The organism is Paenibacillus sp. FSL L8-0494, from assembly GCF_038003695.1.
GTDB classification, from domain to species: Bacteria; Bacillota; Bacilli; order Paenibacillales; family Paenibacillaceae; genus Paenibacillus_AQ; species Paenibacillus_AQ odorifer.
The window spans coordinates 2,246,363-2,304,033 of record NZ_JBBOPQ010000001.1 but is presented as its reverse complement, the minus strand read 5'-3'; the positions used below and the strand labels follow the sequence as shown (position 1 = coordinate 2,304,033).

44 protein-coding genes and 1 pseudogene (1 of these 45 cut by a window edge) are annotated in these 57,671 nt (G+C 42.5%); 13 read left to right on the top strand and 32 right to left on the bottom strand.

The features are described 5' to 3' along the window. Positions 1-299: 299 nt before the first annotated feature. A complete protein-coding gene (locus NYE35_RS10220) occupies positions 300-2,096 on the bottom strand; it encodes a methyl-accepting chemotaxis protein (RefSeq protein ID WP_341120868.1) in 1,797 nt (598 codons plus the stop codon). A 345-nt stretch (positions 2,097-2,441) separates the two neighbouring features. Between NYE35_RS10220 and NYE35_RS10215 the strand changes: the two genes are divergently transcribed. Further along, complete coding sequence (locus tag NYE35_RS10215) at positions 2,442-3,383, top strand: MerR family transcriptional regulator (RefSeq protein ID WP_076098483.1); 942 nt, start codon at positions 2,442-2,444, stop codon at positions 3,381-3,383. Between the two features lie 114 nt (positions 3,384-3,497). On the opposite strand, the gene NYE35_RS10210 is transcribed toward NYE35_RS10215, so the two are convergent. Beyond that, positions 3,498-3,959: a DUF2798 domain-containing protein gene (locus NYE35_RS10210; protein WP_094901445.1), complete on the bottom strand. Its 462-nt coding sequence runs from the start codon at positions 3,957-3,959 to the stop codon at positions 3,498-3,500. 135 nt (positions 3,960-4,094) lie between these two features. On the opposite strand from NYE35_RS10210, the gene NYE35_RS10205 reads away from it, so the two are divergent. Further along, entirely contained in the window at positions 4,095-4,508 is a 414-nt protein-coding gene (locus NYE35_RS10205) for a MarR family winged helix-turn-helix transcriptional regulator (protein ID WP_076143360.1), read from the top strand. Positions 4,509-4,584: 76 nt separating this feature from the next. Here NYE35_RS10205 and NYE35_RS10200 read toward each other — a convergent pair whose 3' ends face one another. The 5 genes from NYE35_RS10200 to NYE35_RS10180 all read right to left on the bottom strand — a co-directional run bounded on the left by NYE35_RS10200 (position 4,585) and on the right by NYE35_RS10180 (position 11,834). Then, positions 4,585-6,522 (bottom strand): FAD-dependent oxidoreductase, encoded by a 1,938-nt coding sequence (locus NYE35_RS10200; RefSeq protein ID WP_341120865.1) that lies wholly within the window; start codon positions 6,520-6,522, stop codon positions 4,585-4,587. A gap of 199 nt (positions 6,523-6,721) precedes the next feature. Next, complete coding sequence (locus NYE35_RS10195; RefSeq protein WP_341120863.1) at positions 6,722-7,531, bottom strand: MerR family transcriptional regulator; 810 nt, start codon at positions 7,529-7,531, stop codon at positions 6,722-6,724. Between the two features lie 110 nt (positions 7,532-7,641). Beyond that, the gene (locus NYE35_RS10190; protein WP_076134006.1) at positions 7,642-8,685 is read right to left on the bottom strand and encodes a YeiH family protein; all 1,044 of its coding nucleotides are present in this window, start codon (positions 8,683-8,685) and stop codon (positions 7,642-7,644) included. A gap of 220 nt (positions 8,686-8,905) precedes the next feature. Further along, a complete protein-coding gene (locus NYE35_RS10185; protein WP_370511165.1) occupies positions 8,906-10,810 on the bottom strand; it encodes an ATP-dependent DNA helicase in 1,905 nt (634 codons plus the stop codon). A gap of 172 nt (positions 10,811-10,982) precedes the next feature. Further along, the gene (locus NYE35_RS10180; protein ID WP_341120860.1) at positions 10,983-11,834 is read right to left on the bottom strand and encodes an SDR family NAD(P)-dependent oxidoreductase; all 852 of its coding nucleotides are present in this window, start codon (positions 11,832-11,834) and stop codon (positions 10,983-10,985) included. Positions 11,835-12,010: 176 nt separating this feature from the next. On the opposite strand from NYE35_RS10180, the gene NYE35_RS10175 reads away from it, so the two are divergent. Then, entirely contained in the window at positions 12,011-12,475 is a 465-nt protein-coding gene (locus NYE35_RS10175) for a MerR family transcriptional regulator (RefSeq protein ID WP_076134004.1), read from the top strand. 18 nt (positions 12,476-12,493) lie between these two features. Beyond that, a pseudogene (locus tag NYE35_RS10170) lies at positions 12,494-13,036 on the top strand (NADP-dependent oxidoreductase). An 89-nt stretch (positions 13,037-13,125) separates the two neighbouring features. On the opposite strand, the gene NYE35_RS10165 reads toward NYE35_RS10170, so the two are convergent. From NYE35_RS10165 to NYE35_RS10130, 8 genes are all read right to left on the bottom strand, one after another. Then, a complete protein-coding gene (locus NYE35_RS10165; protein ID WP_341122447.1) occupies positions 13,126-14,082 on the bottom strand; it encodes a pectinesterase family protein in 957 nt (318 codons plus the stop codon). Between the two features lie 39 nt (positions 14,083-14,121). Further along, positions 14,122-15,483, bottom strand: coding sequence for a glycoside hydrolase family 28 protein (locus NYE35_RS10160; protein ID WP_076317057.1), 1,362 nt, complete (start codon positions 15,481-15,483; stop codon positions 14,122-14,124). 22 nt (positions 15,484-15,505) lie between these two features. Beyond that, positions 15,506-16,627 carry a glycoside hydrolase family 88/105 protein gene (locus tag NYE35_RS10155; protein WP_036679258.1) on the bottom strand — a complete coding sequence of 374 codons (1,122 nt, stop codon included), beginning with the start codon at positions 16,625-16,627 and terminating at the stop codon, positions 15,506-15,508. A gap of 151 nt (positions 16,628-16,778) precedes the next feature. Further along, positions 16,779-17,882 carry a glycoside hydrolase family 88/105 protein gene (locus NYE35_RS10150; protein ID WP_036679257.1) on the bottom strand — a complete coding sequence of 368 codons (1,104 nt, stop codon included), beginning with the start codon at positions 17,880-17,882 and terminating at the stop codon, positions 16,779-16,781. 40 nt (positions 17,883-17,922) lie between these two features. Beyond that, on the bottom strand, positions 17,923-18,798 hold the full coding sequence (locus NYE35_RS10145) for a carbohydrate ABC transporter permease (RefSeq protein ID WP_036679255.1): 876 nt from the start codon (positions 18,796-18,798) through the stop codon (positions 17,923-17,925). 21 nt (positions 18,799-18,819) lie between these two features. After that, positions 18,820-19,794, bottom strand: coding sequence for an ABC transporter permease (locus NYE35_RS10140; protein ID WP_036679252.1), 975 nt, complete (start codon positions 19,792-19,794; stop codon positions 18,820-18,822). A gap of 133 nt (positions 19,795-19,927) precedes the next feature. Next, the gene (locus NYE35_RS10135; RefSeq protein WP_036679248.1) at positions 19,928-21,484 is read right to left on the bottom strand and encodes an extracellular solute-binding protein; all 1,557 of its coding nucleotides are present in this window, start codon (positions 21,482-21,484) and stop codon (positions 19,928-19,930) included. A gap of 189 nt (positions 21,485-21,673) precedes the next feature. Next, positions 21,674-23,191, bottom strand: coding sequence for an extracellular solute-binding protein (locus tag NYE35_RS10130; protein WP_052096924.1), 1,518 nt, complete (start codon positions 23,189-23,191; stop codon positions 21,674-21,676). Between the two features lie 180 nt (positions 23,192-23,371). Here NYE35_RS10130 and NYE35_RS10125 point away from each other — a divergent pair, with 180 nt between their 5' ends. The 5 genes from NYE35_RS10125 to NYE35_RS10105 all read left to right on the top strand — a co-directional run bounded on the left by NYE35_RS10125 (position 23,372) and on the right by NYE35_RS10105 (position 30,570). Continuing rightward, the gene (locus NYE35_RS10125) at positions 23,372-25,717 is read left to right on the top strand and encodes a helix-turn-helix domain-containing protein (protein WP_038569731.1); all 2,346 of its coding nucleotides are present in this window, start codon (positions 23,372-23,374) and stop codon (positions 25,715-25,717) included. 111 nt (positions 25,718-25,828) lie between these two features. Next, positions 25,829-27,283, top strand: coding sequence for a GDSL-type esterase/lipase family protein (locus NYE35_RS10120; protein WP_036679431.1), 1,455 nt, complete (start codon positions 25,829-25,831; stop codon positions 27,281-27,283). Between the two features lie 13 nt (positions 27,284-27,296). After that, the gene (locus NYE35_RS10115) at positions 27,297-28,397 is read left to right on the top strand and encodes a mandelate racemase/muconate lactonizing enzyme family protein (protein WP_038569729.1); all 1,101 of its coding nucleotides are present in this window, start codon (positions 27,297-27,299) and stop codon (positions 28,395-28,397) included. A gap of 17 nt (positions 28,398-28,414) precedes the next feature. Then, positions 28,415-29,257, top strand: a complete 843-nt coding sequence (locus NYE35_RS10110; protein WP_076107527.1) for a sugar phosphate isomerase/epimerase family protein — start codon at positions 28,415-28,417, stop codon at positions 29,255-29,257. 152 nt (positions 29,258-29,409) lie between these two features. Beyond that, on the top strand, positions 29,410-30,570 hold the full coding sequence (locus NYE35_RS10105; RefSeq protein WP_038569725.1) for a glycosyltransferase family 4 protein: 1,161 nt from the start codon (positions 29,410-29,412) through the stop codon (positions 30,568-30,570). Here NYE35_RS10105 and NYE35_RS10100 read toward each other — a convergent pair. From NYE35_RS10100 to NYE35_RS10075, 6 genes are all read right to left on the bottom strand, one after another. Further along, a complete protein-coding gene (locus tag NYE35_RS10100; RefSeq protein ID WP_235219424.1) occupies positions 30,542-31,006 on the bottom strand; it encodes a DUF2269 family protein in 465 nt (154 codons plus the stop codon). The genes NYE35_RS10105 and NYE35_RS10100 overlap by 29 nt on opposite strands. 149 nt (positions 31,007-31,155) lie before the next feature. Then, complete coding sequence (locus tag NYE35_RS10095) at positions 31,156-37,344, bottom strand: rhamnogalacturonan lyase family protein (RefSeq protein WP_341120856.1); 6,189 nt, start codon at positions 37,342-37,344, stop codon at positions 31,156-31,158. Between the two features lie 361 nt (positions 37,345-37,705). Then, positions 37,706-38,254 (bottom strand): GNAT family N-acetyltransferase, encoded by a 549-nt coding sequence (locus NYE35_RS10090; protein ID WP_176462549.1) that lies wholly within the window; start codon positions 38,252-38,254, stop codon positions 37,706-37,708. Positions 38,255-38,402: 148 nt separating this feature from the next. Beyond that, entirely contained in the window at positions 38,403-40,238 is a 1,836-nt protein-coding gene (locus NYE35_RS10085) for a UbiD family decarboxylase (RefSeq protein ID WP_036679241.1), read from the bottom strand. A 115-nt stretch (positions 40,239-40,353) separates the two neighbouring features. Beyond that, the gene (locus NYE35_RS10080; protein WP_341120852.1) at positions 40,354-40,875 is read right to left on the bottom strand and encodes a serine O-acetyltransferase; all 522 of its coding nucleotides are present in this window, start codon (positions 40,873-40,875) and stop codon (positions 40,354-40,356) included. A gap of 261 nt (positions 40,876-41,136) precedes the next feature. Continuing rightward, entirely contained in the window at positions 41,137-44,895 is a 3,759-nt protein-coding gene (locus NYE35_RS10075; RefSeq protein ID WP_038569721.1) for an alpha-L-arabinofuranosidase C-terminal domain-containing protein, read from the bottom strand. Positions 44,896-45,119: 224 nt separating this feature from the next. Between NYE35_RS10075 and NYE35_RS10070 the strand changes: the two genes are divergently transcribed. Further along, complete coding sequence (locus NYE35_RS10070; RefSeq protein ID WP_341042589.1) at positions 45,120-45,725, top strand: GNAT family N-acetyltransferase; 606 nt, start codon at positions 45,120-45,122, stop codon at positions 45,723-45,725. Between the two features lie 85 nt (positions 45,726-45,810). Here the strand turns inward: NYE35_RS10070 and NYE35_RS10065 are convergent, their stop codons facing one another. After that, positions 45,811-46,248, bottom strand: coding sequence for a MarR family winged helix-turn-helix transcriptional regulator (locus tag NYE35_RS10065; protein WP_051491059.1), 438 nt, complete (start codon positions 46,246-46,248; stop codon positions 45,811-45,813). Between the two features lie 215 nt (positions 46,249-46,463). Continuing rightward, entirely contained in the window at positions 46,464-47,501 is a 1,038-nt protein-coding gene (locus NYE35_RS10060) for an NADH:flavin oxidoreductase/NADH oxidase (protein ID WP_036679236.1), read from the bottom strand. A gap of 246 nt (positions 47,502-47,747) precedes the next feature. Here NYE35_RS10060 and NYE35_RS10055 point away from each other — a divergent pair, with 246 nt between their 5' ends. Then, on the top strand, positions 47,748-48,128 hold the full coding sequence (locus tag NYE35_RS10055; protein WP_326046448.1) for a VOC family protein: 381 nt from the start codon (positions 47,748-47,750) through the stop codon (positions 48,126-48,128). 32 nt (positions 48,129-48,160) lie between these two features. Here the strand turns inward: NYE35_RS10055 and NYE35_RS10050 are convergent, their stop codons facing one another. Both NYE35_RS10050 and NYE35_RS10045 read right to left on the bottom strand, forming a co-directional pair. Further along, positions 48,161-48,811, bottom strand: a complete 651-nt coding sequence (locus NYE35_RS10050) for a suppressor of fused domain protein (protein WP_341120849.1) — start codon at positions 48,809-48,811, stop codon at positions 48,161-48,163. 60 nt (positions 48,812-48,871) lie between these two features. Next, a complete protein-coding gene (locus NYE35_RS10045; protein ID WP_339211731.1) occupies positions 48,872-49,963 on the bottom strand; it encodes an alpha/beta hydrolase in 1,092 nt (363 codons plus the stop codon). Between the two features lie 180 nt (positions 49,964-50,143). On the opposite strand from NYE35_RS10045, the gene coaA reads away from it, so the two are divergent. Continuing rightward, on the top strand, positions 50,144-51,079 hold the full coding sequence (gene coaA, locus NYE35_RS10040) for a type I pantothenate kinase (protein WP_339211730.1): 936 nt from the start codon (positions 50,144-50,146) through the stop codon (positions 51,077-51,079). A 166-nt stretch (positions 51,080-51,245) separates the two neighbouring features. Continuing rightward, the gene (locus NYE35_RS10035) at positions 51,246-52,199 is read left to right on the top strand and encodes a glycosyltransferase family 8 protein (RefSeq protein ID WP_052096920.1); all 954 of its coding nucleotides are present in this window, start codon (positions 51,246-51,248) and stop codon (positions 52,197-52,199) included. Between the two features lie 16 nt (positions 52,200-52,215). Here the strand turns inward: NYE35_RS10035 and NYE35_RS10030 are convergent, their stop codons facing one another. From NYE35_RS10030 to NYE35_RS10000, 7 genes are all read right to left on the bottom strand, one after another. Then, the gene (locus NYE35_RS10030) at positions 52,216-53,586 is read right to left on the bottom strand and encodes an RICIN domain-containing protein (protein WP_339211729.1); all 1,371 of its coding nucleotides are present in this window, start codon (positions 53,584-53,586) and stop codon (positions 52,216-52,218) included. A gap of 44 nt (positions 53,587-53,630) precedes the next feature. Then, on the bottom strand, positions 53,631-54,371 hold the full coding sequence (locus NYE35_RS10025) for a WD40/YVTN/BNR-like repeat-containing protein (protein ID WP_339211728.1): 741 nt from the start codon (positions 54,369-54,371) through the stop codon (positions 53,631-53,633). A 493-nt stretch (positions 54,372-54,864) separates the two neighbouring features. After that, positions 54,865-55,509, bottom strand: a complete 645-nt coding sequence (locus tag NYE35_RS10020) for a hypothetical protein (RefSeq protein ID WP_036679224.1) — start codon at positions 55,507-55,509, stop codon at positions 54,865-54,867. A gap of 143 nt (positions 55,510-55,652) precedes the next feature. Beyond that, on the bottom strand, positions 55,653-56,174 hold the full coding sequence (locus NYE35_RS10015; RefSeq protein ID WP_051491057.1) for a flavodoxin family protein: 522 nt from the start codon (positions 56,172-56,174) through the stop codon (positions 55,653-55,655). 21 nt (positions 56,175-56,195) lie between these two features. Beyond that, positions 56,196-56,657 carry an FMN-binding protein gene (locus NYE35_RS10010; protein ID WP_036679218.1) on the bottom strand — a complete coding sequence of 154 codons (462 nt, stop codon included), beginning with the start codon at positions 56,655-56,657 and terminating at the stop codon, positions 56,196-56,198. A 90-nt stretch (positions 56,658-56,747) separates the two neighbouring features. After that, complete coding sequence (locus tag NYE35_RS10005; protein ID WP_038569710.1) at positions 56,748-57,326, bottom strand: TetR/AcrR family transcriptional regulator; 579 nt, start codon at positions 57,324-57,326, stop codon at positions 56,748-56,750. A gap of 174 nt (positions 57,327-57,500) precedes the next feature. Further along, a protein-coding gene (locus NYE35_RS10000; RefSeq protein ID WP_038574312.1) for a glycoside hydrolase family 32 protein crosses the window boundary here: on the bottom strand, positions 57,501-57,671 show its 3' end. It continues 1,371 nt past the right edge of the window; the window shows 171 of its 1,542 coding nt (coding positions 1,372-1,542); its start codon lies off the right edge, out of view; its stop codon occupies positions 57,501-57,503.

Here is a 57,671-nt window from a genome sequence, read left to right as displayed (position 1 = left end):
AAAATACACTTAAAATCAAAACGGCAGGTAGAACCTCACTAAGCGCTAAACTTTAGCCTCTCATCTCTAAACTCTATTCTATAAACTCTAATCCCTAGACTTTACTCTCTACTCTCTACTCTCTACTCTCTACTCCCTACTCCCTACTCCCTACTCCCTACTCCCTACTCCCTACTCCCTACTCCCTACTCCCTACTCTCTACTCTCTTCTCTCTTCTCTCTTCTCTCTTCTCTCTTCTCTCTTCTCTATTCTCTATTCTCTATTCCACCTTACGCTACGAATGCCAATTCCCGCTGAGCTACGCAGAGATTGTCAGATAAGACCCCTCTTTAGAAGCGTCTGCATTTGGTGTACCACCATCATTTGGAGTACCGCTATCATCTGGAGGATCGCCAGCACCTAATGTATCATCTCCTAATGCGTCTCCTAATGTGTCCCCAGCTTCTGGAGTGCCAGCATGCTTTGTATCCCTGTCCCCTTCATCGCTGACCCCATCGTCCCCATCTGAATCAATCTTAAAAATATTGATTTCTTTGAATAAATTCTGCGAAATTTCATTAATCTCAATGGCTTGACGGGCTATATCACGGATAGCATGATCCTGCTGTACGCTGGAGGCGTTCACCTCTTGCACTCCTGCCGCAGTTTCCTCGGCGATGGCCGCGACGGCATGCACAGACTCTGCGAGTCTACGGTTCATAGTCTGAGTCATATCCACTTTGTCGTGAATTTGCCCAATCTGTTTACTAATCTCCACAATAGATTGATCAATCGCTTCGAAAGAGGACAACGTTTCGGCCACTTTATGATCCTGTTCCTCAAGATTTCCTTTGGTCACCAGCATATATTGCTGGAATTCATCCATCCCGGATTGCAGCTCGCTAATAATCTGACTGATATGTACGGAGGACTCTTTGGTCTGCACAGATAATTGTCTTACTTCATCAGCGATGACAGCGAACCCTTTTCCGTAGGCACCCGAGCGGGCTGCTTCAATTGCTGCGTTAAGTGAGAGGATATTGGTCTGATTAGAAATATCTGTTATGGATTTAGTGATGCGCGAGATGTCCTTTGATTGATCACTCAGTTTGGTTAAAGCCAGATATACTTTATTAACAGATTCTCTAGAATGCTCAGACACCTCCCGGAGGGCGATGACGGATTCAGATCCTTTACGAGTATTGTGATTAGCCGTTTGACTGGTAGCCAGCATAACCTTGGTATACTCCGTGATCTCATTCACTTCACGTTCCAGCTCCTGAATCAGGCCAGCGCTCTGCTCGGATTGTCCTGCCTGCTGTTCTGCGCCTACCGAGATTTCCTGTATAGTGCTTACGATATCTTGATTCGTATGAGCCGTTATAGATGAAGATTCTTGAAAAGAATGCGAATAAGTTGCCAGCGAAGAGGCTACTGACTGGGTATGCTGAAGCATTTCCCGGACCCGCTCCACCATATGATCAAAATGATGACTCAAACTGCCCAACTCATCGTTGTAAGGTGAGTTAATCTGCTGACGCAAATCTCCTTCGGCAATTTTTCGCAGAGCCAATTGCAGTTTATGAATAGGATTCAGGAAGGAACGTATGAGCATAACCGCAATCACTAATGTGAAAATAAACACTAGCACAGCTGCGTAAGCAACTATAGAGGTGGTTAGATTAAGCAGATCAAAAGAATAATCCTGTGCTTTTTCTGCATTCTCTGCTGCTGCCGTATACAAATGTTCATTAGTCACTAGCATGACTTCACTCAACGCTGTAACCTTCGTATGTAATTCATCGATTTGTTCCAACACACTCATGGGATCAAGCTGCTCGTCTTCTATGGTCTTTACCAATTCGTCAAAATATCCCGTATATTCCCCAATCTGACTATGTAATTGTTCTAACTCTTTAAATGCCGGCGAATCTGCCGCAAAATTCACCGTCGCCAACTCTTTAGTCAGCTTTGTTTGCTTGTCCTTAAAGGGTTGGACGAACTCCAAATCACTCGAACCCGCTAACGAAGATTCTACCGCATTCATTTCCTGCAGCAGTTGCGTAATGATTGACACGGTAATTCGTTTTTCCATCTCAGCTTTTTGCGTTTCCATAGAAATCTCCACTTGGCTGATTTTATGGTTTTGATAAAACGCTACTCCCAAAAAGAAAAGAACAATGGCGGAAAAACTCAAAATCAACTTCCATTTCATAGTTAGATGCATAGACCTAGCTTTCAACAATATCATCCTCCGTATAAAGCCTCATATTGCAATAGGTACATTCTACCAATATCTTGATTGTAGAAGCTGGACGTTAAATACTGGACAATGTTTTGTATGAGAAATGTAAATTATCTCGAATACCCAATCATTAATTCTCCTTGCAATTGACGTAACGTTAAATGCTAAAATAATCCACATAAGGCGCCTTATCAAACTATGAAACGGGAGTTGTCTATGAGCGGATTTGTTACCATTGATAAGCTTTCTGCGCAATTCGGACTGACGAGTCGGACTCTGCGTCACTGGGAAGCTCAAGGATTGTTTGAAAGTAAGCGGGATAGCAGCTCTGGCTGGCGGATTTATGATGAGAAAGCAATACTCGCCATTCGGGTTACCTCATTATTAAGAAAGCTGGATATTAGCATCAAGGATATTGGAACTGTGCTTAAACATATGTCCGTTCAGTCCATGTATGAAGCGCTCAGCCAGCAAGCGGCTTCTATTCACAATCAAAAAACAGAACTAACAAATAGAGAAGGTGAAATCCATCTCTTTTTACAGTGGATATCTGCCCATATCGAGGAACCCATTACAAATCAATTATTATCTGAACTAAACGAAAAGTCATGCAATCCATCGGATGGTATGACTAAAACTGAGGAGGTTATATCTATGCCAACTATTAATCACTCTACCCCTATTCATGTAAGATTCATTACTCTTCCAGCTATGAGATTTGCCTACAATGTTGCGGTTAGTACCTCTCCAGAAGATGAAGCTATGATCCCAGTTAATGAATGGCTGGAAGCTAGTCAACTATTAGGCACAGCACGGCTGTTTGGCGGCAATACGAACCCGCATCCAAGTGGTGAGAATAAACCTTACGGATATGGATTCTGTGCCTCAATACCGGAAAATGTGAAGATACCAGCTCACCTAAAGGAAATGCGGCTCGACGGCGGCCTCTATGCTCTGACAGAAAGCACTGATGATATCTACGGCTCATGGCAAGCCCTAATGGGGTATCTGGATAATCATCCTGATTATCAAGCGGATCACGATTCCAGATTATGTCTGGAGGAGCATATCCGCAACGATAGTCCCAAAGGTAGCGGAAATGAGTATGCCCTAAATCTACTCGAACCTGTAAAAAAGAGAGTTCACACGCTTGCGTAAGAGAGCGAGCCATAGATAAACGTTTCTAATCTTTTAAAAAACAAAACACTCTCTTCTGCTTATTCAGGCAGACGGAGAGCGTTTTGTTGTACATTGCTTCTATTGATTTATTCCCTACGCAGACACTGCTGGAGTAATTTTCACAAAAATAAATCGTGTAAGCGGCCCAACTAAAATGATTTGCAGTGGAAGTGCAAAAATAAAATTTTTACCTATGGCAGACAGATAAGCTCTTGGTAGTTCAGCAGAAAATCCAACATGGAGAACTGCGCCATAGAAGGACATGAACAATACCATTCCGGTCACCATAAAAAAGGATATGAACATGATTTTTTTGATCATCGGATCATTTTCTTTAACCAGCTTATGCGCGATCCCCTTCGCAACCTTGCCTATAACAAATACATCTAGAATGAGTGCAACTATAAATGCAGGCAAGTAGCCGACAATCACATCCTTAACTAACGTGCCTGACCAACCCTCCATTAGTGCTACATTGTAAATACTCATACCCAGCACCATCAAAAAACACATGATGAACGTAAATAAAAATGCTTCTTTTTTGTTTCTTCCCATCTTCAAGCTCCTTTTATCTCTGTATTGTCAACTTGGATTACAATAACACAAATTCTCAAATCAAGTCAACCAAGTTGACAATATTCGCAAATGTCTTATACTGGGATAAACGAGCCATGATTTAGGAGTGTTCTAATGAATAAGCTGCAAAAAATGAACCTGATCGATTTACTCAGTGAGAAGCATCTAGCTTTACGTAAAATAGTGACAGACAAAGACCCGGATCAAATTAATAAGACCGAATCCCACATTCTTGCAGTTCTTGAGGCCCGAGAAATGTTATCGATCTCAGAAATCAGTAGAATAATTCATATTTCAAGACAGGGCACGCATAAAAGCATTCAAGGCATGTTATCCCGTGGTTATGTCGAAGCCGTTGAAGTCGAAGGAAATCAGCGTGACAAAAATATTGTCCTCACTCCAAAGGGAATAGAATGCAATAACAGAATGATGATCACCAAAATTGAATTAGAGCAGCAGATCGCTGCCAAGCTGGGAGTAACAAATGTAGAGCTTCTTAAATCTTTGCTAAAAGAAGATTGGCTCTAATCTCCAGCAAAAAAAGCCGCAGAGTTGTCTACTCTGCGGCTTTAAAAAGTTTGAATTATTTTCCGGGAAATTGTCGTTAATTAGCTTTCAAAGCACTGTTTGCCGCGCTCTCTCCACCTAGACGACCTGAGGTAAAGGAATAACCAATTCCAACCCCATTGCCTACATAGGTATCGTTGAATAATACGCCTTCCGATTCAAGCCCTACAGCAAACAATCCTTTTACTGGTGTACGTTTATCATTTAGCACTTGGAACTTAGTGTTTACCAGCAAGCCACCTACAGAACCCAAGTTGTTGATTTCAGCGACGATGGCATAATACGGTCCTTCTTCGCCCATTGGCTCTAAATAATCAGCAGCTTTACCAAATTCAGTATCCACACCAGTTTTTGTAGCTTCTTTATAACTACTGTAATTTTCTACAAACACATCTACATCCATACCTGCATTTGTTGCTAATTCTTCGATTGTATTTCCTTTGAAGCCATCTCCGTTTTCTACCATAGAATCAAACACCTTTTCTGCATTTACCCATGGATTCTCTAACGTGAATTGATCTGCAAATTCGGCATAAAATTCTGGTGGCATTCCTGGCAGGCTTGGTGCGTTAACACCTTTCATCCCCTTGGACTGAAGAGCAGCCAATTGTGATTTTGATACGATAACCATATGATAAGCACCATTAAATGCACTCGTATTAGCTGCGGCGACCGATGTTAATGTCGCTGCTTCATCTCTGAAACGTGCTCCGGAAGAACCTACATTCATGAAGTTAGGCAGATACGTCAACATCAGCGGATAACTTGCTTCAAAAGGCTCATATTGTGCTTTTAGTCCTTGTGTTGCTCTGGCTAATGTTTGGTGCAGCATCTGACCACCGAAGTTATCAGGAACCTTGGCTCCTGCTTCCCAAGCCATCTTCAGACCTTCCCCAACATTCTGACCTAGTCCTCCGTTAACCCCTTCAAAACCAAAAGCTTCTTTAACCATTTCCGAATTTGCAGCATAACCGCCTGTTGCCATTACGACACTTTTGGCTGTGATTTCAAGAGTAGTCCCGTCTGATTTCTCAGCCACAATACCTGTAACTTCTCCTGCTTCATTGGTAATCAGCTTTTTGGCAGTGGTTTCGGTGATCACTTGTCCACCCTTTTGTTCAACCGATTCAGCCAACATTTTCCGAAGGGTCTCTTCCCGGGTTTCATAAGCTGGCAGTACATGCAGCTGCTCTCCGAAAAAGTTTAGAAAGCTGGTTTTATAACCTTTTTCCGCTAACCAATCATAAGTTTCACCGGATTTCGTTACGTATTGTCTAATCGCTGCAGCGTCAACTCTCCAGTGATTGTTGACAATCCAATCGGTAATTTCTTTTTCCACATTTACTTTAAGATTATTGTCAGTAGCTGCGGAAGAATTATAGAACTTACCGGCCCAGGATAGATTACTTGCTCCCCCGATAACTCCTGTTTTTTCGATAATAATAACCTTGGCACCTTTATCAGCAGCGGTTACCGCTGCGGACACACCAGATGCACCGGCGCCTACTACCACTACGTCTGTTTCAAGCTTTTCCGTTTTACCTTCACCCGCTTTTTGCACGCCACCGGCTTTGAGGACTTCCAGATTTCCTCCACCTTTGGTTACGGCATCTTCAACGGCCGCGAGCATTGCTTCACTGGAAAGACTCGCACCACTAACAGCATCTACTGCCAAGGTTTGTCCTTCCAGAATTTGATCTTTTATTTTTTCAAGTGCACTATCGCCTAGACCACCTGTTTCTGACTGGCTTACGATCTTGATATCTTTAATTTTATCTGGCTCATCCATAGTGACTTCTACTTTAATCACGCCCTCTTTGCCTTCCGCTTCCCCAGCGAATGTACCGGCTTTAAAAGATGATGATGACGAATTTGCCGACTCCCCATTTCCTTTGCATCCACTCAGCATGGAAACGATCAGCACCATACAAAAAGTTAACATGAGCATTTTCTTGGTGAAATTTCTGTTGCGCATTCTCTTCTCCCCCAGTATCTAATATCTTATAGCTCGCCAAGAACGTGATATTTTTCACATTCATATCTATACATATCTACCGAACGTTGCCAAGCTATATACCGAAGTATAAACATTGGTGCAGCACCAAGGTCAATGTCCAATTCTTGTCCAAAAAGAAAAACACCCGCTCTCAGAGCAGGTGTTTATAGAAATACACTTATACAATTGGGATATTCACTTCCAAATACGAGCGGTTATTGCCTTCTATTTTTTCAGTAAGCATTAATTTACCCACCACATCACCCGCTATGGTATAACCATTTGCTTCGATGTAATCTATCATAAACTGCAAGGATTTCTTCGTGATATAATGTCCATCCTTAGATAACATGATAGCAGAGACACAGGTACTCGGGCTAATGTACTCTACATATTCATCGATATCCATAGCAAATTTCTGCACTTCCTCCTCGGGTAAGGTAAGCCCCCAGCTATAGTCAAAGTTATTATCACCGGATAACACCCCCGCGTCCTCAATCTTAAAAGAATAAAACGCATAAGGAAGCCTATCCATCCAAGTGTTGACGAGGCTTTTTACGATATCATTTTTTAATAATGCATTTTTATCCGTTTGCTTAAGCCTGTACATGCCTGGCAGTTGTTTAAGTTTACATATATATAATGAGGACTCTATTTCCTTAAGCTCTTTATGAATTTCATTCATCTTGTTTAGCAGCATCGTCTTTTGCATAATCTCTTCTTCTAAACTCTGCTGAGACTGCTGCATCATTCCCATAACTTGCTCAATAGAGGACTCCTTCATTAAAAGTGCCACTTCGGGCAATGGAATTTCCATACTGCGATACCATCTGCTCATTAACAGATCCCTCGCATCTAAATCATTAAAATATCTATAATTATTGCTGTTATCTTTTGTGGGCCTAACAATATCATGTTTCTCGTATAATCTCAGCGTATCCGCAGTTACCCCGAGAATGGAAGCAAATTCACCTATGCAATACTTCACCTGAAGTCCCTCCATTCATTTCATGCATACCCTACCACACTAAATGATAAAGAGAAGGACGCTGTTTGGATATGAAGTAACTCATTTCATACTCAGGGTGTACATGCTAACTACGCTAGTGCAAGTAAGTGAACTAACATAAATCCAACTAGAGATAACATGACCGATCCTATAAGTCCCGCTGCAAAAGACTTCATTCCAAGCCGTCTAAATGCCGCCAAATCAACGTTTAACCCAAGCCCTGCCATCGCCATAGCGATTAACATATAAGCAATTGTAACGATCCCATTGGCTACTGATGCAGAGACGATCCCTAACGAATTCACACCACTGACAACTAGAAATCCTAGAATAAACCAGGGGATTGGAATGCTTTTCCACGAAGCTTTAGCCGCTTCACCTTGCACTTTTCTTTCTTCACGATTGGACCAAATCCCAATTAAAATAGCCACCGGCACAAGTAAGGCCACCCGGGTCAATTTAACGATGACCGCCATATCAACGGCAGCATTTCCACCAGCATCCGCAGCCGCGATTACGTGAGCAATTTCATGTAAAGTCGCTCCTGAGAATACCCCATAACCTAAATCTGATAAGCCGAGAAAAGGATACAAAAATGTGTACAGCAGTGTAAATATTGTGCCTAATATAGCTACTATAGCTGCACCAATGGCCGTTTCGTCATCTTTGGCTTTTATCTGTGGAGCGATGGCAACCACCGCTGCCGCACCGCAAATCGCAGTTCCGCAGGCAGTTAAGATACTGAGGCGCTTATCTACTTTGAACAGTCGAGCCAATCCGTAGACAACGGAGATCGCAAATATAATGACGATGACTGCCAAAAGAAATACCCGAGGTCCTGCAGCAACGATATCCATTAGATTAAGCCGCATACCGAGCAGGATAATCCCAAGACGAAGCAGTTTTTTACTGGAAAAATCGGTGCCATGTGTGATGCTACCTGGCACTCCTATCGTAGCTCGCCAAATAATCCCGATTAAGATGGCAATAACTAATTGCCCCATAATAGATAGGAATGGAAAACCCGCTAAAAATTTCGCCAATAATGCGATAACTAAGGTTAGCCCTATCCCTAATGCAAACCCAACCTTTTTGTTGTGTTCTGGTTGATACAAACCTTCTGATTGACCCATGTCGTATACACTCCTTGATGAATCTCTAGATGATGCTGTATAAATACTTCCCATAACTCAACAATAATACGACAGCGCTCGGAAGTTAAATACCAATATCCTATCCGTAAGATTAGGAATACTTATGCTTAATTTTAGACAAAAAAAAGCTCCTTCGAGTGAAACATAAATGCCGTAGCATCTGCCTCACCAAAGGAGCAATAATAATTGTTAGTGATATTTAAGCTTCCAGCTTCTGTAGTCGAGTCCCTTTAGGAAGTACAGAAGTTATATATTCGTGTACCGGATGTTGCCCTTCCTCTTCCGCAAGTACAGTTACAATTCCTTGATCTGTACCGGTTCGAATCAGCCGCCCCATCCCTTGTTTGAGTCTTAACAGCATGTAAGGCAAATCCACATCTTCAAAAGGAGTGGAGGTTTCCGCCCTCTTTGCCATAAACACTGGATCAAGCGGAGGATACGGCAGCGACCATATGATCACATTAGATAATGAAGGTCCAGGGATGTCCAGCCCTTCCCATAAGGTGACCGCACATAACACGCTATGCTCATCCCGTTGGAATGCTGAAATCAAATAGCTGATTTCTTGATCCCCTTCATATAAAAATGAATATGAGCTGCTTTCCGGTCGTAATGAGTTAAGCTGCTTGAATTGCAGAAGCTCTTCACGAGTACGAAACAGTAGCAGTGCTCTACCTTCAGTCTGCTGAATAAGCTTCAGGGAAATTTCCATTTTCTCAGCAAAATCCCCACTCTGAAGCTCTGGCACATAGACATTCATCTGGTGCTCATAGTCATAAGGTGAGTCTACAGAGAAGGATAAAAAATCTTGTATCCCAAGACTGTCCTTTAAGTATTGGAATGATTTATCCACAGACAATGTAGCCGATGAGAATACGATTGGCATTTTTTGCGTGAAGAGGCTGTCTTGAAGTACCTCTTTGACATTTCGTGGCATGACCGACAGCGTTAGACCATCGCTTTCTTCTGTCGCCCAGCAGATTAGAGCTCCCGAATCCTCAAACAATCGCAAAGCGATCTCTATGGTTTCCAAACGTTCCTCCACAATTCGCAGTTGGTATTCATCAATCGTGTAGAGTCCGCTTTCGAATACTAATTCTTCTTCGATAGCAGCAATTACACTCCGCATCCGGTGTACCTCACGAATCAATGAAGCATTCAGCTCAATGCTTTTCCGATCTGATCCAGGTATGTTTCGGCATTGACGGCGAATCGCTTTGAACATTTGCTCACTTTGCATGATCGCTTCATCAATCAGAACGGCCAGCGTTTCACGGATTTCATTCTGTAGCAGGCGAGATATCAATTCTTCAAAGACGACATGCTTCATCTTATAGCCAAGCGCCTTCATGGCCGCTGATTCTAATAAATGTCCTTCATCGAATACAACCGCACAGTGATCCGGAAGCAAAGGAATTTGCCCTTCCCGCTTACGCGCTTCATAGGTCCAAATATGCTCCATGTAATAATCGTGGGAACAAATGATCAGATCACTTGATTTCCGGTAATGATCACGGGACAAGGTCTGCCCGCAGCGGTGACGCATATCGCAAGTAAAACAATCCTGAAACGTATCCCAGTTAATCTTATTCCATTGTTCGTCATTCAGATCAGGGTAATCTCTGCGGTCTCCATAAGCATGGAATTGCTGCATCGGTGCATGTGAATGTACAAAATCAGGTAATGTACTGTACAAGCTCTCCAGTGGTAAGCTTTCATCATCATGGTTCCGAGCCTGATCCAGCTTTTTCAGACACATATATTTATCCGGAGATTTCGCTAGTCTGGCATCAATATTCATGTTCAGATGCTTTGCAAGCTTGGCGATATCGCCTTCCGGTTTCACAAGCTGCTCAATCAAGGACTCGTCCGCACATGCAATAATCGCAGGTTTGCCCATATATCGCGCATAACAAATGCTATACAACAAATACACTAATGTCTTGCCTGTTCCGACCCCTGCCTCAGCAAAAATCGTCTTTTTCTCGGCAAAAGCTCGCTCTACCTGAAAGGCCATGTATATCTGTTCATCACGTACTTCAAATCCAGCCTCAGGAAGAATTTCATAGAATACATCACCGACCCATTCCCCTACTTGCTCCATAAAAGGTTTGGTCCGATCATATTCAAAAGGATACTGTTTCGCCAACAAGCCTACCTCCAATATTTGATCAGGCATCTCTACCATGCCATGAAAAATAGAATCAACGGAAAAACTCTATTATCTCATACGTTTGGAGGAATTACAAAAAAAAATTAGAGATCTAAAGATCAGATTAACAACGAAGATACTCATTTTCGTAAATATCATTAATCCTTTCCAAAACATTCCGGGCTTGATCCTTAAATTTCAAATCTGCAACCTGACCTTTCCGAAGAAATACCCCCGTCTCCTCACGGTGTTCTCCCAGAGCCCCCTTGTACAATTGGCCGGCGCCGTGGGTAGGCGGAGAGAAAAACAGCTTCATCAACGGCTTAACTATAAGAGGCAGTCCAGAATTTTTTCCTTTTCGCAATGTGTTATTGCTACCCGGATCAACACTGCGAATCATGATGCCCTCGTTAGCAAGCTGCCCCGCGGCGGCCTGTGTCCATAACGATAATGCCAGCTTTGAGGTGGCGTAAGGACCAAGCAGCTTGCGGAAGGTTGTGGGATGCTCCAGGATTTCGATCGTAAACTCATTCGTAAACTTAAGCGCTGAGGATGAAGTGTTGATCACCGTTTTTAAGCGTCCTTTTTGTAGGCTATCCTTCAATTCCATTAAAATAATATACGGCACAACGGTCATCAACTCATAGTGTTTTTCACGCCCCTGTGTCGAGTAACTTAGTTCAGGGAAGCTCCCGCCGGCATTGTTGAACAAAATATCGATCCGCTGCTCCTTGCCTTTGATCTCTTCCAGCGTCCCTCTCAAGCTGGTAAAATCCGCGAGATCGGTTGTTTTATAAATACGAAGCCAGCCGTTTTTGATGGCTTTTTGGATGTTCATATCATCGGCCGGAAAACCGGAACGGTTCAAAGCAATCACCTGCCAATCCTCCGCTAGCAGTTTTCGAGTTAATTCCAATCCAATCCCGGCGTTAGCGCCTGTAATCAATGCGATATTTTCACGTTGCTGTGTGCTCATTGTAAATCTCCTCCTGAATTCGGGATATCCTCTTCTTATAACGCACATTTTATTAATTGGAGTCGACTCCAAGTCAAGGCGTAATAAAAAGATTTTGTCCCAGAGATAAGGTCTTGACTTGGAGTCAGCTCCAAGTTGTATAATGCACACACAAAGCAATCTCCAGGAGGTAGAGTATGAAGGCAGAGCAAACGTTTACGATAAAAGAAACCGCCGCGCAAACCGGAATATCAGAGGATACGATCCGCTATTACGAAAAGATCGCGCTGCTTCCCCGGGCGGACCGGAAGGACAACGGGCATCGCGTTTACCGGCAGGAAGACATAGATACAATCCTGCTGCTATCCTGCCTCAAAAAAACAGGCATGCCCTTGCAGGAAATGCAGCCATTTTTGGCGGTCTCCGCCGACGCTGATCCCGCGGATTATCCTGAACTGGTGGAGCATTTAAGAAACCATCGAGAAAACATCGTCAGCCAAATCTCGTCGCTGCAGCAGGTTGTCGATTTTATTGATATGAAGCTGGAACAAGGAAAATATCGCCGAGACTGCTCAGATAAAAGCGAGGACAAATCGAAACCAAAAAACATCTCCCCTGTTGAGATGAGTTATTTTTCTGGATCAGCAAAAATGAATATTTAATGAATTGGAGGTTTTAGGATGAAAGCAATGATCATAAAAAAATACGGGAATTCCCCTCTTCAGCTAGCCGACATCCCAACACCCGCAGTGGGTGATTATGATGTATTGGCAGAGATCCACGCAGCGAGTATTAATCCTATCGATTTCAAAGTGCGGGATGGCAAAGTCCGTACACTGTTGAAATACGATATGCCCCTAGTTTTAGGAAATGATTTTTCAGGGATTGTCATCCAAGTAGGAAAGAATGTTAAAAAATTCAAGATAGGTGATGGCAAAAGGTATTGATTCAAGCGGGAGCGGGCGGTGTTGGCACTTTTGCTATCCAACTTGCCTAAGCGATGGGGATATACGTGGCTACTACTACAAGCGATGCTGGAGCAGAATTGGTCAAGTCACTTGGAGCCGATCAAATTATCAATTATAAAACCGAAGCATTTGATAAGGTCCGGACAAATAAAACCTGTTATTGATCAAGTGTTTCCTTCTGTAGAGGCGCAGAAAGCGATGGAGTATTCCGAATCGGGCAGAGCTAAAGGAAAGATCATATTAAAAATAAAATGATACAACACATAAATAAAACGGCAGTCTAAGACTTTATGCTTCTCGTCTAGACTACCGTTTTTTATTTGTGTACTCGTTAATTAAAGTATCTATTTCCAAAAATCCGTGCCAGCAAAAACAAACTCTTTATCCAACGTCTCGTCCCCATCTTCAAAGCAATCTGCCCAAGAAACACGTTGCTTACTCAGGAGAATTCCATCCTTCACGCCATATTCCTGATAACAAATGGTTTGTTCATTAGCGGTGTTGTTCCAGTTATCCCAGCCAAGTGGATGAATATGTGCACCCAGCTGACAATCTACAAATACGGTTTTAGCATACTCACGCCATGGACGGCCCAGAAACACCGGAGCAATATCAGGAGCCGCTGTTAAAAAGCAATTTTTAAAAATATAACCATACGATTGTCCCACGGGTGTGGAGGCTGCCGTAATATAACCTGCTTGATTCTCACTATGACGCAAGCTGCGAATTTCACATCTGTCAAAATAAGCCGTAGCCCCACCAAATATAAAGTCCACTGTTCCCTCTATATAGCAATGCTGATACAACTGCCGATATTGGGCATGGTGATTTCTCAGTGGTATACCTCCAAACGTAGATCGCTCTTTGGGTGCAGGTGGCAAAGGTCCCGTGAACAACGTGTCCTGATACCCTTTTAAAGTACAATTTCTGAATACGGTTTGATCACAATTAGCATACACGGCTACCGCCTGCCCGATATTTTCACCCTGCCCTGCATTATTGGTAATCACCAGATTCTCCAAGATCAGGTGGCTGCCGCCCAGAAATAACGTTGGTGTAGAGAATGTATTGATTTCTTCGCCCGCTTCATCACGCTCTTTCGCGTAACGATTCATAACAATCTCCACGTAGCCAATCCCTATGATCGTAAGATTAGAACGATAAATCCGCACTGCCTCTTTATAGACCCCTGACAAAATATAAAGCGTATCCGCTTGACCGGATGGCCCCTGCTCTAGTGAATCTATCGCCTCTTGAATCGTGTGATAAGCGCAAAAGGATTCTTTTCCTACAACAAGCATAGTGGATTCTTTTCCTTTCAATAAATTGATGACTCTCTCTTATGGACAGACATTCTGTTCTTCAGGTGACACTGTAGCTTGTTCTACTAATTTTTCCGGCTTCTTCGTGTTTTTTGATCGACAATTTATGATCTCTACAGCTTCTCCATTTTCAATGTAAAAAGCAGGCCCTTCATGGTTCTCAATCGTCACCTGATGAAATTGAACATCTCTTGCATTCCCGAGGAAAAACCCGCGATTATTCATGTTTTCGATCCCTGTCATCATGTCTGGATGGCCGGGAATTGCATTCGTCGCCATGGAGATGTCCACATTGGTAAACGTAATCTCGGATACATACTGCTCCGCAAGCCCGTATAAGAAACCCGCTGCGGCATGAACATTACGTGCGGTAATATTGGCAAAATGAATGCGTCTAAAACACGGCGTTTCCTCTGTAATCGGATAAGGATTTTTATCCCACACATATTTTTCTTTTCCGCGTGGTCCACAGAAATAATATAGATTTAGAGTAAACGGACAAATAACGTCCTCCATTACAATATTGCTGATCCGAATATCTTCAATCGTTCCCCCGCGTCCCCGTCTTGATTTCATCCGGATTCCACGATCGGTTTGTTTAAACACACAATTACTAATCGTGACATTACGAATATCTCCACTCATTTCACTACCGAGTACGACACCCCCGTGTCCATGTACCATAGTGCAGTTGGTGATCGTAATATTCTCACAAGGAACTCGTTCTTTGGTATCCTCAGTTCCTGCCTTGATCGCTATGCAGTCATCACCGACATCAATATTGCAATTGCTAATTCGCACATTGGTGCAAGACTCTGGATTAATACCATCTGTATTTGGAGAGTCCGCCGGGTTCAGAATGGAAATATTATCAATAGTCACATTGTAACAGCCTATCGGATTAACGGTCCAGCTTGGAGAATTGACCAGCGCGATATCTTTAAGGGTTACCCGCTGACAGCTGTCCAAGCCGATTAGAGTCGGCCGGGGATACTGCAGCTCTTCCCGGCGGTTCCGAAACTTATCCCACCAGAGTTCACCATTTCCGTTAATCATTCCGCTGCCAGTGATCGATACATTAACTAACTCTCTTCCATAAATACAAGGTGAATGAACCTGCTGCTTCACTCCTTCCCATCTGCATTCCACTGCAGGGTAATCCTCCGGGTTCGTACTAAATGAAAGAATGGCACCCGGATTTAAATTCAATTCGATATTGCTTTTCATATGAATTGCACCGGTTAAGAACGTACCAGCCGGCACATAAACGGTTCCTCCACCGGCTTTATTTGCCGCTTCAATTGCACGCGTTATCGCTTCTGTCGCTAACTTTTTACTATTCTTAAGCGCTCCAAAATCCTCAATATTGTAGATCAACATTCATAAGCCCCCCTGTTCTATATCAGATCCAGCCTCTTAATTGTTCGTATTCCACACAGGCCTGAAGGAAAGCACCCACACCTTTTTGGTCGTTAGTGACAATAGGCTCGCTAATGTAATAAGCGAAAGTACCGTCACGTTGGTCCACTCCACCTAATCCTGCTACTTGGCAATTCTTATTTAAATTGACCCATTCTTCTTTGGTTTCTAGTACAAACTCCGAGATAAGTCCTTGTTGAGCCAGATCTAATGTTTCGTACCATCCAGCGTTTAACACGCCTAATCGGATACCTTTAGCCATGGCATACACGATCATACTTGAAGCAGAGGCCTCAAGATAATTTCCTTTGCGTTCCCCTAGATTAATCACTTGATACCAGACCCCGGATTCCTTATCCTGATATTTCTTCACCGCAGTTAAGGTATCATTTAGTATTCGTACCAGCTCTGGATAATCTGAGTGCTCACTAGGCAGCAATTCCAGAACATCAACCAATGCCATGAGATACCAGCCAAGTGAACGGGCCCAAAAGTTAGGCGAAAGTCCTGTTTCAGGGTCGCACCAAGGTTGAATACGCTGTTCATCCCATGCATGATATAGCAGACCTGTTACCGGATCTTTCGTATGCTTCTCACACAAGATAAATTGTTTAGTTACATCCCCAAGTCCCTTTCCTTCTTCAAAAGCTAGCAAGTAGGCTAAATAAAAAGGAGCGCCCATATAAAGTCCATCTAACCAAATCTGATAGGGATATATATTTTTATGCCAAAAAGCACCTTCCGAGGTTCGCGGATGGGTCTCAAGTTGCTTTCTAAGTAGAGCAGCCGCTTTTTTGTATTTTTCCTGCTTCGTTTCTTTATATAGAGTCAATAATAATTTTCCGTTGTTAATATGATCGATGTTATACTCCTCTAGGTGGTAGCCCTTGACACTGCCATCTTCCTGAATAAAGTAGTCCATATTATCTTGAATGAACTGCAGATACTTCGAATCACCGGTCTGCTTCCAAAGCCATTCAAAACCGTTCAATACCACGCCATAATCGTAGGTCCAGCTTCCTTTGTAGCCTTTATCTTCATAAAGCTTCGGTGTCCGCGCCATAATAGAGTCTGCCGTTTGAATTGCCCACTGTGATTTCTTCATCCCAACCCCCAAAATATTTATAAATTTAAGAGCTCAAAAACTATAAATAGGTTCACCCGATTTAAGGATTACTTTGTACATAAAATAATACGACTTGATTCTCTGCAATCTCAGAGAATCAAGTCATTGTTTAGTAAGGATACGGAGCGATTCAGTCTTGGAGCATTGACTGTATTTCAACACAAGCCATCACCAATGCGCCCACACCATGCAGATCATTTTTAACCTTAGGCCGAGTCACGTAACTCTCGTAATCTCCAGCTGAGGTACCGATACAAATGTCCGGCAGAACTAATCGGTTATGCTCATCCCACTGGATTACTTTGGTTAACCCTTCATATCCTTTTTTAGCGGCAGCTGTAGCGATAGTCACATCACTTACAACGCCATGCTTCACGGCTTTGGCAATCGTATAGACGAACAAACATGACCCTGAAGTCTCCAGCCAATTATCTGGCTCATGTCCCTTATCTACGACTTGATACCAAAGTCCACTTTTTTGATCTTGGTAACGAATAAGTGCATCCACAAAATCTCTCAGCGTAGTAGACAGCTCTGTCCGGGCTGAATCATGGGAAGGTAACAGATCCAGAAATTGCGATAAGGCGAGACCATACCATCCTAATGATCGGCTCCAGAACTCCGGTGAACAACCCGTCTCCGGATTCGACCAAGGCATCCGCCGGCTCTCATCCCAGGCATGGTATAACAAACCCGTTGTCTCATCCTTCATATGCTTGCGCATTAACATTTCCTGATGAAGGACCGTTTCACGCAAGCTTGGTTCATCGTAGACATTAGCATATTTCAAGGAGAATACGCCTGCCATATAAAGTCCATCCAACCACATTTGGTTGGCGTACTTATCCTTGTGCCAATACCCGCCCTCAGAGGTTTTATTTAGTGTGAGCAGTAAATTTCTTAGCTTCTCTGCTGCAATACGATACTTAAGTTTGCCTGTCCGTTCATAAAGAGTGAATAGTAGCTGTCCTGCTTGAACCGCATCCAGCTCATCACGTGCAAAATAAAAGTTCCCGTATTCATCCACCAAATCATCTACATATTCCTGAATATAGTTGATATAACGGTCTTCTTGATAAGCATTCCACAAAAGCTCCATGCCACACAGAAATACACCCTGATGATAGTGCCATCGATGCGCGGGGGGAAGCTCTCCCGCCCTGTAAGTATCCATTAGTGAATCGCAAGCTTTTTTTGCCCACTCTATCGGCGTTGTAGGTATCTGTACAGTCATCTCGAAGCTCCTCCCCTAAGTATAGTCTCTCTCTTTCTTGCTAGCCCTTCATAGAACCCAACATGGCACCTTTGGCAAAATGCTTTTGCAGGAACGGATACACACAAACTATTGGTAAGGTAGCTACAACGATAACAGCCATTTTAATTGATTGATCTGGCGGTGGAACAGCAGCATCCAGTGTAGCGCTGTGATCCATACCGCTGGCAAGGACGACAATTTGTCTGAGCAGAACCTGTATTGGCCATTTCGCACTATCATTCAAATACAGAATCGCATTCATGTAGGTATTCCAATACGTTACCGCATAGAACAATCCGATAGTCGCTAACGCAGGTAAGGATAGTGGCAATACAATCCGAAATAATATTCCAAAATCGTTACAACCATCAATTTTGGCCGATTCCTCCAAACCTTCAGGTATATTTTGGAAAAAGTTTCTCAAAATGATCATATTAAAGGCACTAATCGCTGACGGTAGGATCAGTGATGCGTACGTGTCAATTAGTCCTAATTCCTTCACCACGAGGAACGTTGGAATCATCCCACCATGAAAAAGCATGGTGAACACGACCATGAAGTTAACCACTTTACGACCATCCAGATCTTTTCTGGTAAGAGCGTAGGCCATCAAAGAAGTTATAAACAAACTAAAAATAGAACCAATTGCCGTGACACCAATGGAAACACCCATGGCTTTAAATATTGTATTCGTCGAAAAGATGAACTTGTACGCTTCTAGACTCCATACCTTTGGAATCAGTACAAATTTGCTAGAAGCTAGTTCTGCACTCGTTGTGAAAGAGCCTGCTACAACGTGAACAAGGGGAAGCACAGTAATTAAAGCAATGATCGCAAGCAGCGTAAAGTTTATAGCAGAAAAGATTCTACCACTGATTGTTTTATCTTCTACCATTTCGATTCCTCCCACAAAATATCAATAAACGCCTTCTTCTCCCATTTTCTTGGATAATTTATTCACCATCATCACCATTACAAAGCCTACAATCGATTTAAAGAATCCAATAGCTGTACTGTAACTAAACTGCCCTTGTCTCAAACCAGCAGTATATACATACGTATCGATAATTTCCGCAACTTCTCGATTCATGGAGTTAAGTAGCAGATATACATGTTCAAATCCAAGATCAAGAACGGAACCAATTTTCAGAATAAATAATGTAATAATTACGCCTCTAATCGCTGGAAGAGTGATATGCCAGACTTGTCTAAGTCTTCCAGCTCCGTCCATACGCGATGCTTCATAAAGCCCTGGGTCAATCGCAGCTATGGAAGCTAGATAAATAATCGTTCCCCAACCTGCTTCTCTCCAAATCACCTGAATAATATACATGGGCCTGAACCACCCTGGATTAAGCAGGAAATTGATTGGTTCAAAGCCAAAATAGACAAGCAGCTCGTTGATAATCCCTCCATCCATCGTGACCATTACATAAGAAATGGAGACGATGATAACCAATGACAGAAAATGGGGCAAATAGAAGATCGTCTGAAAGGTTCTTTTGAAAAAGCTGCCTTGAAGTTCATTTAACATCAGGGCAAGAATAATCGGCATCGGGAAATAGATAAGAATATTTAATCCGAAAAGAATAAGTGTGTTCACTAATATATTTAAGAAATCCGGCTCTGTGAACAACCTGCTGAAATGCTTCATCCCTACCCAATCACTACCGTTGATCCCTTGATAGGGTTTGTAATCCTGAAATGAGATAATTAATCCGTACATTGGAAGATATTTAAAAATCAGAAAATACAGTACTCCCGGAGTTAGCATGACGTAGAGCCATTTATTTCTCCACAGCCGCTTTTTCAGTTCGCTGCTGCTTTTATAAATTTCAGGCTTAGGATTCATTTGAGGAGCTGAGCTGGGCTGTGCGGTGACTTCCTGCATGATATTCTTCCTTTCTCCTTCTTTATTCAAACACGATATTTCTGAACCCAGTGAGGAATAGAAAAGGTTGTTGAAACAAGATCAACAACCTTTTCAGCTACAATTTGTCGCTTAACTATTCCAGTACGGGTTACTATTTTTTGTATAACGCGTTGTATTCTTCAATAATCTTATCTCCACCACGGCTCTTCCAGTTCTCTACTTCCTTCTCAAATCCAGCCTTGTCAATCTGACCATAAATATATTTATAGGTTGCATCTGTAATAATCTGTTGAAGCTCTACGCCTTTTTCTGTATAGGTAGCCGAATCCATAGCAGCTGTTGGATCCGCTACACCAACTTTGACATTCTCAAGAACCAATTGATCTGCATGAATTCTTCCTGGCAGCGTGTTATAGTTCTCGTACATTCCATTGGTTTCAGCTTCGCCGATAACGCTGTCCTTATATCCCTTTACTTCACGTTCAATCAATTCTTTGTCGTCTGCAGCTTTCGCTTTACCGTCTTCAACGGTATAGTGAGTACCTTCAATTCCCCAATACATCAAATTAGCTACTTCTGGGGTCATCATTTGATCAAAGAAAGCAAGAATCTTCTTCAGCTCTGCCTCATCCTTGACAGCAGATTTCGGGAACAAGACAACATTGTTATAGCCTGGAATCATCCATTGAGCATATTTTCCATCTGGACTTGCAACCATACTATGCGCATCCAAAACAGCGTCAGGGTTATTCTTAATAGTATCTTTATTGAGGGAATCAATATCTTGCATGGAGCCCCCAATATAGAGTCCACCCTTTCCAGCCTTAAACATATTTACTGCATCCGTTTTACTGGTGGCAGCGAAATCTTGATTAATGTATCCGCCATCACGAGCTTTTTTGAAAAAATCCATTGTGTCGAAATATTCATCGAAGGTAAATTCAGGCGCTAATTTGCCATCCTTCTCACCCCAGGTATTCGGTGTTCCGAACCAAGACGAAACAGTTTTGAAAGCTCCATAGGTCAACTCATTACGGTCAATAATACCGGTAGTATCTTTCTTTCCATTACCGTCTGGATCTTGTTCTGTGAAGGCTTTAGCCATTTCAAATAATTCATCTACATTAGCTGGTGCAGCAAGTCCTAATTTATCTGCCCAGTCTTTGCGGTAAATGATCCCTTGGCGTGCAAGTGGACGCCCGATATATAGGGTATAAAGCTTGTCATCTACTTTCGTGTTATTAAGAATTTCTGGTTTCAGTTTGCTCAAATTCGGAAATTCGCTTAATAGTGGACCGATTTCCCAGAATTGTCCGTCTTTTATCGCTTCTTTCATCTGAATGAAGGTTGTCTGATTCTTCAAATATGTTACTTGCGGCAGTGAACCCGTTGCAAAAGATGAATTCAGTTTTTCTTCATAAGTATCAGCCGGAAAAAATTGATAAGTCAGCTTCGTGTTGGTCAATTTCTCTAGTTCATTCTTAATCGTATCAGGCGGAGTCTCTGATGTATTCAATGGAAGCATGATCTTGATTTCTGTAGGTTCCTCTTTAGGTGCTTCAGTCTCTTCCACCTTCGTAGTGTTCTCTGCACTTGTAGTTGGGGCTGCTGCTTCTTCTTTGTTATTGTTGTTACCACCGCATCCAGCTAACAATGTGCTGAATGTTAACAGTGCTGTTAACAACATGGTGAAGGATTTCTTCTTCATACCATTTTGACCTCCATAATTTGTATTGGTTACGAGTTCCACGTTACATCGTCGGCAAGGTTACGAAAACAATCATTTCCCCATAACGGCGCGTTCTGAAAGGGATCTGAGCAAATGATTATCGTGATATCGCAGCACAAAAAAAATCCACCGCATTATCCGCAGTGGATCAAAACCTTTTTAACCTATTTACTTTTCTGTCCCAAACTCAGCCTCAGCATATTCCTTAATAATAAGATTGCCTCCACGAGCTCTCCATTTCTCAACCTCTTGCTGGAATCCCTCGACGGTAATATTACCTAATATATAGTTATATGTAGCATCCACAATGATTGTAGATAACTCCATATTCTTCTCATCAAAAGTAGATGAGCTCAGAGAAACTGTCGGGTCATCGACCAGAAAAGATTCATTATCTTTACTCAGCTGATCTGCTAGAGAGGTTAATTGCTCCTTCTGAGCCACTTCCATAATGTTTTTATTACTAATGTCCGCGATCATTAAAGCATATAGCGGATTCACTTCCTGTACCCGCAGTTGTGAGGTTTCCTCGGGAAGGATAATCTTGCCGCCTTCAAGCTTATAATGCCGCCCCTCAAAGCCATACATCATTATATTGGCTACATCTTTATCCATGGTCCGATCAAAAAATCCAAGCACCTGCCGAAGCTCCTCCTCTGTGGCAATGGACTTTTTGGAAAAGAGATACAGTCCGTTGTAATTGGGGATAGACCACACTTTATATCCATCAGGCCCCTCGATACGATTGATCAGGGTAAGTTCAGCCTTTGGATTGTATGCTTGAGCTTCAATTGACAACCGCTGCACATCAGTCATGCTGCCAATAAACACACCAGCGATTCCGTTAATGAATTTATCGCGTTGAACCTCTTTACTGGTAAGAGCAAAGTCCTGATTTATGATTTTTTCATCATATAATTTCTTCATAAAATTCATTGTGTTCATATACTCCGCTGTTACGAATTCCGGAACAAATTGATGATTCTCTAGCTTCCAATTATTTGGTGTGCCAAAATAAGAGCTTAGTGTCTTAAATACACCATAAACAAGATCATTACGATCGACTAATCCAAGGGTATCTTGTTTGCCATTCTGATCCGGATCGTTATATGTAAATTGCCTCATTACTTCATATAGATCATCTAAGGTCTGTGGATTGCTTAAATGAAGATTGTCCAGCCAATCCTTACGTATAATGACACCCTGTCTGGAGGAAGGGCGTTCTGTATATAGGCCGTAGATCTTTCCATCTACAGCGGTCTGTTTAAGAATAGCGGGGTCCAGTGCTTTAAGATTGGGGAACTCCTGAAGATATGGGCCGATCTCCCAAAATGCTTCAGAACGGATGGCGTTTTTCACCAGATTATAATCTGAGAACTTCACAAAGGTGACTTTTCCCAAGGAATTAGTGGTCAACGCCGTGTTCATTTTATCGGTATAAACACCCTCAGGCACCCACGTGATATCAAGCTCCACCCCTGTTAATCTTTCAATCTCAGCTATAATCTTTTTTGAAGGCTGCTGTGGAAAATGAAGGGGTGCCAAGATCGAGATGTTCGGGCGAGCTTCTTGCAGTACAGAACCAGCTGACTTTCCATCACTGCAAGCGCTTAACATAGGGAAAACAAGCATGAAAAATAAGCAGAAACAAAACGTTGCCCTTCTACACAAAAATTGTCTGAACATTTCTACAGCCTCCTAAGGTATTGTAAGGATTTTCACCCTACAGCTTGAAGATTTTCCATTTTGTAGTCATAATTAGGATTAATGATTATTGCAGAACGAGATGATTATTGTTATTTTCCACCAGGTTTCATACACTAAGAACAAGTGTCTACTTCTACATAAGTAAAGGTGCTGAGCCCCGTGAGACCATTAAGCTTTTTAAGTAAATTAACGATTTTTGCCTTTGTAATTAGCACGTTGCCGGTGATATTCATCGGTTCTTTTTCCTATTTCACATCATCTAATGAGATCCAAAAGAACGTAAACAACAGTAAAATGGAACTTATATTACAAATCACCTCAAATGTAGAACATAAGTTAACAACTGTCAATCAAACATTAAACCAAGTGATCAACTCTAGTGTATTAAAAAAAGCACTAAATAACCCTTTAAATGAAACCGATTTCATTTTATATAATGATTTAAGAAACGAAATCCGCAATATGCAATCCTTCGATACGAAACTGGAGGATGTCATCCTGCTCAATCAGCAGCAGAACTGGATGATCAAAAATTCAGGCGTCTACCGTCTGAATGAATACAAAAACCACGCGCAACTCTCTAATCTAATGAATATAGCTGACGATACTTCATGGATTTTGAATCCGTCGTCCTTATTTTATAGCGAGGAGAGCATTAACGTCACTGGCTGCAATTACAGCATTAGTCTTATCAAAAAGCTTCCCACCAATAAGCTGCAAAAATATGGGCTTGCCCTAGCTAATATTCCGGTCTGCAGTCTTCAGGATTTCATTAATTCAGATGTGCAGCCACTCGATGACATTATCGTTCTGGATCAAGCTGGCCGCTTCCTGCTCCATCCGGATACCAGCTTAATCGGAAAACCTAAAGAGCAAGGCGGATTTAAAGAAGTCCCTTTAATCTCTGATCCTTCTAAACAATCCGGACAGTTCAAGACTGTGATCAATAAAAAGAATTACTCCGTCACTTTCATGCGTTCTCAGTTAAATGGCTGGGTTTATCTATCGGTTACTTCTATGGAAAGCTTGACGAAGGAGTCCAATAAAATCGGGATGTTTACGATAATCGTGTGCACCATTATGCTCTTGTTCTCCATTCTTCTGGCATGGATCGGTTCCAGACGTATGTACACCCCTATCGAAAGACTGCTTAATCAGATGGGCCAACGCAAACCGGATATTAAATCGAGACATCGCAATGAATTTCAGATTATAGGAGAACAAGTTCATTCTTTGTTCCAATCCAAATCACAGCTGGAAAAAGAAGTCCGGCAACACTTTCAGCAGGTGCGAACGTTTTTTCTGATCAATGCCTTCCACGGAAATGTTAAGAAACGTGATTTGCTCGAAGAATTAGGACAATTCGGCTACCAAACACAGCTTGAAGAATGGAAAACCATGGCAGTAATTACGTTGTCTATTGATTATGCCGAGGATTCCAGCTATGAGAAAAAAGATCTCAGCCTCTTATTGTTCGCTGCCCACAATATGATCGAAGAGTTAATCTGTCCTGAACAACGGCTGGCTCCTGTAATCATGGACCATGCGGTAGTCGTATTATTGGGCAGTCCAGACTGCGATACCCAGTCTTTTCATAAGACACTGTATTCGTTAACGGAGAAGCTGCAGCAAGAAATAAATAATTATCTAAAGGTGCAGGTGAGTATTGGGCTGAGCCTTCCCTTCAACGCCTTCGATAAACTAGCCATCGCCTACAGAGAAGGTCTAGAAGCACTGAAACATCGCATTAAGCTTGGCAAAGGCGTTATTATTCAATATGAGAACATTAACTCCGGCAAACATTATCTGAACTTGAACTACCCTACGCATAAAGAAAACGATCTAATGGATGCTATCAAGCTGGCTGAAACGGATAAAGCCAAGGAACTGATTCATTTGCTTTTTAAATCTATCTTTGCCCTTGAGCTTTCACCACAGGAATATCAAATCCCGTTGACCCGCTTACTCAATAACTTGCTCATTATGATGCAGGAATCGGGCATTAGCTTAAATCAGATCTATCATGCTAATGGCTCTATTTTTGAGGAATTGCATGACCTTCATACCGTGGCTGAGATTGAGGATTGGTTCTGGAGCATGGTCATTTACCCGATGATCAAAATTTTTATCAGCAGGCAAAATGCCCAATACCAAAACATCTCTGAGAAAATCATTGATCTGATCCAACATGAATATGATACGGATCTAACCTTGGAAGAATGCGCTTCTCGGCTGCATTACAACGCCAACTATATCAGCAGTGTCTTCCGTAAGGAGACCCAATACTATTTCAGCGAATATTTAACGATGTACCGATTTAAAATGGCGAAAAAATGGCTGCAGGAAACCGATATGCCGATCAAAGATATCGCAGCCAAATTAAGATACAACAATTCTCAGAATTTCATTCGATCTTTCCGTAAACAGGAAGGGATGACCCCTGGACAGTACCGGGATAACAATACAGGCACTAAATCCAAACCAACATTTGACGAATCTATGTAAAAATCACAAAATAATCGTTCAAGTTCGAATCTAAAAAAAAAAGAGTCTCTCTTTTTTTCGGAAAATATGTTAACGTGTGCATATAACCATTTAGGGAGGAATTTGAACGCAATGTTGAACTTTCGTCTAAATACTAACCGTGTAGAACAAGATGAGATTTCTCAGGAAACCTCACTACTCACCCTCTATCCGCTCGAGACGGATCAACCCCGTCCTTTTATATTGGTATTGCCTGGTGGAGGTTATCAGCACTTAGCCAAACATGAAGGAGAACCTGTGGCTCAATGGCTAAACAGTCTAGGTATTCATGCAGGTGTACTAGATTATCAGGTCGGAGACTTCAACGTCTCTTCTTTGTTAAATGATGTTGAGGAAGCTCTCAAATGGATTAGGGAAGCACCCAAAGCTTGGAATGTGATCTCAGACAAAGTAGGGATGATTGGATTCTCGGCTGGAGGACACTTAGCTTCCATCTTTTCTACCACTAGAGCAGAGAAACCAAATCTTCTTCTGTTAGGTTATCCTGTAATCACTTTCCAAGAGTCCCATTCGCATAAGGGAAGCCGGCTACATTTTCTTGGAGACGACCCATCACAAGCGGAGCTTGACTCCTTTTCCTCAGAAGCCCAGGTGGATTCACTCACACCTCCAACCTTTATCTGGACAACAGCAAACGATGCCAGCGTTCCCGTGGAGAATAGTCTGTTGTTCGCCTCTGCCCTGTCTAATCAGGGAATTCCTTTTGAATTACATATCTTTGAAGAAGGGCGGCATGGTTTAGGGCTTGCTAAAGAACACCCTCATTGCCAGCAATGGCTTTCCCTTGCTGAGAACTGGCTAAGGGAACATCAATACGTTAAAGGAGCAGAAGGCCTTATGAGACAACAACTATTTATTGCAGGCGATTCCACTGCGGCTATTAAAGGCGCTGGAGAAAAACCTATGACTGGCTGGGGAGAATACCTGCAAAGTTATTTTGGGACTTCTATTCAAATCCAGAATCGTGCAATTAATGGTCGAAGCACCAAATCGTTCATAACAGACGGCCGCCTGGATGCCATCAAAAAAGACTTTCAACCCGGCGACTACCTGTTTATTCAATTTGGACATAACGATGAGAAAAAAGATGATCCATTACGTTACACCGATCCTGAAACTGAATATCGCCACAATCTAATTCAATATATAGATGCAGCTCGGCAGCTAGGGGGGACTCCGATTCTGTTAACCTCTGTAAGTCGCCGCCGCTTTAACGCCGATGGAGAGCTTGACCCGTTGGCTGTAGGCGCTTATCCCGAGGTAATGAGACAAGTGGCTGAAGAAACGCACACTCCGCTACTTGATATTTTCACAGCCTCGCAAGCACTCTATCGTTCATTAGGCGAAGAAGAATCCAAGAAGTTATTCATGCACTTGCCAGAGAAAACACATCCCAATTACCCCAATGGAGTTACGGATGATACTCATTTCTCGGATGAAGGTGCCCAGCAAATTGCTAAACTTGTGGTTCAAGCACTTAAACAAAATACAGCCTCCCCTATATCAAACTTACAACAACTTTTATAAGGAGTGATCACAGATGTCTATAATTAAAGAAGTTATTACAGAGTACTATCGTATCCCTTTGCCAGAAATCATGGAGGATGCTAAACACGGCTTGCATACTCATTTTGAAGTACCCATTGTCAAAATTAGAACGGATGACGGTCGTGAAGGTGTAGGTTATACCTATACTGGCGGATTTGGCGGCAAAGCGATCTGTTCACTAATTGCTAATGAATTAACACATATTTTAGTTGGCAAAGACGCCAGCTGTGTGGAAAGTATCTGGGAGCAGATGAACTGGGGAATACATTATGTTGCTCGCGGGGGTCTGGCTAGCTTCGCCATTGCGGCATGTGACATTGCGTTATGGGATTTACGTGCGAAGAAAGCAGATGAACCTCTCTACAAACTTCTGGGTGGCGCAAGCAATGAGGTCAAATGTTATGGTGGAGCGATTGATTTGAATTTCCCATTAGAAAAGCTCCTGCGCAACAATCAAAAATACTTAGATATGGGCCTCCAGGCTGTCAAAATTAAACTAGGCCAAAAAACATTAGCTGAAGATGTGGAACGAGTGGCTGCGGTACGCCAATTGGTCGGCCCGGATGTAGCCTTTATGGTCGATGCCAATATGAGCTGGAGTGTGGAAAAAGCGATAAAAGCCGCACGTGAATTTTTGAAATATGACATTCTTTTCTTAGAAGAACCAACGATTCCGGAGGATTATGCCGGCTATGCACGGATTGCTGAAGAAACAGGAATGGCCGTTGCAGGCGGGGAGAACTTGCGCACATTAACCGAATTCCATCACATGCTGCAATATGGTCATGTTGATTTCCCTCAACCTGATGCTTCCAATATAGGCGGAATTACGGGCTGGTTAAAGGTAGCTCACTTAACACAAGCCTATAACCTTTCCGTTTCCACACATGGGATGCAGGAATTACACGTTAGTTTGTTAGCAGCTATGCCAAATGCAGGTTATCTCGAAATGCATAGCTTCCCTATCGATCAATACACTACACGTCCGCTAGTGATTAACAAAGACAATGGGATGGCAGTAGCGCCTGAAGTAACGGGCACTGGCGTTACCTTTGACTGGGACAAATTAGCACCTCACAAACAACAATACTAATAGGAGCGATCGATCATATGAGCATTCCCCTTCATCTAGGTGTTCGAGCACATGATTTCACACAAGTTCCATTGCAAGAGTTAATTGAGAAGATTAAGTCCTATCATTTCACTCATATCCAGTTTGCACTTAAGAAATCTTTTCCTGATAGTGCCCCTAGTCTGACGGCTATAAGCCCTGGAACAGCCAGCTATTATGGCAATGCCTTTAGGCAGGCAGGTATTCAGATTGCGGTTCTGGGCTGCTATGTAAACATTGTAGATACCGATCCTCACAAACGGGCACAAGCGTTAGCCGCGTTTAATACCCACCTGCGCTTGGCCAGAGATTTTGGCGCTAGTCTGGTAGGTACGGAAACCGGAAGTGTGGGACTTGGGTATACCACAGATAATTTTACAGAAGAAGCCTTCCAAGAGGTGGTGACATCAGTTAAGGCCATGGTGGCGGAGGCCGAACGTTTTGGTGTGACGGTAGGAATCGAAGCAGGACTTCATCATCCGCTGTACACCGCGCCCTTAACCCGCCGACTTCTGGATGAAGTCCCTTCTAACAATCTTCAGGTCATATTGGATTGCGCAAATCTAATGTCACCTACAAATTACTTGCATCAAGAAGCTATTATTATGGAGGCTTTGAAGCTTTTAGGAAATCGAATTGCTATCATTCATTTAAAAGACTTTATCGTCCAAGATGGAGCTATAAAAATTGTCCCTGTAGGTCAAGGGTGGCTAGAGTTTGAGCCGATTCTTCGTTATATGAAATATGAACGTCCTCATATTCAAGGAATCCTGGAAAGCACTCCTGAGTCACATTTAGGAGAAAGCATTACCTTTTTGCAACAGTTATACGAATCCCTGTAGGACTTCATCCCATTAAAACTAATAAATCCACTGCACACCTCTTTACCTTACTTGGTGCAGTGGATTTTTATATTCTGTTTAACATCCGTTTGACCTCCATCAAATAATCGCCTGTTATGATCAGGGCATCAAGAGTATCTGGGAGGGGTTCCATGCGTCTTGCTTTATTCACGGACACATTTCTTCCGCAAACCAACGGAGTTTCACGTACGCTTCAACGATTAACCACTCATTTGAAAGGGCGTGGTATTGAACATCTGCTTTTCTCACCGAAATCTGCTCCTGAAGACAGTTATGCCGATCCCATACGTCCCATTACCAGCATCCCCTTTTTCTTATACCCCGAATGTAGACTCGCACTGCCCAATATGTCCTCTATCCAATCAGAGCTGAAAGCTTTTCGTCCCGATCTGCTTCATATGGCAACTCCGTTCAATATCGGTCTCTGCGGCCTTCGTTATGCGCGAAAACATGACTTGCCCCATGTCGCCTCATACCATACCCATTTTGACCGCTATCTTGAATATTACCGGATGAAAAAAATCGCTCCGCTCTATTGGAAATACATGAAGTGGTTCCACCGCTCCTGCGACGCCACCTTTGCACCATCCTACGAAACCCTCGATTCCCTCCAAGCTCAAGGCTTTCATCGCCTGAAGCTGTGGTCCAGAGGCATCGACTGCCAGCAGTACACCCCCAAAAAACGCAGCCATGAGGTCCGTGAGCGCTACGGAATTACCGCACCGTTACTGCTTCTATATGTGGGAAGGATCGCCCCTGAAAAAGATATAAACACCCTTGCTCTCGCCATGCAGCAATTACCCGAATCTATGCAATCTCAGGTTCATTGGCTGGTCGTAGGAGACGGCCCCCTTCTGCCGGAAATGCGGGCACAGGCGCCCCATAATGTCACGTTTACAGGCTATAAACATGGTGATGAGCTTGCCCAATTATATGCCTCAGCAGATCTGTTCGTCTTCCCTTCCAGTACGGAAACCTTCGGTAATGTTGTCCTTGAGGCTATGGCCTCAGGACTGCCTGTCCTCGCAGTAAATGAAGGTGGGGTGAAGGATCTGGTCACACCCGGCCGCACAGGAATGATTGTCGAGCCCCGCTGCCCGGATGCTTTTATTCGTGAGATTTGTGCATGTATAGAGCACCCTCAAAAGCTAGCTGCTATGGGACATGAAGGTCGACAGCTGGCACTCGGCCGCTCTTGGGAGAATATTTTTGATGGACTCATCCGCGATTATGAAGAGATCATTGAGAATAGACGTTATGATCTTATACCGGCTTTACTACCATTAATATAATAATGACGATAGTAAGCACATGAACCGCCGCTTCTAGGGGAGCGATCTTGTTCATAGCGGTAGTGTAACCCTCAGGGATTTCCTCCCCTTCGCTGGTCATTACGAGCTGGGTTAGCTTTTTCAATCGGGGCTCAACCATTCCAATAATAATCACTTCGATCACGATAAAAAATAATAACGACAGATTTAACCACAACACCGACAAGCCCATTTTATCTATGATCATTAACAAAATACCTGTAACGATCAGGGTGACCCCACCTGTCTTAGGGAATCTGTTTATTTTCTTCATAAGACCAAATACAAAACGAAGCTGACTGCCTGTCTTGGCTGAGCTTGTCAGTATTGGCAGCACAAAAGCTGGCCCAATTCCCACTATGGATGCTATAACATGTATAACTACCACAAGCTTTGAGATCATATGCGTCAAATCCATATTTACAATCCCCCCTATCATTCGTTGTTTAGATTCATATGAGGCAGATAGGAGAATTAGTCTTGCAGAATCTTTTAAATCTTAGATAATCTAAAAAAAGCGCCTAGCCGGATATTACCGACTTAGGCGTTTTTTTAACAAATATTCAGTTATTTTACCGTAACTTTCATGATAGCACTCTCATTTACCCCTTGATCATTCAACAGCTCAGCCCGGTATTCATAGACGCCTGGAGAACGGTTAGTAATAGAAGTAGAAGCCGTTTGTGCGTTTGGGGTGCCTGCTGTTAAAGTCTTAGTATCGATCAGTATTCCGTTCTCATACAAGCGATACTCTTTGCCGTTCATCCCCCACCATAAATTCATAGTCACTTTATACTCTCCATCGCCATCCCAGTTGTCATTGGACAACACCGGCTTAGCTGGTGCAGCATCCTTCACGATAACCACATGAGCAGCAGACACCGTTGTGCCAAAAGAATTGGTCAGCTCAGCCGTATAGGTGTAGGTTCCGTTTTCTTTTCCGGTAATATTAGTCACTGCAGTCTGTGCAGCTGGGGAATCATCACGTAAGGTTTGCGTGTCGATTAAGGCACCATTCTCATATAGCTTGTAGACCGTACCATTATTGCCCCACCACATATTCATTGTGATTTGGTAATCCCCGTCCAAAAGTCCTGTATCCTGCCCATTATTATTGGATAGAACCCATTGCCCCGGAACACCTGTAGCCTTCTGAGGTCCACTTACGACCACAATCACTTGTTCTGTCGTTGAGAGTCCAGCGTTATTAATGGCTGTTGCGATGAACGTATGCGCTCCCGCAAGTCCTGTGAGTGGAATCTCATCTCCATAAACGACAGGTTTACCATCAAAAGTAATATCCAGACTGCGAATACCAGACTCTGGATCTTCCGCTACGACCTGCACCTTCAATACATCCGTTTCACTCATTTGAGCAGAAGGTAAACCAGAAATCGTAGGTGGTGTAGTATCTTCAGTTTCTCCCGGTGAGCCTACATATTGAATTTTTGGAGCCGCTGGTTGTTCCATCCCTTCACCAAGAAAGAATCCAGGGTGCGGAGGTTGATTATAGCCTACATTTTGCCAAGCTACTGCCAGACGGTAGATCGGATCATGCATCAATGTGCGAATACGATAATCTGTCATATCCGTTGTTGTGTAGATCCGTAGTTCAGAACTGTCCGTTGCCCGCCAGATCACTTCTTCACGCCAATCCCCGAACAGATCTGCCTGCAAGCTTGGATTCGCCTTGGTGCCATTATTTGAAGAAGCACCTACAGCCGTCAATAAGTTAACCGTTGTCTGATTGCTATAGTCCCACTTATCCACTCGATTAGCATCCAGTAATTCACGTAAAAGATCACCATCCCACCAAATACCAAAATTCGTGGAGGAAGGCAGTTTTTTAGTAATTAGTTCACCTTGCGCACTGTATAGGCCCGTAACAGGTATATGCTCCTCATTGGTGATCGTTGCAGCCCATACCTCTTCGCCAGCATATCGCGGATCAATATCCGCTGACATCCCCCGTCCAGTATCAATCCCCGTGAACACACCCCATAATATATCTCCTGTAGCTGCATCACGCATTTCAATCCCATACTTCGAATCGGTATGCTCATGAACATCAAAGACTTCCAGCCCGGGTCTGGTAGGATCAAGGTCCCCGAAATGAATTGCATCACCATGGCCAAGCTTTGTATTATACAGCGGCAACCCATCATCGTCGATTGCCATCGCACCGAAGGTTATTTCGTCCTTACCGTCGCCGTCCACATCTCCTACAGAAAGATTGTGGTTTCCTTGACCTACGAAGTCTCCATATCCTTCATCATTAGAATCGAAACGCCATACTTTCTCGAGCTTGCCCTCGCGATAATTGTAAGCTGCAAGTACAGTTCTAGTATAATAACCGCGGCTAAAAATCACGCTTGGCTGCTCGCCGTCTAAATAAGCTACAGCTGCCAAAAAGCGGTCTACACGGTTACCATAGGTATCCCCCCAAGCGCCAACATCTCCACGTGGCGGATCATAATCCACGGTATCCAAGGCCCGGCCTGTTGCCCCTTCGAACACCGTTAAATATTCATTGCCCAGCAGCACATAACCCGAACTGTTACGATAGTCTGCACTGGCATTGCCAATGACTTTTCCTTGACCGTCCACTGTGCCATCTGCCGTCTTGATCATAATGTCGGCACGTCCATCACTATCCAGATCATATACCAGGAATGGAGAATAGTGTGCACCGGCACGAATATTAGGCCCTAAATTAATCCGCCATAAGCGAGTTCCATCTAATTTATAAGCGTCCATATAGACAAGTCCAGTATACCCAGCTTGAGAGTTATCCTTGCTGTTCGAAGGTGACCACAACATGATGATTTCATATACACCATCACCGTCCAAATCACCTACACTTGCATCTCCCGCACTATACGTATACGGTTGACCATCCTTGGTGTAATCATCTGCTGGCTTTTGCAAAGGGATCGATAGATATTGCTTCTGCCATACGCTGAATGGTTCCGAAGCAGATTTCTCGACTCCATTGATTACTGATGTGATTCTATATTTGGCATCCTCCCTGCCTGTAATATCGAGATAGTTCGTGTTTTGAGTAATCAACGAATCATTTAGTTTCTTATCGCCACGATACAGATTGAATCCTATCGTTTCCGGATCCAGACCTAACATCCGCCAGCTGATATACACACCTTCATCTGTCTTAACCGCTACAGGCGCACGATCCAGCGCCTCCATCCTCCGGTATAAAGTTGTCACCGCTGAGGCTTTCAACGTAGCGGATAGATCAGAGATGCCGCCTGCATTTACCGAGGCTACTTTGTAATAGTAAGGAATGGTAGTCAGAACGGTCATGTCTGTGTACGAAGCTTCGAATGATTTGCCGATCAGGATGAACTCACCGTCTGCGGATTTCGCACGATAAATGTTGAACATCCGTGCATCCGGTACCTCATTCCAAGTAAAGGTCACATCATTTTTGTTCGTAGATTGTACAGCTAGACCACTAGGTACGGGTGCTTTTGCTACGGAGGGATCAATCATAGACACTTTTAGCGCATTAGAGCCTACGGATTCCAGTCCCGTGCTGTCGACCGAAGTTACCGTATAGATATATTCCATACCAATATCCGCAGTGGTATCTGCGTAGAACGGCTCTATTGTCTCGCCCAGCAGCTCTGCACTATTCGCAACCGTAGCCTGACGATATATACGGTATTTCAGCGCCCCCTCCATACTGTCCCAAGAAAGATTAGCTGTAATAGGCTCACTGTTTAAATCCAGGCTACCCAGTTTCAGATTCGTTGGGGCTAATAATAACGGTGTGATCTCCAGCCCATTGAGATGAGCGGTTGTGCCACTAAAGACAAGATTCATCTGCCCGTCTTTGACAGCAATCTGGTTATACAGCTTCTCAGCAATATTTTCCTTACCTGAGGAGACTGTTCCGTAATCTTTGCCTTCAATGGCTACATTCGTCTTAGCAGATCCAATCCAATCTCCTGTATAAGTCTTAACAGAATAATAACCATTGGGTAAATCAACTTTGAATTCATACGATCCTCCAAAATAAATCACAAAATCTCTGCGCAGATCGTCCGTCGCATTTCCCCGATCCCGATCAATCATCCCTGCACTCGAGGTCAAACCATATCCTCGTTCTGGGGTATATAGGACATTCACATTCACTTCCGTATAACCCGCAGCAACGGGTGAACCAACAGGTCCGAAATCATAACGATACTGAGCGGATTTCGTAGTCAGCTTCACTTCATCTGAAGGCTCAGACTCTCCTAGCCCATTCACTGCAGTCACTCTTACCGAGTAGCTTTGACCTTCAACCAACCCGCTTAATGTCAATGAAGGGACAGTTGAAGTTCCCGCTAATGTATAAGCAGATTCGGCTTCTGCCGCTAGCTTACGATAGATTTTATAGATATCTGTACCTTCTACTGTATTCCATTTCAGTACTGCACCTGCATTACTGATACTCCCAGCTACAAGTCCTTCAGGCTTCGCTGGCACCGTTTCCGGCTGTTTGATGTCCTGCACAAAGCTGGAGAGTGGAATATTTAATTCCCCTATTCCTTTGGCCAGCAGACGGGCCATTTGAATGGCTCCGTACTCTTGAAAGTGAGTATCGTCTGTCGAGCCATTTGGGAAAGCACCATATATCCCTGCATCGAGGTGAAGGAATACAGAGCGTGTAGCTGCAAAACCGATAGAATTGTAATAAGCTACACTGAGTGCGCTAAGATCGACCAAGTCAACATCCAACTCACTTGCTACTTCTTTCATAGCCTGCACATATTCTGGAAAGCTCACATTAAATTTTTCACTCGCGGCATTATAATCTCTGCGGCCCATGGGAGTCACCAGAATCGGAGTTGCTCCTCTTTGCCTAGCTCCATTGACATAAGTTGTTAAATAAACTTTGTAATCGGCTGGAGAAGCATATCGGTCTGGAACGCTAATCGTTGCGTCATTATGACCAAACTGGATAAGGAAATAGTCACCCGGTTGGATCTTACGCAGGACTTCATCCAGCCTTCCCTCGACAATAAATGACTTAGAGCTGCGTCCTCCGATAGCGTGATTCTTAAACGTTACTTCCTCGCTAAAGAAATCAGGAATCATTTGTCCCCAGCCTGCCTGTGGTATCCAATAAGGATCATAAGTCTGCACAGTTGAATCACCCGCAATATAAACCGTTGGCAATTCATTAGCAGGACGGTCTGGCTGCTTAGTAATCACCAGTGCATTGATATTAGGCTTAGTGCCAGAGAACACCAAGTTCATTTGTCCATCCACCAAAGCGATGTCAAAGCTCATTTCCAAATACTGACCTGCTGTTTTGCTCGTCTGTTGAACTTTTTGAATGGATTCGACTTTGATGCCAATCTCTGTATCTCCGGCGCTGTCACCAGCGATAAGTGAAACTGTATAGTCGCCATTCGGTAAATCTACATTAAAAGTTGCATCCTTAGGGACCACAAAATCTGAACGCAAAGGATCTGAGGTTCCTCGGTCTACCCCAGTTACTTTCGATATATCTGTAAATCCATATTTGACCTCAGAGGAATAAGATACCCCTGCATCTACCTTAAGATAACCTTCAGCCACAGCACCCGGGCCAAAATCAAAGGAATAAACATCTCCTTCTGGCAAAGTTCCAGGAGGCGTATACACGGCACTTTCCACCTTGTTAGATAGCTCTGATTCTCCTTGGTCATTGGCTGCCTTCACCCCATAATATTGCCGTTTTGAGGTGTCCGCTGAGGCATCCGTAAATGTCGTCTTCTCTGACTGACCAATCTCATGGAATGTTCCATCTGCTGCATCAGACCTTAAGATCGTATAGCGGTTTGCTCCAGCCACACTGTTCCAACTCAGTTGAACAGAACTTACACCTACACTGACAATTGAAAGACCGGTTGGTGCTGCGGGAACCTCTACCCCCGGAATTTTGTCTACTGTCACAGATGCGCTCAAAGCAGACTCCTCGCCCTTTCCATTTACAGCCGACACATTGTAAATGTAACCACTGCCTTCATCTACATCTGAATCCACGTAGCTGTTAGCAGCAGCTTGACCTATGGCTTGAATAGTTCCACTAGGAAGAACCGTTCGATAAATATTGTAATAGACTGCTTCTGTCACGCTGCCCCACCCCAGAGATACCTCAGTGGGGGTGATATTATGAACCACTAATCCCTCAGGGGCTTTCAATGGACCTGGTACAATCTGCTGAATAATTAGTCCATTTAAATATCCGCCAACCCCTGTACCCGTAATGCCGACAGTTAGTTGACCATCTTGAACAGTCGTCCGATAGGTAGCTTGATTTACAGCTTGCTTGCTGCTTATCGACCCAGCCGTGCTACCTTCTAAAGTAATCGTAGTTTTGGTTGTACTTGTACCCGCTAGTAAATCTCCTGAGTATACAGTCACATCGTAATCCCCATTAGGAAGATCCACCAAAAAAGAATAGGACAGTCCTAATACAAAATCGTTAGTCATATCGTCTCCACCCGAACGATTCCGCGAAGCAACCGCCTGATCTAAACCATACCCTAGCTCATTCGTATATAACTCAGATTCATGCACGCCTGTGTAACCACTCATTACAGGACTTGTTGCTGTTCCAAAATCATATTGCAAGGTTATTGGGCCTGAAGCTGCACTGGCCTGTTGCCCCCCAAATGTTGTAGATGGAAGTATTGATGAACAAATGAAGATGCACGACAATAACACCATAAATATTTTATTTCCAAGTTTATTCCTCTTCATCTTCCGTGCTTCACCCGCTTTCTTATGATTGAAAGAACTTAGTACGCATCTAGCCCTGTTGTAGTAAACGCTTACAATAAGCTTCGTTGTCATTCGTTCTTCAAATATAAGTTCACTTCGTGCGCGTATCCCCTCCTCTTTTCTCAGGCAGCTGGATGGTAGATGATTCCATTTTTACTCATATCCAACACGATACTACCACCTAAGTGTCACTCTGAACATTTAAAAAACAGATTTTATCATACACTAAACCGTTCAATTTCTTCGCCTATAGTTATAAAAACCTACGATTGGGTAAGCAGTTAGGACAGAAGAATCAGTGAGGGGACACCCGCCTTTTGAGATCACGACAACAGTTTTGCTATTCCTTCATCCTTAACCATTCACTTCTGAGCAATCCATAGGAATAAGTATCATGCCAGATTGGCTCTCCATTACTATCGTATTTAAAATAACCCGTCTGCAAAAAATGTCCTTCTCGACGAAGCATCAATCGTTCAAGCAGTTTCCATGAGCGTGTATTTTCGGGATCACAGTTCGCAATCACACGTCTCATTTTCAGATTATCAAAGCCATAGTTTAACAATTGATTACAAGCCTCTGTAGCATACCCGTTTCCCTGAAAATCAGGGTTAAAAACATATCCAAATTCCCAAACGCCAAAAGCCTCTGGTTGGCTCTCTTGAAAATATAAGTTGCCGATCATTTTGGTCGTAGATTTAAGACAGACTGCCCAAAAAGCACGGTCCGATGACCGTCTGAGCGCCTCAGTGCGAGATTCATCTGCATTAAACCCGGAATAGGGCTCATATTTCACAACACTTTCTTGCGACAAATATTCATGAAGGTCTTTCCAGTCCTCTGCTGAGAACCTTCTAATCCATAAACGTTCGGTTTCCATAATTTCCATCAGAACAACACTTCCCCAATATTAATAGTAAATATATACCATACACCCCATAATACCCCTATGCCTTTTTTATTTCATATGAGCAAAATCATTTCACAAACAGCAAATAGGCCTCCTTGGATTCCCAAGAAGGCTGATGAATGTTTCTCTATATCTTAACTCCGCTTAAACTGCCACCTGACGCAAATAATCGTTCGATATGCTTCTGAACGGTTGGGTCTGGGATCAGTGGTGGGGCTTGATGGGGTTTTACCCGAGCATCAATAATCACGTTATCACAGGACCAATGTTTATACTCAGTAGAACTGTTCACTCCATAGATATCATGAGATGGATTACTGCGGGTAAACGTCGCCCATAGGAAATTGTCGATCTTTTCACTCAAAAACTCGCTATCATCACACAAAATAATCATTGGACAAGAAGGAAGTGCCCCTTGCTCCTGAATAGCTTCACTAAGCTTGTTCATTTCCAATGCTGCTTCAGCGTAGCTTGTGAATTTAGCACCTTGAAGGGCAACAAGACCAGGCATCACCATTCGTGCATGTCCAAATCCCTGTAATTCTTTAAGCATGCCCGGTACCTCTGTACATAGCTCTCTTTTCTTATCCCCTACTGCTGCGAAGATCACTTTACTTCCGCTGTTTAATCCTGTGCCGGAATAATCAAGCGTATCAATCGTGGTGTTGGTATAGAAATGAATATCTCTACGAAGATTAATCCGCTCCAAGATATACGTCAAGAAATCCTCGATATTATGTGTACTGATAGGCTGATTCTCTTCTGCAGTAATAAACAAAAACTTAGCTAAACTAAGCTGACCCGTACCTAAAATCCGGTTAGCAATGGTCAGAATTTCCGCTGGCTGCTTTACTTGCTGATAAGGTGTATAACGTTCACTGCCAATGGCGAACAGCAGGGGATGAACACCCGCAGCATCGACTGCATGAACTTCTTTGACGCCCGGAATTTCTTGGCGGATAGCCCCACCTGTCAGTTCGTGAATTAACTCACCAAACGCGGTATCCTCCTGTGGCGGCCGACCGACAACCGTAAATGGAAAGATTGCATTTTTTCTGGCGTACACTTTATGTACTCTCATTACTGGGAAAGGGTGAACCAAGCTATAATAGCCTAAATGGTCGCCAAATGGCCCCTCCGGCTTCGTCTCACCAGGGTGAATTTCACCTGTTATCACAAAGTCCGCATCATTGCTGATACAGTAACCATCCACATAGCTATAGCTGAAATGGCGTCCTGATAATAAACCTGCAACGATCATCTCACTCATTCCCTCAGGCAAAGGCATAACCGCCGATAAGGAGTGAGCGGGTGGCCCACCGATAAAACAACTCACTTTAAGCGGTTGTCCTTGGCGGTTCGCTTTTTCCTGATGTACGCCAATGCCGCGATGAATTTGATAATGAATGCCCACTTCTTTATTTAATTCATACTCATTTCCAGTCAGCTGCACACGGTACATTCCCAGATTGGAATTCATAATGCCCGGCTTGTCCGGATCTTCTGAATACACCTGCGGCAAGGTTACAAAAGCACCACCATCTCCCGGCCAATGTGTGATTAGCGGAAGATCAGAGATACTAATTTCCTGGAAACCGCTTGGCAGACCTCCTGGCTTTTTAATAGGCAATGCTTTTCTCGCGGATAATCCGGTTCCAACATATTTAAATGGATTTTTGAGTGCTTTTACGGGATCGTTGCGAAGGGCAATTACGTTATGTGTGGAGTCCCAAGTCCGCCGAAAGATAAACTTACTGCGCTCTAGCGTTCCAAAAAGGTTAGATACGGCCCGAAACTTCGAGCCTTTTACATTCTCAAATAATAATGCGGGTCCACCAGCCTCATAAACCTTTAGGTGAATCGCCGCCATCTCTAGATAAGGGTCCACTTCTTCACGAATCCGAACTAAATGTCCGTGTTTCTCTAAATCATTAACACACTCTTCTAAATTGCTATATTTCATTTCATTACTCCGATCTCTAGAAGGTTATTACAAGATTACTTGGATGCTTTAATTATACCCTGTAAGATATTAAAATAAAGCGCACGCGTACCCTATGTACTAGAACCTAACGTCTTTATCTTGTATTCTCTGGTTTCGGTTCACTCCGCAATATATTTTTAGCAGGAATACCTACTGCCGAAGCATTATCCGGCACATCCTTTACCACTACAGACATGGCCCCGATATTAACATCGTTACCAATGACAACCGGTCCAAGAATCTTGGAGCCTACTCCAATAAAAGCTCTGTCTCCAATCACAGGCTCTCCTAAGTTATTTCTCCCGCCAATCGTCACTTGATGAAAAATAGTAGCATGGCTTCCAAGCACCGCTTTAGGACTAATGATAATCCCATTTAAACCATGCGGTAAATGAAGCGCATCACCAATTTGAGCTTGAGCGTGAAGCTCTCCATTTGCAAGAATACGGACAAAAAGCACATCCAATATTCGATATAAAAGCCACAAAGGTTTTCGCACGATGCCATTCTTCACTCGATAATACACCCAATTTCCATAACGATAAGTAAACAAGGCCATAATCGTTTGAGGATTTTTCAGATTTGCTTTCCAGTCCGTTTTGAATGATTTCATCATTTTATCGTTCTCCTTTTTAGGGGCTAGGGTATGCACTGTATTCTGGAGTAATGAAGGGCAGCTGTGGATAAAACATCTGGGAGGATCGCGGGCTGGAGGGTCAGTCGGTGATTGTACTTTCACCAGTGTAAGATAGATTTTGAGATTCATCAAGCAAGTGGACAGTTCTCTCTATATAATCATCAACCGATTTAGAGGCTTGTTAAACAACAACACGCGCCGAACAAAAAGATCGGCGCGTGTTGGAAAGCATATTTTCTATTAAATCAGATCCAGAACAATCACATTTACGGAATTGGCAGCTAGCTTCACAACTGCCGTGTCTTTATCAATTACGATTTCTGTTTCGACTGGTGTAACCTTCTCATCATTTTTTCTGTTCACATTAGGTGTGTGAACCAGCGAGGCGTCTCCGGTTAAGGTAATCCGTTTACCAGTAGCAGCTACTTTTAAGCCTTTTAGATCAAGCTTCGTTGCTTTTTCTACACCATCCGCATTTACAAGCTTCACATAAAGATGCTTATCATCTTTAGTTACGGAATTATATACCTCTCTGTTATAAGCCTCAAGCTTATAATCCAGTACTTTGCTTGTTACCTTGCCATCTGTATAAGAGCAAATCAAATGTTTGCCATCTGCTCCACCATAATTAACGGTGATAGTATATTCCGTATGATCCGCAAGCTCTTCATAGCAACTGGCTCTCAGGTTACCAGCAGCGGTACTAGAGGAATAATCGCCGAGAGTATAAGCCTCAATCCCTTGCTTGTACACCTTGACTCCTGTGGCATCACCATTATAGCCAATCGCATATTCGATGACATCTTTATTTTCCGGTGAGATTTCTGTCAGACCTGCGCCTACATAGAAGCCATCTTCGCCAGAAGCTTTTTCAGCTACAACCTCTACTTTATAATTAGTCCACGCGTCATTAAGGATATACAATCCATTCAGTCCGCCATTCTGCGCTTTCAATACCAGACCTTTGGAAGGATCAATCGTATATCCGGCAGAGCCAGGAATCACTTTCCAAGCTTCATTCAGCGGCTGCGTGAAATCTTGATCCAACCAAACACTGCCATCTACATTCGAGGTCACTTTCACCCGTTTCACGATCACAGCTGATTTCCCGGCAGCCACTTCAATTCCTCCATGAGGAATGAGGTCTACCTTCTCCCCGTTGCGATAAGTCGAAAATGAGGTGCCAACCACTTTGGTTCCCAGGTATTTAGCATACAGCTGCTGAACATAATAGTTCGGTGTGTACCATACGGTCTCATCATCGAACCAGATGCAATCCGGTGTCCATCTATAGGTGCCATCTGTCAGAACCTTGTTGAACAATGGTGCCGTTGCCGCCAATCTAATCACATCAGAGTTATTCTCGAAGCTGGACATAATCGCTGCCTCAGCAACAGCTCCTGCCAATGTGTTTTTATCTGTGGAAGCATATTCACCCACAAAAACCTTTGAAGTTTCAGCCTCATCCAAGCTGCCGTCTTCCTTATAGGCTCTGTAATAGTAGTTGTAACGATCAGCATTCTCTAACAAATACTCATTGGAACGGTAGTAATGCTCATCCGCAATGGTATCCATGTAGTTCTTTTGTTTTTCGTACCAGGTAACAGTCTCTTCGATGCTCGATGTACCATCCGTAAAGCTGATTTTTTCCGAGCCCTGTAAATTTCCGCTTAGGAATTTCCAACCTTGCTGGTAAGCATCATCATCTGCCTGTGCACCCACGGTAGAGAGAATAGTCAATTCATGATCAGGATAGTTCTTCACCATATACTCATCAATCACTGTTTTAAAATATTCGAAGTTGGCAAAAAACTCTGTACCCCAGTTTTCATTCCCCACACCCAAATAACGCAGGTCAAACGCTGCTTCATGGCCCATCTTTTTACGCAATGCAGCCCACTCATTATTGTCAAAATCCATGCTAATCGCAAAATCAATCAGATCCGTAAAGTTCTTCACATAATAATCTCTTAACGCACCGCCAGCTGGATTCGCATAATCCGAACGAGCTTGACAGAGTACGCCGCAGGCCATAACCGGAAGTGGTGTTGCGTTCAAATCCTCGGCTAATTGGAAATACTCCATATATCCAAGACCCATGGTCATCATGTAGCCCCATACGTTATAGTTCTCTTTGCGCAATTCGATATCGTTGACGGACTCTTTCCAATCGTACACGTTCTCCCAAATGTGAGAACCTTCAGAAATACAACCCCCAGGGAAACGCAGGAATGTAGGATGAAGATCAACGAGTGCATTCACTAAGTCTTTTCTTAATCTATAGTTTGGATTTCCTTTATAGTTAGCATGAGCTGTAGCAGAACGTTCCTCTTCACCAGCGCCCCAAACGTCATCAGGAATTAAGGATACCATATCAATGGAGATCTCACCGTTAAAGGTTAACGCCAGCTGACCAAGCACAGTTTCAGACCCTGTTAATACAAGCTTAGAATCGACACCATACTTCTTCCAGTTGCCGTCACCGTTTACTTCAACAACTGCAGTATCGCTGATGGCTTTACCGTCTTTGTCGAGCAATTGCAAGGTAATTGTGCCCGCTGCTTCTGCCTTCGCCCAGATTGTGAAGTTGTACTTGGCATCTTCCTTAATAAACATCGAGCAGTGCTGATTGGAATCCGCAAAACCTCTATTATTAATAGTCGCGCCATCCGCTACCGTCACATAATGAGCATTCATATCTTTATCTTCGATGCCGAAGAAATCGTTTAATCCGCCTGTATTATGGACAGTCATTTTCTCTGTATCCCCAGACCATGCGTGAAGAGGTGTATAATTTCTTCCGGTGGAAGCACCATGTACACCACATACATGCGAATAGCTGTCAAAAGCAAAAGATTCGAAGGAGCGATTCTGCACTAGCTCTGCATAGATCCCACCGTCTGCTGCGTTGTTAATGTCCTCATAGAATAAACCATATAGAATTTGGCTAACATCCAAAATCTCCTGATTACCATCAATAGTTAAGGTGTATGGTGGCAAATCTTCCGGAAGCACAGACACCGTGAAGCTCTTTTCTACTGTACTAGCCCCTTTTTTCAAAAGCGCTGTAAGCGTTACGCCTTGAGCAGATTGAACTCCTTTATTCACAACACCTTCATTAGAAATGACTTTGGAATCGCTGGATACCCAAGATACGTCAACTTTTCCGCCCATCAGCGAAGCTGGCAACTCAATATCTTTGGTAATGATCGAGCTTGGGAAGGTTAAGTATTTATCTTTTGCAAGCTTTACGATATCTTCATCCGTCAAAGATTCGCACATGATTTCAATCACTTCATCTTGAGTTAAGCCTGCTTTATATACACGGAAGTCCGAAATATAGCCGCTAAAATCAACATCTGCCGCGTATTGGGATTTCCCGATTGTATTATTGCTATAATTCTGTTGATCTTCAAAAGTAGCAAACCATGTACGCAGCTTAGCATATGTGCCACTCGAGGTTTGGCTGATCATTCCATCCGCAACTACTTCACCATTTACATACATCACAGGACCTGCACTGCTTAGTGTTCCACCTTCTGTACCTGTAACTGCAAAGGAAACATGTACCCATTCATCAGTCGCAAAGGATTTCCCTGGATCTGCGATTAAGTCTTCCCCTGCAAAACAAGTCCCCCGCAAATTGCGAGTTACGAAAATATAAGGTCCTGTTTCACCTTTACCAAAATCAAAGATTCTTTCCCATAAGCTTGAAGCTTTGCTTACATACATCCAGGTCGAAATCGTAATTCCTGTATGGTCACTGACCTCTTTAAGCAGATCGTTAGGTAATGAAATATAGGATGTGCCATGTTCTCCCCCAGCAAGCGAAACAGCTTGTCTACCTGCTACGGATTTAATAGCCGGCAGCTTCGTACCTGAAGCGGTTCCATCATTGCCGTTCCCCGAGAAATCTTGACCTACATCCTCTGGATTATCAAACTTATAATGCGCAATTAGACTACCATTAATAAATTTGTTACCGTTGTCATTTTTCATAAAATATCACCTGTTATCTTTATAGTAGAAATCTTAAAAACCTAACTGTATTAGTTCATTGCCGTTTATACGAAACATAATAACATATTTTATAGTCAATTAATATATTAACCAATTAATATTTATGTGAAATAAAAGAAAACAATTTTTATAATCAAATATTACCAAATCAATCATTTATTCCATGGTAAAATATCTGTTAGTTAATAAAGGAGTGGTGAAAGTTGAGCGAAGCTGTGAATGAAAAGGCCAATTCTAGTGATTTATTTACGATTGATTGTAAAGATATTTTTCTGCGGGAATATAGTGTGGAGGATTTAGAGGAGTTTCATGCGCTTACTCTACAGCCTGAAATTATTGAATTCTTGCCAGATTGGAATGTTCCTAAAGAACAACGGTTGGACTGGTTAATAAACTATGAAATAAAAGAGAACCAGCAGTTTCTTCAAGTGATCTCAGCGGGCGGAGATATCGGAGAGCTTCGTCTTCGTTTAGGCATTATTTTAAAAGTGTCCGGTGAGTTTATTGGTTGGTGTTGTACAGGAATTAAGGAGGAATTGCCCGTTCCTAACAGAGAGATTATGTATGCCATATCCAAGGATCATCGCGGTAAAGGCTACACTACTCAAGCTGCCAAGGGATTAATTAAGTATTTGTTTGATAATAGCTCTACCGATGTATTAAACGCCATTGCTCTGAAACACAATATCCCGTCTAATAGAGTCATTCAAAAATGTGGTTTCGAGCTTCTTGACGAGATTACAATTGAACATGAAGACTATAATTACTACCGGCTTTTTTCCCAGCAACAGTGGGATGAACAGGTATGATGTAAATAGCGCCTTACACTAAAAAACCTCTGTATGGGAAATGGAGATTCGGTCCATTTACCAAAACAGAGGTTTTATTGTGAATTCATGACTGTTGCTTCATGCGAAGCATTTGATCCAAAAGCTCTTTCACATCTTTTTCTGGAAAAGCTGCAAGCAGGGTCTCTTGAAAGGTATCTTGTGCACGAAGGAGCTTGTCTTCGCCAATGGCAGTCAAGGCAGTATAGATACTTCTGCGATCAGCATCACACGCTTTTCTTTCTAAAGCGCCACAGCCTTTGGCCTCAAACCGACTAACCAGTCGGGAAACTGCACTCTGGCTTAAACCCACCATAGCTTCTAGCTTCTGCAATTTCAGTTTCTTCTCCGGCGCTTCCGATAAAAATAACAGCAAATAAAATTCTTTTAAGGATAAGCCATGTTTGGCTTGTAGATTAGCTTCCAATTCATTCGTCACATTCATTTGTATATGCGTTAACGTCAACCAACTCGTTATAAGGTCATTGTTAAGAATGTCGTCCATTTTATTATTCATCTCCCGGGTGTATGGCTTTTCATGATTTTTTCCTTCTATATAATAGTACTACAATCCACAACCATACATAAAGTATAGGTTCGATACTTATACTTTATTTTATTTTAAAAAAGAGGAGAGACCGTTTCTCCAAGAAGCCGGCCCCTCCACACTTTACAATTATTTTGTTTGGACTTCAGACTTCATACCATTTATATTAGTCTTTACCCATTAATTCTTGGAAACCCGAAAGTATACTGTCTAGGAATGCCGGCATCTTTCTGAAGTTCAACCCCAGCTTCCAGCGTCCAGTATGGATTTCTCAACATGCCCCGGCCCACGGCAACAAGATCAGCTTCCTCATTCCCAATCACGGCATTAGCAAGTACAGGCTCATCCAATCTGCCAACCGCAATAACCGGAACATTCAAGCCATACTTGATTTCTCTAGCCAAAGGAACCTGATAAGCTGCATGCGTCCCTGGTTTCCCGGCAGCTGCGATAGGACCTTCACCACCTGCACTGATATGGAAAATATCTGCGCCCGCTTCTTTGTAAGCTTTACTAAATTCCAAGCTTTCTTTGATACCGTACCCGCCCTCAACATATTCTTGGGCGGAGATACGCATAATCAATGGCATTCCTTCCGGCATTTCACTTTTTGCTGCGCGAATGACTTCTGTACCAAACAGTGTTAAATCCTTGCCGTATTCATCTGTTCTTTGATTGGTTAGAGGGGAATGGAACTGATGAATAAGATAACCATGCGCTCCATGAAGCTCGATAACATCAAATCCCGCTTGTATCGCCCGCTTCACGCCCAACCGGAATTTCTCAACCATAGCTTTCACTTCTTCAGTTGTTAAGGCACGTGGTGTTTTGGAGTCCGCGTCAAAAGGAACGTTAGATGAGGATACAGGAACTGCTGCATCTTCTGCTTTACGTCCAGCGTGTGCAATTTGAATACCTACTTTAGCGCCATAAGAATGACAAGCTTCAACGATTCTGGCCAGTGCAGGAATTTGCTCATCAGACCAAATGCCAAGATCAAAATCAGTAATCCGGCCATCAGGCTCCACGTCCGTCATTTCAATAATAATTAATCCGGTTCCGCCAACAGCGCGGCTTACGTAATGATTATAATGCCAATCCGTAGCAATTCCGTCTTTGTTAGACACTGAATACTGACACATTGGAGGCATAACCACGCGGTTCTTCAGTTTCAAATCCTTCAATTCATACGGGGTGAACAAGTCCTTCATGATATCTCTCCTCTTTATAAAAAACTAAGTATAGTATGATCAATGCTTCCAGTGAACATGAGTTTCTAAGTTCATCTTATATATAATATTTATAAATGCATGCTCATGCATGTATATTATTATAGAACAGCGATGGTGTCAACCGTGAATAATCTTCTGCTTAATGGAAACTCCATGTATTGTTGAAACTTCTACCTTGAGGTAATATATGGATATCTATTTTTCTTTGAAAGGATGACCTCACTCGTGGACAAAAAGCTCTTACAATCGCATAGTATTTTCCCTACCTTGAATATTGAGCAAACTGCTGCCTTCTATAGCCAGTACTTAGGTTTTAAAGCTGTGCCCTATTTAGATACACAAGAACCACATCTTTGTTTGTATCGCGACGATACAGAGATTATCCTTACGCAATCCCATGGACAAAAGGTCATTCCCAATCGAGAGTTGTACGGTTATGGATACGATGCCTATTTCATTACGAAGCAGCAAGAAGAGTTGGAGAAGGAGTTCGAAGCCGCCGGTGTTAATATTGTTCGTTCTTTATCAAACACCGATTATAATAACAAAGAATTTGTGATCGAAGATGTAGATGGTCGCTGGATTGCTTTTGGAATCAAAAAATAAAAAAAACGGCTCTCAGCCGTTTTTTCTTGTATTTAAAAGAGTCCCCATAACTTCTTACAACTATTTTTACGGGAAGGATCCAAAACATCCGTAACCCCAATCTTATTTAACTTGTGTAGTAACTCTTCCTCGCTATGCTTGATTTTATAATCTAACTCCTCCCCATAGAGCGGAATTAACGTATAAAAGTGCACCACTTTCTCACGGGTCATTTCTAAATTAAAGAAACCGGCTTTATCTTTTACATCTGGAACCCAAACGAACATCCCTTGAAATCCTGTATCCTCACTATAAGGCTGGGCGGGATTACCGTTCACAAGCGTATGCCCCATATAAAGCCATGTATTATATTCATGCGGAAACCTAGCCATTGTTTTCAGGGCCCGAATCGGCCAATAATTCCGTTCATCCTTAAACGCCTCATCCGACAGCTTCCAGGTAGGAGGGAGACAAATCATTAGTTCAGCATATTGATATTCTTCTGCACCTTCTGGCACCGTCATCGGTAATTCGCTCATTCCAGAAGTAATTAAAGTATAGAAGTTCCGCTCAGGCGTCGGATCAAGAATTAGAATATCTATCGACAGAACACCTGAAATAATTTCTTTAAAAACATTATCAATAACACCTATGTATTTTTCAATATGATTACATATTTTCTCATTAGACTGAGCAGAATGCATTCATAATTCCCTCCCTTATATATGTTTATCGGTATAAACAAAGGAGAGTTTATTGCTAATTTACAGAATTTCTTCTCCACTACCATGGATCTCACAAAAATCTTTATGAACACTACTAATTAATGCCGAATAACCTTGCCCCTGATCTAAAAGATGTTCCAAAAGGAACTTACTTATAAGCTCATTTAAGCAAGTATGCATTTCACAGGTTCTTTGTTTTAAAGTCTCTCCTTCCTCAAAAAGGGGCAGATCGCTAAATGACATATGTGTAGCATTTCGTATTTTTAGAAAAGATTTATATCCGTTCCAATTCTGAAAAAGCGCCTCTTGTCCTTTGATGAAATCATTTGCCAGTTTCTCCTGTAATATATTACTTAAGGATTCTAAGGTCGAGGCCTTTTGCCTTAATACAAGAAGCGGCACAGTATTGTTCTTCTCTTCATTCTCAATATATAAGTGCATGCTTGCATCTAATAAAATAGCAGCTTTAATTCTATCGTCTTCCATAGTTAAATCTAATGCAGTAGCACCGCCGATGGAATGGCCGATAATACCAATCTTATTCATATCAAATAAGCCCTTCACATCTTTATCCATAGAATTAAGCGTGGACAGGTGATCCAGAACGTATTGAATATCTTTTTTTCGAATGGAGATTAAGTTATGTAAATCGATATAATCCGCAGCTTTTATTTGCCTCATGGCTTCGGATTGATTAATAAATCCACCACTAGGGCAAACAGTAAACATAGCTTCGTACGCAGCACTGACCGTTACCACTATGAAACCTTGCTTAGCCAACGCTTCTATATTATAAATATACATATCTCTATCTAAACCTAATGCAGGTGAATAGATGATGACTGGATAGGAGCGTTTGGATTTGCTTTGAAAGGTTCGATCGCTGATTGAGGTTGATAATGTATTTATGATTTCCATATTCATGCCAATATCTTGTAGAAGCTCTCTCGCCTGTTGTTCACAGGGCCCGAAAAGCTCCATATACTTCATTGCAGATGCGTTTTTATTTAATACACCCTCTGTATCCGGATAATAAATACTTATAACTATTTTCCTTCCCTCTGACTCTTCTTGGAACGTTTCCGTGCGTGTGTAATCCTTCAATAATTCAACTTTTCGAAAAACTCCCATTGCTCCACCCCATTCTTCCTAATATTCTATATTTTAATTGATTTTCCCATTTACTGAAATGCAATCTCCTTAATGTCCATAATAATGTCGATTACAATGAATGGAATGAAGCTGTATGAACGGTTATAATACCTAAGTGCATAAGAAATCTCTAAAAACTTCAGGGATGTGGAAAATTTAATGGTGAATAATTCAGCATATACACTTTATTTACGTGAGGATTGGAAAAAACTAAGCGATTTCACCGCTATCCAATTATCAGAAGAAGAACTTATGGAAGTCCAAAGTATTAATGAAAAAATCTCCAGCGAGGATGTTAACGAGGTCTATCTTCCTCTGTCCAATCTGCTAAATCTGCAACTTCTATCTGCTCATAAATTTAATGAATCTATAAATCACTTTCTGAACAATGATGTAAAAAAAGGTCCATTTATCATAGGCATCGCGGGAAGTGTCGCTGTTGGCAAAAGCACTACGGCCAGACTCCTACAAAAACTTCTCTCACAATTACCTTCCCATCCAAAGGTGGATTTAGTTACGACTGATGGGTTTCTACATCCCAACGCAGAGCTGGAAAAGCGCGGTATAATGACGAAAAAGGGCTTTCCTGAAAGCTACGACACGCGTAGTTTAATTTCTTTTTTAACGGATGTGAAGTCTGGGGTGCCGCGGGTCCAAAGCCCTGTATACTCTCACTTAACTTATGATATTGTGCCAGATGAATATATTACGATTGAGAATCCGGATATTCTAATTGTTGAGGGCTTAAATGTTCTTCAGACTGCGATTACAAATAATCATAATATGCCTAACTATTTTGTATCTGATTTTTTTGATTTTTCTATTTATGTGGATGCTGATGTAAACGATATCGAGACATGGTACATTGATCGGTTTATTAAGCTCAGAGATACTGCCTTCCAAGATGAACAATCTTATTTCAAAAAATATGCACAGCTGTCTCTAGAGGAATCTATTGAAATCTCAAAGCGGATCTGGAAAGAAATAAACTACGTTAATTTGCAGCAAAATATTCTGCCCACCCGAAATCGTGCGGATCTTATAATACATAAGGACAACAATCATCACGTAGATCGAATTAAGCTGCGAAAATAAAGATTGAAGTCCTTAGCCGACCAAGTTGCTGAGATTCAGCACTTGGTTTTTTTGGTGCTCACATCAAATTGGGTGAATATTCTGGGTTTAATGTCTCTGTCCTCTGATCAAGGCGAACGTATACTGTGGTACATTCGTACACAAACGTGAAGAGAGGATAAATCAAATGATCGATATCGCCTTGGCTTTTCAAGATAAGGATGGGAAATATGCTGAACATGCCGGAGTCGTTCTAGCGTCAATTTTTCATCATACGAGTTCCCCAATTCATATTCATATTTTACATGATGTTTCTTTAAGTGAAACTAATAAGCGCAGGCTTAGCGCATTAACTACAAAACATAATCATACCCTTAGCTTTTATTCAATCACTATGCCCGATGATCTAACTCAGGTGTTAGCCAATGTTAACTCCATTAATGTATGGACGCAGGCATGTATGTATCGATTGCTTCTTCCTGCACTAATACCCGTGGACAAAATCATCTATCTGGACTGCGATGTATTAGTGAATATGGACATAACTGAATTATGGCAGGTTGAACTGGATGACAAGTATTTGGCCGCAATTTGGGACCAAGGGATTAGAGAGGTTGCTCATATTGTGAGCGCTAAGGGATTAAATCCTGAGCTTTATTTTAATTCCGGAGTGATTTTATTTTCTTTGCATAATATCCGCCAGAATACCAACTGGTACGAAGAAATGCTAACCTTCCTACGTACCTTTCCTGATGTCACCATGCCAGATCAGGATGTTCTGAATGCGGTTTTTGGTGGGAATTACCTCCCCCTTGATATCCGTTTTAATTCGTTCAACACAAACATTCCGGACCATGATTTCACTAACAAAATCATCCATTTTGCCGGAGATGATAAATGCTGGAATAAAGATTCCGCGGGTTCATCCCTATATCAGCAATTCCTAAAGCTAACCCCTTGGAGAATCACTAGAGCCAAAATCAGACGAAGAAAACGGAAAAGCAGCCCTTTAAAACCACACCTCACCCGAAAAAGAAACAAGCAGAAAATAAAAATTGTTCAGTTGAACTTAACCCCTATTTTTTTATCCGATTTAAAACAAATTAGACCGATTAGACCGATTAGAAAAAGCCCCATTTGATATGGGGCGGCATTCTTTAGTTCACTTTCGTAAAAAACCATTTCTGAGCATCACTCCCGTTATCTGTCCACTGCTGGACAGCTGCGCCATCGGCTGTTGATGCTCCGGATACATCCATGGCTAATCCGCTCACTTTTGAAATAAGTTTATAATAGCCCCCTCCGACATCAATAATGCTCCATCGCTGAGCGTTGGTACCATTGTCATCCCACTGCTGCAGCTGTACACCGCTCGCGGTTGATGAGTTTGGCACATCCAACACTTTTCCACTATGCACTGCCGTAAGCTTGTAATAACCGTCGCCTGTACTCTCCACTTTAAATTTCTGATTATTGGCAGTGTAATTGGTCCATTGCTGCATTTTCGCCCCGCTTGCTGTGGATACATCCACTACGTCCAGAACCTTACCACTAGCCTTGTCAGCTAAAGTGTAAATCCCACCACTAACAATGCTTGAGGTAGGCGCAGCCTGATACACCCGTACGTAATCAACCAGCATTTGAGCTGGGAAAGCAGTTGAAGCATTTGGACTTCCCGGCCAATTTCCACCCACGGCAAGGTTTAGCAGGATGAAGAAAGGTTTCTGGAACTCCTCCGTATTTCCGGTTCCGTTCTCAATATAAAAAGCATTAAATGGGTTGCCGTCTACAAACCATCTTATATAATTCGCATCCCATTCCACGCTGTACACATGGTACTGTGAGAAATCGAGGTTACCAGACACCTGACCGTACTCGGCATGCCCATTGGCATCCCAATGTACCGTCCCATTAACAAAAGCATTATTGTTCACACGCTCCATAATATCTGTTTCCCCAGATTTCGGCCAACCCACTGAATCAATATTTGCCCCAAGCATCCAAAATGCTGGCCAGAGCCCCTGTCCTGAAGGCAATTTGATTCTAGCTTCGATTTTTCCGTAGGTGAAGCTTTTGAGTCCCTGTGTTTTGATCCGTGCAGAGGTATAATTCATCCCCCCGTACGACTCCTTTTGTGCAGTTATCACTAAATTCCCACCCGTTACCTGCAGGTTCTGCGGGCGACTGGTATAATACTGAAGCTCATTGTTTCCCCAACCTCCGCTACCCGTACCTATTTCCGCCGACCAATTATTAGTGTTCAGAGAATTCCCATCAAATTCATCGCTCCATGCCAGATTCCAGCTTGATGCCGCGCTTGAACTCCCTGTAGGTACCCAAGCAATTAAGAGGGTGAACAGCAGAAATAGACTTAACATTTTTCCTTTTCGTAACATCGTCTTTCCTCCTACTGATTTCATTGCGCGGCGCGCTCGCACATTTGAAACCGGTTTCGAATATTGGATAAAACAAAACGTTATCCCATAAACAGCTATAACAGCCGGAGTCAGGTTAACGCCTCGCTTCATTTGATGTGTACGTCTTTTCTAAACGCAATATGCCAACATTTCGATTAAAGGGACCATTTTCCATAGTTCTGCATGCTTAATGTCCAGGTTTTCTCTGCGTATTTCACCGTCGCCATACTCTCAGAGAGCGTCCATGCTATACCAACATACTGATCCATGTGATCGTCAAGGAATGATTTCCAATGTTGTCCTCCGTCTATCGTTATAAATAACAATGTATGTTCTTTTTCAACGGGCCGAGTAATTAAGATTCCTTGATCCTTCGTAAGAAAGAGGGGAGGATAAGCATAGATTTGCGAGTTTACTAACTCACCCGGCACTGTGACTGTCTGTTCACTCCAGGTAACTCCACCATCCATTGTTTTATATAAACCAACCTTTCCCTCCCATGGAGCATTCGTTGTAATCCAGCCTTCTTTTTCATTAACAAAAGTAAGTCCCGATTTCACCCCGCTAGGAAGAGTACTTCCTGCTTGTAAGCTATCCCCAATCTCCTTCCAAGTCTCTCCCCCATCACTAGTTGCATAAAGCTCCATATCTTCGCGTGACATCCCTTGAAAATGATAGACTGCTTTCCAACCTATATTTTTGTTGAGGAACACAGTATCTTCTCTGCGGTTATCTGAAGAATCAGTATCAGAATTCAAATTTGTATTTGGATTAGGATTAGGATTAGGAGAAGGAGAAGTTTCCTGATTAGAAGTTGGATGAGGGATTGGAGTGGTATTGGAACAACCAGATGCTATCACTGCAGCAATTAGTAGTATTGAAACTAGATATTTCATCTTGTTACCACGCCTTCGTTTATTTTTCTAAAAAAGTATAGTGGTGCTGTGCATATAGCTTCGTCCGCAAACGTATTCAGTAAATGAAATTTTATCCTAAAATATCTGAAAAGTATTTACAGTTTCTTTATATAATCCAGCTACACCAAGTCCTATCGGACCGAGGAGACGTTATTGGTTCAATTTCAAGAGAATTCTTCTGTTAACGGACTGAGATGCAACTCTTTGGCTAATTCTCCTACTTTTATCGGCGATAAACAGACAATAAGGGCTATACGGTCCGCGAGTTCGGTAAATAGAGCTAAAAAGCAAAGATAAGCGCTATACAGTCCGAAGATGAAGTGAACGAAACCTTCAAGCAGCAGGTTATCAGCCTATAGTAGATATGAATGAATTCATTGAGCAAGGATCTACTCTTTGAATGTCAAAAGAAAAAGAAACGGCATTTCTGCCGTTTCTTTGGGTTATGGATGGTCAGGGCTCAGAGCCTGTTTTACTCCAATCCATGTTCTCTGCGGATGTTATACATACCCTGAACAAGCAGCTCAGATGGATCCCGGTTCAATTGCAAATGGGTCAGCAACAGATGAAGCGGGAATGCACATACGTTATTCCCATCGGTGATCGCTGGAAATCCAGCCTCGAAGACTGGTCCCAATTTCTCGTTCCAAGCTAGCCCGACATGCACTTTTTCTGGAGCAAATTCTTGGGTAATTTCCTCAATACAAAGCGGAACTAACACATTGTCAATGATCCCTTTTGCTTCTTCTTCACTTGCTGGTGGTTTTGGAAGTGTTTTGCCTCCCTCAATTTTCATCAGCTCAACGAAGAATGAGGCCATCCATGCTGCCGGATCCTTACCCGACTGGAATCTTGCAATTAACTCGCGCAGAAAAAATCCGCAGGAATACACCTGATCTAATTCAGTTTTCACGTGAAAAACAAAAACAGGACCGTAGGCTTCCATGTTCAATACTTGTCCTTCAACATCTTTAAAGTGTACTCTCAATGCTACAAGGCCGTTATGGTGAACAGCCTTTAGCAGCTGTGCCATATCCTCTTCAGACATTTCTGTATTATCATTTACTTCCTCATTCTCATTTGTTATTTCATTTTCATTAGTCGTCTCATTGTTCATTTTATAATTCCCTCCCATACCTATCATACCATCTAGCGAATTGAACGAACACTTTATAATAGAACAATTTCTACCAGATTGCAGAGAAAACAAAAAAACGGCAGCTTTGCCGTTTCTCTGTTCGTCTCGCTGGAGCTCAATAGCTAGATCATATCCCTTACTTTCTTCACTATTTTACCAGTTAATTGATTAATATCCCCCTCATTTAACTTATAAGCTGAGGTATCTTTACGTGCAGGTTTGTGATCTGCCGATATCAGATCTGCGATATGCTGCTCGATGAATACAACAGGATCTGCTCCAGTTCTTTTTCTGAGCTCCCCTGGCACCTTCGGATTTGGACCGTCAGCTCCGCCACTGATTGAAAGGTAACCATACTTTTGCGGATTTTTCTTCAAATCCTTTAAATAGGCACGGAGCGGTGTGGCCACTTTCCCCATCCAAACCGGTCCAAAAAATAGGATAATATCATATTTTCCTATTTGCTCAGGCTTCGGTTGAACCAACGGTATCCTGTCAAAAATCATATCGAAGGTAATCCTACCGAGTGTTCGGGGTTTGGCTTCCGAGATTCGGATATGTTCAGCCGACAACGCATTCGCCACACTCCTTGCTAATGCTTCATTATTACCTGTGAATGAATACGAAATGACTGCAATGTTCATATAAATTCTCCTTAAAATGAATTATTTCGTCTCCGCCTGCTGTAGGGCATTTTCGAGTGCCTTAAGATGTATTTTAGAGGTAAGCGTTGCCCCGCTGATAACGTCCACCTGAAGAGACTGCGATTCAATCACATGACTAAACAAATCACCAATGCCTAGACCATCCTTCAGTTCAGCAGGGTTCCCTGTTTTGTCCAAGGCACCTTTGAGTATTTTTATATCTGTCAGCCGTTCAGCAGATATTATTGCCCTCACCTTGGTATCTCTGGAATGATCTTTGATGCCAATGTATTCCCCCACATAGGTACCCTCCCGCAGATTCTGTATATCTATGACGTTGATAGTAAGCTGCTGAACCTCATGCCTTCCCGGAGCAGTCAAGAGAATACCACCTATCCAACCTATGACTGTAATCACGCATAGAATGCTGAGAACAATAATCCATTTATTGAATTTTCGCTTTTTTCCTCTTCTCTTACTCACCTGCTTGCCTCCTCCTTTGGATTTCAATTTCGAATGAATATTTAATTATTCATTCATTATACAAGAAAAAAAAACTGCACCATAAGTGTATTAGGGGCAGTCTGTCAAACCCTTCATGATTAGTTCCAGCATATTGTCCAGAAGTTGTGGAAAGTGCTCCAGCCCGATTTCTTCCTTGTGGGTTTCCACATTAATCATTGCGGCGAAAATCATCATAATCATTTTACTATCCATATCGCTGCGCATTTTACCATCGGCTTGCCACTGCTTAATGATTTCATGGAAGCTATCATACAAGAAGTCGTTTACCTGAATGTTGGTTTCTTCCCGGTACAACTGTTCGATTTTTGCGAAAACACTTTTGTTATACCATTCCTTAAGAATGGGGTTGGCTATCATACCTTCCAAATTAAGCGCCATCATCTGCCGTATTACTGCCAGTGGGCTTTGGCTCATATCGAGCGATTGCATACAGCTTTTTTTGAGCTTTTCGTTTTCCTCTAAAAAAATATCCATAAAAAGCTTTTCCTTAGAGGGATAATAGTTGTAAAAACTTCCTACAGCTATTCCAGCCATTTTGGTAATGCCAGAAACATTAGTATCTTTAAAGCCTTTATTGCTAAATAGCTCTTTCGCGCATTCGTATATCTTTGTTTTTTTGTCTTCCACTTTTCGTCTCTCCGTGAATGAATAATTATTTTTTCATTCATATCATAGTGTTAACAGCTTGGTATGTCAATGCAAAAATAGATCACCAAAAGCATTAACATCTATAGCATCACCCAAATTAGGTTGGAGTGCCCTCTTATTGCGCAAGAATTAGAAAAATTCTGACTAATCATTCTAATCTTTGCCAAAATGCTTAATTACAACATTATTAAAAATCGCGGTGCCACCTTCAGAAAACAAGGTAATGCCTTGATCATTTATTTCCGGGAAAATTTCATTAGAAAATACAATTTCACCATCATCTATAAAAACTTCAATACTTGTTCTATCCACAAGGATCTTCAG

What these genes read in the sequence shown, in the direction of transcription:
- NYE35_RS10220 (WP_341120868.1), bottom strand. Translation starts at nt 2,096, where the DNA reads ATGGAAACGCAAAAAGCTGAGATGGAAAAACGAATTACCGTGTCAATC.
- NYE35_RS10215 (WP_076098483.1), top strand. Translation starts at nt 2,442, where the DNA reads ATGAGCGGATTTGTTACCATTGATAAGCTTTCTGCGCAATTCGGACTG.
- NYE35_RS10210 (WP_094901445.1), bottom strand. Translation starts at nt 3,959, where the DNA reads ATGGGAAGAAACAAAAAAGAAGCATTTTTATTTACGTTCATCATGTGT.
- NYE35_RS10205 (WP_076143360.1), top strand. Translation starts at nt 4,095, where the DNA reads ATGAATAAGCTGCAAAAAATGAACCTGATCGATTTACTCAGTGAGAAG.
- NYE35_RS10200 (WP_341120865.1), bottom strand. Translation starts at nt 6,522, where the DNA reads ATGCGCAACAGAAATTTCACCAAGAAAATGCTCATGTTAACTTTTTGT.
- NYE35_RS10190 (WP_076134006.1), bottom strand. Translation starts at nt 8,685, where the DNA reads ATGGGTCAATCAGAAGGTTTGTATCAACCAGAACACAACAAAAAGGTT.
- NYE35_RS10185 (WP_370511165.1), bottom strand. Translation starts at nt 10,810, where the DNA reads ATGGAGCAAGTAGGGGAATGGGTCGGTGATGTATTCTATGAAATTCTT.
- NYE35_RS10180 (WP_341120860.1), bottom strand. Translation starts at nt 11,834, where the DNA reads ATGAGCACACAGCAACGTGAAAATATCGCATTGATTACAGGCGCTAAC.
- NYE35_RS10175 (WP_076134004.1), top strand. Translation starts at nt 12,011, where the DNA reads ATGAAGGCAGAGCAAACGTTTACGATAAAAGAAACCGCCGCGCAAACC.
- NYE35_RS10165 (WP_341122447.1), bottom strand. Translation starts at nt 14,082, where the DNA reads ATGCTTGTTGTAGGAAAAGAATCCTTTTGCGCTTATCACACGATTCAA.
- NYE35_RS10160 (WP_076317057.1), bottom strand. Translation starts at nt 15,483, where the DNA reads ATGTTGATCTACAATATTGAGGATTTTGGAGCGCTTAAGAATAGTAAA.
- NYE35_RS10155 (WP_036679258.1), bottom strand. Translation starts at nt 16,627, where the DNA reads ATGAAGAAATCACAGTGGGCAATTCAAACGGCAGACTCTATTATGGCG.
- NYE35_RS10150 (WP_036679257.1), bottom strand. Translation starts at nt 17,882, where the DNA reads ATGACTGTACAGATACCTACAACGCCGATAGAGTGGGCAAAAAAAGCT.
- NYE35_RS10145 (WP_036679255.1), bottom strand. Translation starts at nt 18,798, where the DNA reads ATGGTAGAAGATAAAACAATCAGTGGTAGAATCTTTTCTGCTATAAAC.
- NYE35_RS10140 (WP_036679252.1), bottom strand. Translation starts at nt 19,794, where the DNA reads ATGCAGGAAGTCACCGCACAGCCCAGCTCAGCTCCTCAAATGAATCCT.
- NYE35_RS10135 (WP_036679248.1), bottom strand. Translation starts at nt 21,484, where the DNA reads ATGAAGAAGAAATCCTTCACCATGTTGTTAACAGCACTGTTAACATTC.
- NYE35_RS10130 (WP_052096924.1), bottom strand. Translation starts at nt 23,191, where the DNA reads ATGTTCAGACAATTTTTGTGTAGAAGGGCAACGTTTTGTTTCTGCTTA.
- NYE35_RS10120 (WP_036679431.1), top strand. Translation starts at nt 25,829, where the DNA reads ATGTTGAACTTTCGTCTAAATACTAACCGTGTAGAACAAGATGAGATT.
- NYE35_RS10115 (WP_038569729.1), top strand. Translation starts at nt 27,297, where the DNA reads ATGTCTATAATTAAAGAAGTTATTACAGAGTACTATCGTATCCCTTTG.
- NYE35_RS10110 (WP_076107527.1), top strand. Translation starts at nt 28,415, where the DNA reads ATGAGCATTCCCCTTCATCTAGGTGTTCGAGCACATGATTTCACACAA.
- NYE35_RS10105 (WP_038569725.1), top strand. Translation starts at nt 29,410, where the DNA reads ATGCGTCTTGCTTTATTCACGGACACATTTCTTCCGCAAACCAACGGA.
- NYE35_RS10100 (WP_235219424.1), bottom strand. Translation starts at nt 31,006, where the DNA reads ATGGATTTGACGCATATGATCTCAAAGCTTGTGGTAGTTATACATGTT.
- NYE35_RS10095 (WP_341120856.1), bottom strand. Translation starts at nt 37,344, where the DNA reads ATGAAGAGGAATAAACTTGGAAATAAAATATTTATGGTGTTATTGTCG.
- NYE35_RS10090 (WP_176462549.1), bottom strand. Translation starts at nt 38,254, where the DNA reads ATGGAAATTATGGAAACCGAACGTTTATGGATTAGAAGGTTCTCAGCA.
- NYE35_RS10085 (WP_036679241.1), bottom strand. Translation starts at nt 40,238, where the DNA reads ATGAAATATAGCAATTTAGAAGAGTGTGTTAATGATTTAGAGAAACAC.
- NYE35_RS10080 (WP_341120852.1), bottom strand. Translation starts at nt 40,875, where the DNA reads ATGATGAAATCATTCAAAACGGACTGGAAAGCAAATCTGAAAAATCCT.
- NYE35_RS10075 (WP_038569721.1), bottom strand. Translation starts at nt 44,895, where the DNA reads ATGAAAAATGACAACGGTAACAAATTTATTAATGGTAGTCTAATTGCG.
- NYE35_RS10065 (WP_051491059.1), bottom strand. Translation starts at nt 46,248, where the DNA reads ATGGACGACATTCTTAACAATGACCTTATAACGAGTTGGTTGACGTTA.
- NYE35_RS10060 (WP_036679236.1), bottom strand. Translation starts at nt 47,501, where the DNA reads ATGAAGGACTTGTTCACCCCGTATGAATTGAAGGATTTGAAACTGAAG.
- NYE35_RS10050 (WP_341120849.1), bottom strand. Translation starts at nt 48,811, where the DNA reads ATGCATTCTGCTCAGTCTAATGAGAAAATATGTAATCATATTGAAAAA.
- NYE35_RS10045 (WP_339211731.1), bottom strand. Translation starts at nt 49,963, where the DNA reads ATGGGAGTTTTTCGAAAAGTTGAATTATTGAAGGATTACACACGCACG.
- coaA (WP_339211730.1), top strand. Translation starts at nt 50,144, where the DNA reads ATGGTGAATAATTCAGCATATACACTTTATTTACGTGAGGATTGGAAA.
- NYE35_RS10035 (WP_052096920.1), top strand. Translation starts at nt 51,246, where the DNA reads ATGATCGATATCGCCTTGGCTTTTCAAGATAAGGATGGGAAATATGCT.
- NYE35_RS10030 (WP_339211729.1), bottom strand. Translation starts at nt 53,586, where the DNA reads ATGAAGCGAGGCGTTAACCTGACTCCGGCTGTTATAGCTGTTTATGGG.
- NYE35_RS10025 (WP_339211728.1), bottom strand. Translation starts at nt 54,371, where the DNA reads ATGAAATATCTAGTTTCAATACTACTAATTGCTGCAGTGATAGCATCT.
- NYE35_RS10020 (WP_036679224.1), bottom strand. Translation starts at nt 55,509, where the DNA reads ATGAACAATGAGACGACTAATGAAAATGAAATAACAAATGAGAATGAG.
- NYE35_RS10015 (WP_051491057.1), bottom strand. Translation starts at nt 56,174, where the DNA reads ATGAACATTGCAGTCATTTCGTATTCATTCACAGGTAATAATGAAGCA.